At 28.7% G+C, this 57,671-nt stretch carries 55 protein-coding genes and 1 riboswitch (1 of these 56 running past the window's edge); of the genes, 8 read left to right on the forward strand and 47 right to left on the reverse strand.

All coding sequences use genetic code 11. The annotated features are described in order from the left end of the window. Together JOC62_RS07430 and JOC62_RS07435 are read right to left on the reverse strand one after the other, a co-directional pair. On the reverse strand, positions 1–882 hold an 882-nt coding region (locus tag JOC62_RS07430; RefSeq protein WP_204594604.1), incomplete at its 3' end, for a hypothetical protein. Between the two features lie 154 nt (positions 883–1,036). Next, positions 1,037–3,016: a fructose-1,6-bisphosphatase gene (locus JOC62_RS07435; protein WP_204594605.1), complete on the reverse strand. Its 1,980-nt coding sequence runs from the start codon at positions 3,014–3,016 to the stop codon at positions 1,037–1,039. Positions 3,017–3,392: 376 nt separating this feature from the next. Between JOC62_RS07435 and JOC62_RS07440 the strand changes: the two genes are divergently transcribed. Further along, entirely contained in the window at positions 3,393–3,905 is a 513-nt protein-coding gene (locus JOC62_RS07440) for a ferritin (protein ID WP_204594606.1), read from the forward strand. A gap of 70 nt (positions 3,906–3,975) precedes the next feature. Here JOC62_RS07440 and JOC62_RS07445 read toward each other — a convergent pair whose 3' ends face one another. The 3 genes from JOC62_RS07445 to JOC62_RS07455 form a co-directional block, all read right to left on the reverse strand. Continuing rightward, the gene (locus tag JOC62_RS07445; RefSeq protein WP_204594607.1) at positions 3,976–4,596 is read right to left on the reverse strand and encodes a DUF488 family protein; all 621 of its coding nucleotides are present in this window, start codon (positions 4,594–4,596) and stop codon (positions 3,976–3,978) included. A gap of 142 nt (positions 4,597–4,738) precedes the next feature. After that, entirely contained in the window at positions 4,739–5,173 is a 435-nt protein-coding gene (locus JOC62_RS07450) for a MarR family winged helix-turn-helix transcriptional regulator (RefSeq protein ID WP_204594608.1), read from the reverse strand. Positions 5,174–5,273: 100 nt separating this feature from the next. Further along, a complete protein-coding gene (locus JOC62_RS07455; RefSeq protein ID WP_204594609.1) occupies positions 5,274–5,750 on the reverse strand; it encodes a glutathione peroxidase in 477 nt (158 codons plus the stop codon). A gap of 160 nt (positions 5,751–5,910) precedes the next feature. Between JOC62_RS07455 and JOC62_RS07460 the strand changes: the two genes are divergently transcribed. Next, on the forward strand, positions 5,911–6,480 hold the full coding sequence (locus tag JOC62_RS07460) for a LemA family protein (protein ID WP_204594610.1): 570 nt from the start codon (positions 5,911–5,913) through the stop codon (positions 6,478–6,480). 2 nt (positions 6,481–6,482) lie between these two features. After that, the gene (locus JOC62_RS07465; protein WP_204594611.1) at positions 6,483–7,283 is read left to right on the forward strand and encodes a TPM domain-containing protein; all 801 of its coding nucleotides are present in this window, start codon (positions 6,483–6,485) and stop codon (positions 7,281–7,283) included. A 98-nt stretch (positions 7,284–7,381) separates the two neighbouring features. Here the strand turns inward: JOC62_RS07465 and JOC62_RS07470 are convergent, their stop codons facing one another. The 7 genes from JOC62_RS07470 to JOC62_RS07500 all read right to left on the reverse strand — a co-directional run bounded on the left by JOC62_RS07470 (position 7,382) and on the right by JOC62_RS07500 (position 15,428). Next, positions 7,382–8,794 (reverse strand): collagen-like domain-containing protein, encoded by a 1,413-nt coding sequence (locus JOC62_RS07470; RefSeq protein ID WP_204594612.1) that lies wholly within the window; start codon positions 8,792–8,794, stop codon positions 7,382–7,384. Between the two features lie 335 nt (positions 8,795–9,129). Further along, complete coding sequence (locus tag JOC62_RS07475; protein WP_204594613.1) at positions 9,130–9,963, reverse strand: CAP domain-containing protein; 834 nt, start codon at positions 9,961–9,963, stop codon at positions 9,130–9,132. Between the two features lie 388 nt (positions 9,964–10,351). Further along, the gene (locus JOC62_RS07480) at positions 10,352–11,221 is read right to left on the reverse strand and encodes a GNAT family N-acetyltransferase (RefSeq protein ID WP_204594614.1); all 870 of its coding nucleotides are present in this window, start codon (positions 11,219–11,221) and stop codon (positions 10,352–10,354) included. Positions 11,222–11,493: 272 nt separating this feature from the next. Further along, positions 11,494–12,003 carry a transglycosylase SLT domain-containing protein gene (locus tag JOC62_RS07485; RefSeq protein ID WP_204594615.1) on the reverse strand — a complete coding sequence of 170 codons (510 nt, stop codon included), beginning with the start codon at positions 12,001–12,003 and terminating at the stop codon, positions 11,494–11,496. Between the two features lie 214 nt (positions 12,004–12,217). Continuing rightward, positions 12,218–12,955, reverse strand: coding sequence for a biosynthetic peptidoglycan transglycosylase (locus tag JOC62_RS07490; RefSeq protein WP_204594616.1), 738 nt, complete (start codon positions 12,953–12,955; stop codon positions 12,218–12,220). Positions 12,956–13,117: 162 nt separating this feature from the next. After that, positions 13,118–14,722 carry a hypothetical protein gene (locus JOC62_RS07495; RefSeq protein WP_204594617.1) on the reverse strand — a complete coding sequence of 535 codons (1,605 nt, stop codon included), beginning with the start codon at positions 14,720–14,722 and terminating at the stop codon, positions 13,118–13,120. Beyond that, positions 14,715–15,428, reverse strand: coding sequence for an ABC transporter ATP-binding protein (locus tag JOC62_RS07500; RefSeq protein WP_204594618.1), 714 nt, complete (start codon positions 15,426–15,428; stop codon positions 14,715–14,717). Before JOC62_RS07500 ends, JOC62_RS07495 begins: the two co-directional genes overlap by 8 nt. A gap of 340 nt (positions 15,429–15,768) precedes the next feature. On the opposite strand from JOC62_RS07500, the gene JOC62_RS07505 reads away from it, so the two are divergent. Then, positions 15,769–16,200, forward strand: coding sequence for a hypothetical protein (locus JOC62_RS07505; RefSeq protein WP_204594619.1), 432 nt, complete (start codon positions 15,769–15,771; stop codon positions 16,198–16,200). Between the two features lie 107 nt (positions 16,201–16,307). Here the strand turns inward: JOC62_RS07505 and JOC62_RS07510 are convergent, their stop codons facing one another. From JOC62_RS07510 to JOC62_RS07620, 23 genes are all read right to left on the reverse strand, one after another. Then, positions 16,308–17,099 carry an ABC transporter permease gene (locus JOC62_RS07510; protein ID WP_204594621.1) on the reverse strand — a complete coding sequence of 264 codons (792 nt, stop codon included), beginning with the start codon at positions 17,097–17,099 and terminating at the stop codon, positions 16,308–16,310. Between the two features lie 3 nt (positions 17,100–17,102). Beyond that, positions 17,103–17,921 (reverse strand): ABC transporter permease, encoded by an 819-nt coding sequence (locus tag JOC62_RS07515; RefSeq protein WP_204594623.1) that lies wholly within the window; start codon positions 17,919–17,921, stop codon positions 17,103–17,105. Positions 17,922–17,923: 2 nt separating this feature from the next. After that, the gene (locus JOC62_RS07520; RefSeq protein ID WP_204594624.1) at positions 17,924–18,916 is read right to left on the reverse strand and encodes an ABC transporter ATP-binding protein; all 993 of its coding nucleotides are present in this window, start codon (positions 18,914–18,916) and stop codon (positions 17,924–17,926) included. 193 nt (positions 18,917–19,109) lie between these two features. Further along, positions 19,110–19,943, reverse strand: coding sequence for a peptidase MA family metallohydrolase (locus tag JOC62_RS07525; RefSeq protein ID WP_204594625.1), 834 nt, complete (start codon positions 19,941–19,943; stop codon positions 19,110–19,112). Between the two features lie 138 nt (positions 19,944–20,081). Next, positions 20,082–20,783, reverse strand: a complete 702-nt coding sequence (locus tag JOC62_RS07530) for a TVP38/TMEM64 family protein (RefSeq protein ID WP_243425033.1) — start codon at positions 20,781–20,783, stop codon at positions 20,082–20,084. A 162-nt stretch (positions 20,784–20,945) separates the two neighbouring features. Beyond that, positions 20,946–23,357 carry a homocysteine S-methyltransferase family protein gene (locus JOC62_RS07535; protein ID WP_204594626.1) on the reverse strand — a complete coding sequence of 804 codons (2,412 nt, stop codon included), beginning with the start codon at positions 23,355–23,357 and terminating at the stop codon, positions 20,946–20,948. Next, positions 23,335–23,946 (reverse strand): vitamin B12 dependent-methionine synthase activation domain-containing protein, encoded by a 612-nt coding sequence (locus tag JOC62_RS07540; RefSeq protein WP_243425034.1) that lies wholly within the window; start codon positions 23,944–23,946, stop codon positions 23,335–23,337. Before JOC62_RS07540 ends, JOC62_RS07535 begins: the two co-directional genes overlap by 23 nt. 79 nt (positions 23,947–24,025) lie before the next feature. Further along, entirely contained in the window at positions 24,026–24,481 is a 456-nt protein-coding gene (locus tag JOC62_RS07545; protein WP_204594628.1) for an S-ribosylhomocysteine lyase, read from the reverse strand. 11 nt (positions 24,482–24,492) lie between these two features. Then, entirely contained in the window at positions 24,493–25,362 is an 870-nt protein-coding gene (metF, locus tag JOC62_RS07550) for a methylenetetrahydrofolate reductase [NAD(P)H] (protein ID WP_204594629.1), read from the reverse strand. Positions 25,363–25,446: 84 nt separating this feature from the next. Continuing rightward, positions 25,447–25,574: riboswitch (SAM riboswitch) on the reverse strand. Positions 25,575–25,627: 53 nt separating this feature from the next. Continuing rightward, positions 25,628–26,176 (reverse strand): GNAT family N-acetyltransferase, encoded by a 549-nt coding sequence (locus JOC62_RS07555; protein ID WP_204594631.1) that lies wholly within the window; start codon positions 26,174–26,176, stop codon positions 25,628–25,630. Between the two features lie 179 nt (positions 26,177–26,355). After that, positions 26,356–27,309, reverse strand: a complete 954-nt coding sequence (locus JOC62_RS07560) for an MraY family glycosyltransferase (RefSeq protein ID WP_204594633.1) — start codon at positions 27,307–27,309, stop codon at positions 26,356–26,358. Between the two features lie 232 nt (positions 27,310–27,541). After that, positions 27,542–28,183 carry a V-type ATP synthase subunit D gene (locus JOC62_RS07565; protein ID WP_204594635.1) on the reverse strand — a complete coding sequence of 214 codons (642 nt, stop codon included), beginning with the start codon at positions 28,181–28,183 and terminating at the stop codon, positions 27,542–27,544. A 3-nt stretch (positions 28,184–28,186) separates the two neighbouring features. Next, positions 28,187–29,566 carry a V-type ATP synthase subunit B gene (locus JOC62_RS07570; RefSeq protein WP_204594636.1) on the reverse strand — a complete coding sequence of 460 codons (1,380 nt, stop codon included), beginning with the start codon at positions 29,564–29,566 and terminating at the stop codon, positions 28,187–28,189. Next, positions 29,559–31,337, reverse strand: coding sequence for a V-type ATP synthase subunit A (locus JOC62_RS07575; RefSeq protein ID WP_204594780.1), 1,779 nt, complete (start codon positions 31,335–31,337; stop codon positions 29,559–29,561). Before JOC62_RS07575 ends, JOC62_RS07570 begins: the two co-directional genes overlap by 8 nt. A gap of 18 nt (positions 31,338–31,355) precedes the next feature. After that, on the reverse strand, positions 31,356–31,667 hold the full coding sequence (locus JOC62_RS07580) for a V-type ATP synthase subunit F (RefSeq protein WP_204594638.1): 312 nt from the start codon (positions 31,665–31,667) through the stop codon (positions 31,356–31,358). Next, complete coding sequence (locus tag JOC62_RS07585; RefSeq protein ID WP_204594640.1) at positions 31,660–32,661, reverse strand: V-type ATP synthase subunit C; 1,002 nt, start codon at positions 32,659–32,661, stop codon at positions 31,660–31,662. Before JOC62_RS07585 ends, JOC62_RS07580 begins: the two co-directional genes overlap by 8 nt. Before the next feature lie 12 nt (positions 32,662–32,673). After that, complete coding sequence (locus tag JOC62_RS07590) at positions 32,674–33,273, reverse strand: V-type ATP synthase subunit E (RefSeq protein WP_204594642.1); 600 nt, start codon at positions 33,271–33,273, stop codon at positions 32,674–32,676. Positions 33,274–33,291: 18 nt separating this feature from the next. Further along, entirely contained in the window at positions 33,292–33,768 is a 477-nt protein-coding gene (locus JOC62_RS07595; protein WP_204594644.1) for a V-type ATP synthase subunit K, read from the reverse strand. Between the two features lie 27 nt (positions 33,769–33,795). Further along, complete coding sequence (locus JOC62_RS07600; protein ID WP_204594646.1) at positions 33,796–35,745, reverse strand: V-type ATP synthase subunit I; 1,950 nt, start codon at positions 35,743–35,745, stop codon at positions 33,796–33,798. After that, positions 35,732–36,058: an ATPase gene (locus tag JOC62_RS07605; RefSeq protein WP_204594648.1), complete on the reverse strand. Its 327-nt coding sequence runs from the start codon at positions 36,056–36,058 to the stop codon at positions 35,732–35,734. The genes JOC62_RS07600 and JOC62_RS07605 overlap by 14 nt, the downstream gene beginning before the upstream one ends. A gap of 211 nt (positions 36,059–36,269) precedes the next feature. After that, a complete protein-coding gene (locus JOC62_RS07610) occupies positions 36,270–37,931 on the reverse strand; it encodes a B12-binding domain-containing radical SAM protein (protein ID WP_204594649.1) in 1,662 nt (553 codons plus the stop codon). A 20-nt stretch (positions 37,932–37,951) separates the two neighbouring features. Then, positions 37,952–38,449: a hypothetical protein gene (locus tag JOC62_RS07615; RefSeq protein ID WP_204594651.1), complete on the reverse strand. Its 498-nt coding sequence runs from the start codon at positions 38,447–38,449 to the stop codon at positions 37,952–37,954. A 117-nt stretch (positions 38,450–38,566) separates the two neighbouring features. Next, positions 38,567–39,832 carry a hypothetical protein gene (locus JOC62_RS07620; RefSeq protein ID WP_204594653.1) on the reverse strand — a complete coding sequence of 422 codons (1,266 nt, stop codon included), beginning with the start codon at positions 39,830–39,832 and terminating at the stop codon, positions 38,567–38,569. Between the two features lie 157 nt (positions 39,833–39,989). Between JOC62_RS07620 and spoVB the strand changes: the two genes are divergently transcribed. After that, positions 39,990–41,483 carry a stage V sporulation protein B gene (spoVB, locus tag JOC62_RS07625; RefSeq protein ID WP_204594655.1) on the forward strand — a complete coding sequence of 498 codons (1,494 nt, stop codon included), beginning with the start codon at positions 39,990–39,992 and terminating at the stop codon, positions 41,481–41,483. A gap of 27 nt (positions 41,484–41,510) precedes the next feature. Here the strand turns inward: spoVB and JOC62_RS07630 are convergent, their stop codons facing one another. From JOC62_RS07630 to JOC62_RS07645, 4 genes are all read right to left on the reverse strand, one after another. Continuing rightward, complete coding sequence (locus JOC62_RS07630) at positions 41,511–43,133, reverse strand: putative polysaccharide biosynthesis protein (RefSeq protein ID WP_204594656.1); 1,623 nt, start codon at positions 43,131–43,133, stop codon at positions 41,511–41,513. 14 nt (positions 43,134–43,147) lie between these two features. After that, complete coding sequence (locus tag JOC62_RS07635; protein ID WP_204594658.1) at positions 43,148–44,119, reverse strand: RluA family pseudouridine synthase; 972 nt, start codon at positions 44,117–44,119, stop codon at positions 43,148–43,150. Between the two features lie 71 nt (positions 44,120–44,190). Then, positions 44,191–45,375 (reverse strand): M20 metallopeptidase family protein, encoded by a 1,185-nt coding sequence (locus JOC62_RS07640; protein ID WP_204594660.1) that lies wholly within the window; start codon positions 45,373–45,375, stop codon positions 44,191–44,193. Positions 45,376–45,505: 130 nt separating this feature from the next. After that, positions 45,506–47,521 (reverse strand): UvrD-helicase domain-containing protein, encoded by a 2,016-nt coding sequence (locus JOC62_RS07645; RefSeq protein ID WP_204594781.1) that lies wholly within the window; start codon positions 47,519–47,521, stop codon positions 45,506–45,508. Positions 47,522–47,631: 110 nt separating this feature from the next. Between JOC62_RS07645 and JOC62_RS07650 the strand changes: the two genes are divergently transcribed. Further along, positions 47,632–49,107, forward strand: coding sequence for a nicotinate phosphoribosyltransferase (locus tag JOC62_RS07650; RefSeq protein ID WP_204594662.1), 1,476 nt, complete (start codon positions 47,632–47,634; stop codon positions 49,105–49,107). Positions 49,108–49,221: 114 nt separating this feature from the next. Here JOC62_RS07650 and JOC62_RS07655 read toward each other — a convergent pair whose 3' ends face one another. Beyond that, positions 49,222–49,407 (reverse strand): hypothetical protein, encoded by a 186-nt coding sequence (locus JOC62_RS07655; RefSeq protein ID WP_204594664.1) that lies wholly within the window; start codon positions 49,405–49,407, stop codon positions 49,222–49,224. Positions 49,408–49,555: 148 nt separating this feature from the next. Then, complete coding sequence (locus JOC62_RS07660; RefSeq protein WP_204594666.1) at positions 49,556–49,885, reverse strand: hypothetical protein; 330 nt, start codon at positions 49,883–49,885, stop codon at positions 49,556–49,558. A gap of 366 nt (positions 49,886–50,251) precedes the next feature. Between JOC62_RS07660 and perR the strand changes: the two genes are divergently transcribed. Beyond that, positions 50,252–50,659: a transcriptional regulator PerR gene (perR, locus tag JOC62_RS07665; RefSeq protein WP_204594668.1), complete on the forward strand. Its 408-nt coding sequence runs from the start codon at positions 50,252–50,254 to the stop codon at positions 50,657–50,659. Between the two features lie 43 nt (positions 50,660–50,702). On the opposite strand, the gene JOC62_RS07670 is transcribed toward perR, so the two are convergent. Continuing rightward, positions 50,703–51,911: an extracellular solute-binding protein gene (locus JOC62_RS07670; protein ID WP_204594669.1), complete on the reverse strand. Its 1,209-nt coding sequence runs from the start codon at positions 51,909–51,911 to the stop codon at positions 50,703–50,705. 84 nt (positions 51,912–51,995) lie between these two features. Between JOC62_RS07670 and JOC62_RS07675 the strand changes: the two genes are divergently transcribed. After that, positions 51,996–52,910, forward strand: a complete 915-nt coding sequence (locus JOC62_RS07675) for a hypothetical protein (protein ID WP_204594671.1) — start codon at positions 51,996–51,998, stop codon at positions 52,908–52,910. A gap of 137 nt (positions 52,911–53,047) precedes the next feature. Here the strand turns inward: JOC62_RS07675 and JOC62_RS07680 are convergent, their stop codons facing one another. The 5 genes from JOC62_RS07680 to lon all read right to left on the reverse strand — a co-directional run. After that, on the reverse strand, positions 53,048–53,710 hold the full coding sequence (locus tag JOC62_RS07680) for a hypothetical protein (RefSeq protein ID WP_204594672.1): 663 nt from the start codon (positions 53,708–53,710) through the stop codon (positions 53,048–53,050). A 140-nt stretch (positions 53,711–53,850) separates the two neighbouring features. Further along, complete coding sequence (locus JOC62_RS07685) at positions 53,851–54,153, reverse strand: hypothetical protein (RefSeq protein ID WP_243425035.1); 303 nt, start codon at positions 54,151–54,153, stop codon at positions 53,851–53,853. Between the two features lie 36 nt (positions 54,154–54,189). Then, entirely contained in the window at positions 54,190–54,888 is a 699-nt protein-coding gene (locus JOC62_RS07690) for a hypothetical protein (protein ID WP_204594673.1), read from the reverse strand. A gap of 174 nt (positions 54,889–55,062) precedes the next feature. Then, the gene (gene yihA / locus JOC62_RS07695) at positions 55,063–55,659 is read right to left on the reverse strand and encodes a ribosome biogenesis GTP-binding protein YihA/YsxC (protein ID WP_204594674.1); all 597 of its coding nucleotides are present in this window, start codon (positions 55,657–55,659) and stop codon (positions 55,063–55,065) included. A gap of 15 nt (positions 55,660–55,674) precedes the next feature. Beyond that, a protein-coding gene (gene lon, locus JOC62_RS07700; RefSeq protein ID WP_204594675.1) for an endopeptidase La crosses the window boundary here: on the reverse strand, positions 55,675–57,671 show its 3' portion. It continues 313 nt past the right edge of the window; the window shows 1,997 of its 2,310 coding nt (coding positions 314–2,310); its start codon lies beyond the right edge, outside the window; its stop codon occupies positions 55,675–55,677.

Below are 57,671 nucleotides of genomic sequence, written 5' to 3' on the forward strand. Positions count from 1 at the left end.
ATCATATTTTAATATAAAATGTTCTATAATTAAATTATATTTATTTTTATCTATTTCATTATTACTAAACTTAATTATATTATCTAGTATTACTATTAAATCTTCTAAAAACTCTTTTACATTATCATCATAATCGCTCCTTGCTGAATATACTTCTTTAAGTGTAATATTAATACCATTATTAATTGCAAGTAAGTTTAAGCTTATATTTTCCCCATTAAAATCTATATTCCCTTTGACTTTACCTAAATAAATTTCTTTGCTTATTTTCTTTAATAACTTCTTATTTGATTTATAAATTTCTTCATCATAATTACCATTAAGAATATGTTGGATCTCTGATATATTTAACTTTATTGAATTTTCAATTGAATCATTTAATATATCATTTGATATATTTCTCTTTGATAACATATATAAAACAAATACTATGTATACACTCCCTATTATTGAAGCTACGATTCTTAATTTCAATTCTGAAAATGTTACCTTAAAAGTTTCTGCATATACAAAATAATATACAACTGGAAAATATAATGATGCTTTATATTTTGATGTAAGTGTATATGCAATACAAAATATACTTATAAAATTTATAACTATCCCATAGTAAGTATACTTAAATGCAATATATGGAATTATAGTTATTAATATAAATAATATCGAAATTATAATTAATCTTTTAAAAGGCTGTTTTGTAAAGTCAGTACTTTTTAAATAAACTATACTTAATATAAATGGAATACTAAAAATTACACTTTTTATTCCAAAAAACTTTCCAAAGATTATCATAAGTCCAAATCCAATAATAATTAATTGAATAATCTTTTTAGGCGTAAATCCTATTTTCATAAAGAACCCATTAATCTTACTATCTTTCATCCTTCTTCCTTCCTATACAAATAAATAATAATTTTAGTATATACCAATTAATTTACTATTTTATTAATGTTATGTAACTTAATTTCTACATATATATAATTCCTTAAAATATAGAAATTATATAATAAAAGCACCAGAAACTCTGGTGCTTTTATTATCTACTTTCATTTATATATCCTTTTCTATATGCTTCTAATAATAATTTCAAATCTTTAATTTGGTTTTTAAGTTCTGCTCCAACATCCGTGTCTCCAACTGTCTTTCTTTCAAGTTTTCTCTCAACAACAATACTTGTAGATAATATATCTTTTTCCTCAACAATTGCATTTTCAATTGATTCAAAAGGTTGGTGTGATACAAGTTGTAGTCCATAAGAATTGTATATAAGAGTATATCCAGCTATTCCAGTATCTCTTCTATATGCCTTTGCAAAACCTCCGTCAATAACTAATATTTTTCCCCCACATTTAATAGGACTTTCTCCATACTTTTTCTTTACCGGAACATGTCCATTTATTATTTTAGATTCTTGAGGATCTAACCCAAACTCTTCCAATATCCTACGACACATGTCTTCACTTTCTCTAAGTTCATAATATGGATTTTTCTTCTCTTTATGAGTATTTTTATCTTCTATAAAATATCTCTCAAATGTAGTCATTTCTTCTTTACCGAATAATGAAGATGCAGATCCTGTCCATAAATACCACATTATATCCATTCCATATTTTTTCTCCGGAGTATCAGGCTTGTTAAAGTAACCTTCCCTAGCTAAAACTTCAAATTTTTCTAAAAGAGCTTTACCTCTATATTCTATTCCATGTATATTAATACTTTTAAATGAACCATCATCATTTAAAGGTATGCATCCATGTATTAATAAATTAGAATTATACTTTAAATAGATACTCCCCTTTGCAAAAAGGAATGATATATGCCTTTGTAGTTTTTCACTATTTAAAAATGAAAGCTTTAATTTATCTATAAGCCTCTCTTCTTCCTCTGTAAGCTTAAATGGATTCTTAGGATCTATAGTTGGAAAGTTTTTATCCTTTAGTGGATATATCTTACCTTTTAAATCTATTGTTCCTTCATTGTAATTTATCTTGTCCAAAAGCATTCTATGTTCTAAATCAAATTCTGGTCTTCTCTTTATTATTTTTTCTTCTAACTTAAACTGTATAATTGTTATAGCCTTATGCATCTTAGCTATTAACTCAATCTCAAATTTTCCATATCTATTCTTATCATTTATTTTAGGAATAAATTCTTTGCAAGGGTCATCTTTATAATTACTTAATGCAAAAGTTGCAAGTGGTATAAGATTTATACCATATATATCTTCTATTGTATCTAGATTTCCATACCTAGTAGCTATTCTTATAACATTTGCTATACATGTTTTTACACCAGCTGCCGCCCCCATCCAAAGCATATCATGATTTCCCCACTGTATATCTAGGGAATGATACTCCATAAGAGTGTCCATTATTATATCTGCTCTTGGGCCTCTATCATATATATCGCCTAATATATGTAATCTATCAACAACTAATCTTTGAATAACATTAGATAAAGATATTATAAATTCTCTTGCTCTCCCTATATCTATAATTGTACTTATTATTCCATCATAATACTCTTGTTTATCTACTCCATAAAACTCTTCATGTAATAACTCTTCTATTACATAATTAAAGTCTTTAGGCAATGCCTTCCTAACTTTAGACCTTGTATATTTAGATGATACATTTCTGCAAAGATCTATTAATCTATATAAATTAATTTTATACCAATCATCTATGTTTTCTTCCTCTTTAAGTACTATATCTAGCTTCTGTTCTGGATAATATACAAGGGTAGCTAGACTCTTTTTCTCGCTATCCATTAATGAATTTCCAAATACACTTTCTATTTTTCTTTTTACTACTCCCGATCCATTTTTTAACACATGTACAAAAGGCTCATATTCTCCATGTAAATCTGTTAAGAAATGTTCAGTTCCTTTTGGTAAATTTAATATGGCATTTAAATTTATAATTTCTGTTGACGCCTCTGCTATAGTTGGATATTGTTTCGCAAGAAGCTTTAAATATTTTAATTTGTTTATGATATCTTCATCATAATTCTTCATTAGTACCCCCTATGAAAATCAATGACTCTCTTTGAAATCGTTTTAGATAATTATATATCAAATTTTTTATAACATCAATAATTATCAGCTAACAACTACCTACTTCTATTTACTAATATCTTATTAAAATCAATGATTTAATCCGTTTTATTTTAAATAAATCCTATATAAATACTAATATTAAAATTATTAAGCATACTAATGATGGTAATATAAGTGAAGTAACTTTATAGTATTAAAAAAATATATCTATATAAAATTTCTTAATTTATTCTTATATGTATAATAATCATAATTTGATAATTTGTAGCATAAGAGGTAAAATATTTATATTAACATATAAATAAAAATCATATTTACTAAAGGAGAGATAATAATGTTAAGTGAAAATTTACTAAAGCATCTTAATGAACAAGTTAACTTTGAATTTTATTCATCTTACGTTTATTTATCAATGGCAGCATATGCTGAATCTGTTGATTTAAGTGGGTTTGCTAACTTTTTCAGAGTTCAAGCACAAGAAGAATTAGCTCATGCAATGAAGTTCTATGATTACATATTCCAAAAGAATGGAAATGTTACTCTAGATACTATTCCAAAACCTGAAATGAATTTTGAAAGTATAATTGATGTATTCCAAAAAGGATATAACCACGAGCAACTAGTTACAAGTAAGATATATAAACTTGCAGATATAGCTAGTGAAGAAAGAGAACATGCAACAATGAGTTTACTTAACTGGTTTATTGATGAACAAGTTGAAGAAGAAAACAGCTTCAATTCTTTACTAAAAAGAGTTAGAAGATCAGAAGGAAATCCAGCAGCTATCTATATGATGGATGATGAACTTGCAACAAGAGTATTTACTCCACCAGCTCCAAGAGCTTAAATAAAAAGTCAGTAATTATTATAAGTACCATAATAATTACTGACTTTTTTATCTATTTCTTTAATCTTCTCTATTTACTTTCTAAATTCTCTATTCTATATCCTATCTCTTTATTAGCCATTCTATATCCTTCTTTTATCATATCTTCATCAGTTAATCCATTACCTAACAATGAGTCTATAGTAATTTGTTCTCTATTTTTAAAGTACTTATCTAATAAATTTTGTTCTATATCTTCTTGAGATGCTATACTATAATCATCTAATATATGTTCTACATTAAAACCATATTCCCTTAAAGCCCTTCCAACCAATATACTTCTATGACATCTTATTGGGTCTTGCATAGCTCCAAGAATAGCTATCTTATATCCCTTTCTGCATCCATCTTTAAGTCTTTCTATTCCTTTTTTAAAATCATGTTCATGTATTACCTTCTCAAAATCAGCATACCCTTCATTATTATATGAAATCTTATTTAGCCTCTTAGCTGCTAATTCTTTTGCCATATATATGTATATAAATCCTGCCTTTGTTAATGAATATCTTATAGACTCCTTATCAAATTGAACATTATATTTTGAATAAGGAGTTCCTCTTATATCAACTACACAATTAATATTAAAGTGCCTTAGCATCTCTATTAATCTATCAATACTATAATTAGAGTGTCCAATTGTAAATACATCCACACAATCATCTCCCTACTAAAAAATTATATTTTATATAAACTATTATAACTCTACATAATAATTTATATAAAATAATTAGCTAATAAATACTCTAATATTTACTAGCTAATATAACACTATACTATATTTATTAAAAATTTTATTATTTTTTCAATACATTTAATAACTCATCTAAGTTAGCTTTTAGTTCGTTAGCCTTTTCTATACTCATATTTACTTTACAAAAGACCTGCTCTGGGACATCAATAATTTCTTCTTTCAACTCTTTTCCTTCTTTTGTCAGTTCTGCTATAACAACTCTATCATCTTTAGAATCTCTATATCTTGTAATTAACCCCATTGATTCTAGTTTCTTAAGTAATGGTGTAAGAGTTCCTGAATCTAGATGCAATCTTTTACCTATACCTTTTACTGTTGACTTCTCTTCTTCCCATAATACAAGCATTGTTATATATTGAGTGTATGTAAGATTATATTTATCAAGCACTGGCTTATATAATTTTATTATTTCTCTTGATGCTGCATATAAAGAAAAACATATTTGATTATCTAATTTAATACAATTATCTTTATTCATATACTTCTCCCATCTTATATTTAATTAACTTAATTTTTAAACTCAATTAATATCAATTATTGTATATAGTTCACTTTTATATGTCAACATTATACATCTTTTATTTTAATAACTTCTCAATATCTTGTTTTATCTTAAGCGGTGATGTAGTTGGTGCATATCTTTTAATTACATTTCCATTAGAATCTAATAAGAACTTAGTAAAATTCCACTTTATTTCATTATTTAACATTCCTTTTGCTTCATCTTTTAAATATTTATATATAGGATGTGTATCAGGTCCTTTTACATTTATCTTTTCAAACATAGTAAATGTAACTCCATAATTTAATTGACAAAAATTATTTATCTCAGCATTGCTTGCTGGATCTTGACTTTTAAATTGATTGCATGGAAATCCTAATACTTCTAATCCTTTTTCTTTATATAAATTATACAACTCTTCTAACTCTTTAAATTGAGGTGTAAACCCACATTTACTTGCAGTATTTACTATTAGTACTACTTTTCCTTTGTATTTGCTCATTTCTATATCCTGTCCATTTATATCTTTGGCTAAAAATTCATAAAAATTCATTCTTCATATCTCCTTATAATAATTTGCCTAAATTAAATTGTATACAATTTAATTTATTAAAACTATAATATATTCTATTATTATTTTTGTCAAGTTTTTTTATACTATAATATTTTAAATTTTTACACATAATAATCTATATAGAAGGGAGGTTATATATATGAAAAATAATTCTAAAATAGCAATTATAGTTATTGCTATTGTTATTCTTTTAGGCGTGTTTGTAGTAAGTGGCTATAATAGCTTAGTTTCATTAGAACAAAATGTAAATACTGCTCAATCAAATATTGATACACAACTTCAAAGGAGATCTGATCTTATACCTAATTTGGTTAACACGGTAAAAGGATATGCTACTCAAGAAAAAGATATATTTACTGATATAGCTAATGCAAGAAGTAAGCTAGCTGGTGCATCAACTGTTACTGATAAAGCTAATGCTGATAGTGACCTTTCAAATGCACTTTCAAGATTACTAGTAGTTGTTGAGAGGTACCCAGATTTAAAATCAAATCAAAACTTTAGAGATTTATCAGTTCAATTAGAAGGAACAGAAAATAGAATTGCAATTGCAAGGCAAGATTATAATACTGCAGTAACTAATTACAATACAAAGAGAAGAAAATTCCCAAGTAATATAATAGCTAGTATTTTTGGTTTTGAAGAAAAACCATTATATAAAGCAAGTACTGGTGCAGAACAAGTACCTTCAGTGGATTTTTCTAAATAATTATGAGAATTAAAAATAATGCTTTTAAAATCTTATTTTCTTCTCTTTTTTTATTAATATTATTTTTATCATTAGATGCATTTACCGCAAATGCATCTAATGATATTCCATCTCCAACTTCTTATAAATACATTAATGATTATACAAATACAATAGATATTACTAAAATTAAAAGTATTGTCTCCATCGGTAAGGAACTTGAAGATAAAACTGGAGCTCAAGCAGTTACAGTTATAATAAATTCAACTAATGGAGTTCCAATTGAAGATTATGCTATCAATTTATTTAGAACTTGGGGAATAGGTCAAAAAGGAAAAGATAATGGCTTATTAATCCTACTCGCTATACAGGATAAAGCTTGGAGAGTTGAGGTTGGTCGTGGTCTTGAAGGTGCAATGCCTGATGTATTAAGTAATAGAGTTATGGAATCTATAGCTAAGCCTAAATTTATTGAAGGAAATTATGGAGAAGGTCTACTTGAATCTTATAGTACATTCTCTGATTATATAGCAAAGGAATATAACGTTACATTAAGCAAATCTTTAAATATACAACTTCCTAGCGATGAAAAAGATTTTTCAGGCTATGGTGTTATTGGCATTGGTGGTATATTCTTGGTACTCATCTTGTTAGATGCAATATTTAATAGAGGTAGAGTCTTTTCTACAATACTTAAAATTATTTTTTGGAGTAATATTGGTCGTAGAAATGGTCCTGGTGGATTTGGTGGTGGGTCCGGTGGTGGATTCGGCGGATTTGGTGGCGGTTCTTCTGGTGGTGGCGGTTCTTCTGGCGGGTGGTAAATAATATTAATTTTTAATATACTAATTGAAAGAGAGCACACTAGCTAGTATGCTCTCTTAATTTCACTATGATAATTATCTAATACATCTATAGCTTGTTAACTTAATCTTTGAATAAGAATAGATGCATTAACGTTGACTTCTGATCCACCTGCCAAAACTTGTAGGTTGATATCACCTACAAAGCTAGTATGATTTCTTAAAGTTAAAACATCTCCAGCAGCTGCTGAAATTATAACCATACCTGGATTAGGTTGTGTTCCAGCTTGTGAGCCATAAATAGCTCCAGGAACTACATTATTATTTTGGAATAGTGTAAATTGATTTGGTTGAACTCCTAATACATTAACCCATATTGCATAATTTCCTGCTGAACCTAAAGTAATTGTATTACCTCCAGCTACATGAGTAATAGCACCTACAATTACTCCATTATTACTAAATACTACATTTTCTCCTAATGATACAGTTTGTGCTCCTAAATTATAGATATATGCATATTCTAATGCAATAGATCCTGTCGCTCCAGTTGGTCCTGTTGGTCCTGTTGGTCCTGTTGCGCCTGTTGCTCCTGTTGGTCCTGTTGCGCCTGTTGCTCCTGTTGGTCCTGTTACTCCTGTTGCTCCAGTTGCGCCTGTTGGTCCTGTTACTCCTGTTGGTCCTATTGGTCCTGTTGCGCCTGTTGGTCCTGTTACTCCTGTTGGTCCTGTTGCGCCTGTTACTCCTGTTGCTCCTGTTACTCCTGTTGGTCCTGTTACTCCTATTGGTCCTGTTGCTCCAGTTGCTCCTGTTACTCCTGTTGCACCTGTTGGTCCTGTTGGTCCTGTTACTCCCGTTGCTCCTGTTACTCCTGTTGGCCCTATTGGTCCTGTTGCTCCAGTTGCTCCTGTTACTCCTGTTGGTCCTGTTGGTCCTGTTGGTCCTGTTGGTCCTATTGGTCCTTGTGGTCCTATTGGTCCTTGTGCTCCAGTTGCTCCTGTTACTCCTGTTGGTCCTGTTACTCCCGTTGCTCCTGTTACTCCTGTTGGCCCTATTGGTCCTGTTGCTCCTGTTGCACCTGTTGGTCCTGTTGGTCCTGTTGGTCCTGTTGGTCCTATCAATCCTGTTGGTCCTGTTGGCCCTGTTGGTCCTGTTGCTCCTATTGGTCCTTGTGGTCCTATTGGTCCTTGTGGTCCTACTGCTCCGGTTGGTCCGGTTGCTCCTGTTGGTCCTGCCGGTCCTGTTGCTCCTGCTGGCCCTGTTGCTCCTGTTGGCCCTGTTGCTCCTGTTGCCCCTGTTGCTCCGGTTGCTCCTGTTGGTCCGGTTCGTCCTGTTCGTCCTGTTGGTCCTGTTGGTCCGGTTGGTCCAGTTGGTCCTGTTGGTCCGGTTGGACATTTGTGCTTACAATCACAACAATTACAACAATTACAGCAACATTCATTTATTATTTTAATGCACTCATCATCATAATTAGATCTTTCAGTGCAACATCTATCTTCACTTCTTCTTCTATCTCTATTGCTATAATACATAATACACTCTCCTGTAAATTTTAATATTTAATAAAGCATTCTTAACAGAAAAGAGTCTACTCTTTACATATTATGCATAAGCTTATAAAATGGAACCGCATTTTATTCTTATTACCTAATGAATCTAAAATTACTTCCTTCAATCCTAAATTACTATTTATTTCTTATTAAAATTTTTTAGTATATTGTTATAATAAATTAAGGGAAGAGATATTAAATACCCCTTCCCTTATAAATATGTATAACAAACTTACTTAGTGAATCTTTTAACTATATTCTCATATAACTTGTTATCACTTTAATATAAACTTAAATACAGATTAATTTATAATATATTACTTATAAAATTCTTGTGTTGCATAAACCTTATCTCCAGACTTATAAACACCTACACCAATTCCTGTGAAATTCTTTGACAATATATTTTGTCTATGTCCTGGTGAATTCATCCAATTAGTCATAAATTGATCTGCTAAGGCATTAGCATTAGACTCTCCGCCAATATATGCAATATTTTCTCCCCAAGCTTTATAGCTTACTCCATCATTTTTCATTTTTGCAGTTATAAGATTTCCTTGTGGGTCTTTATGATCGAAATATCCTCTATCTCCCATATCTTGAGATTTTATTCTAGCATATTTTTCCATAGTTTTATTGTATGATAAAGTAGGAACTCCTGCTTTTGATCTCTCTGAATTAACTTTTTCAAATATTTTTTGTTCTACTTGAGCCATAAATTTCTCATTAGCTGTTGATACTTGTCCATTTTTATCGCCTGAAGTATTTTTTTTATCTGTATTTGCATTTGTATTTCTATTATCTGTATTTAGATTTTCTTTCTTCGTAGTAGTATTAGAAACTTTTTTCTTCTCTACATTTTTACTATCTTGCAACTTACAGTTTTGTGTATAATTTGAAACTTGTTTATCAGTATAAGCACCCTTATTTGAATTTTCTTTTACTACTTTTACATTTTGTGAGCTACTTAATTCTGTAGCTTTAACTTTGCTATCACTATTAATATGAACATTTTTATCTGGATTTCCCTTTGTTGATTCTACTTGCGCAACTTCATTTTTTGCATCTTGTCCACTCGCTGCAAAAACGCTTGCACCAGCACCTCCTAATAATGTAGCTGTTACTAATATAGCAATTAGTTTATTTTTCATCTGTACCACTCCTTTTTATTTTTTCGGATTCTTACTTTAAATCCAATATCTTATTAGTTAAAGTACTTTTTACTTTTTCTACTGCTAACACTTAAAGTTATAACATATTTTTGTTATCTTATTCATGGTAGATCATTGCTATTCATTGATATATACTACTTTACGTCAAAATTTATCCTTTTTTTCCAACCTTAAAATTTGTACACTTTGGCTCTATAGCTGCCCCCTAATAACTTTTCCAGTATATTCTATGGATATAATTACTATGATAATTTTAAATGTTTTTTCTTGATTTTTAATATTTTTAAGTTCTAAATAAAAAAAGCGCTAATTTGTTAATTAGCGCTTAACTAAGCTTATCTTTATAATTATTATCAAACTTTAATACTTATTCTTTTAGTATAGACCAAAAACTCAATACTCTTTCTTCTTCAAATCCTCTTTTCTTATACATCTTATAGGCTATTTCATTTATTCCAATAACTACTAAATATATTTTTTCTATATTTTTCTTTTCTAAAAAATCTATAGCAGTCTCTAACAATTGTTTTCCATATCCTATTCCCCTATATTCATTACTTAATCCAATATCAAAGGTGCCTTCATTACCATCAATCGTAACATTTAGTACTCCTAAATTTTCGTCTTCACTTGAAACTATAAAATAATAATTCCTTTGATAGTTATCATTTAAAAATTCATTTAATTCATTTTCATCTAATGAGGCTCCATGTGGCATATTATTAAACGCATTATTATAAAGTCTCATATATTCAAACTTATTTTCTTCATTAAGATTTTCAATATGAAGTATTTTATTTCTTTTCTTCCTATCTTTTAAATACATTATTTTAGCTTCATAATCTACATCAAAATTTAATTCATTCAATAATTCTAGAGTTTCTTTTTTTCTAAACCCTAGCAATATCTTTGTAGCTCCATATTCCTCACATTTATTGTATAGTTTATTTATTAGTTCTCTTATTATATCTTTTTTATAATCTACTTCATCTAATACATCTAAGAAATGTATATACGCTATTCCATGTAATGGTATTTCTTGCAATACACATCTTCCTATTCCTACTACAGAATTATTATTAAATACTATAATAACTCCATTTCCATAATCATAAATTTTATTGTTAAACATTTTCTCCATTTCAGAAAAAGAAGTATTACAATCTTTTCTATCTATAAATAAAAGAACTTTATCTTTTTCATAATCATTTAACTCTCTAAAACTCTTAACAACCATATAAATCCTCCAATCTTTATATTATTAATTATGTAAAATTATAATATAAATATTATAATTAAGTCATTTTAAAATATCTATTATATAAATTGAAACTAACATATCTTTGACTTTATTATGTTTAAATAACTAATAAAGTCTCCATAACTTATTTAGAAAAATATTCCACTTAATTATATCATAAAATATACTTTTCTTATCCTCATTATAAAAAAACTAAGCCTAAAGTTAGGATTAACCCCTTTCTCTAGACTTAGTCTAATCTATATTTATTAAATATTAAATGTAAAATACAATATTTTATATATCTTTTCTCTAGTTGCTATTTTATCTGTGTAATATTCCTTAGCGTAAGCTTTTATATCCAGTTTATCATCCTTATCTATACCATTTCTAATAACCCAGTTTCCTACTTGATCTTCTAAAGTATCTCCATTTGATTTTGATAGATAATATGTTCCAAGTTTTATATTTATATCATCTTGTGCTATCTTCTCCTTCTTAAAATCTTTATATCCAATTTCCTTTGAAAGTTCTGCTCCTGTACTATCTGTTAACTTCATTAAACCACATGCTTTTCCCTCTTTGTACTCTATAGGATCAAAATTCGTCTCAAAATTTATTACTGCTGCTACTAATGCTGGGTCTACTTTATATTCTTTTGCATGCTTAATTATTATTTCTTTATCTTTTATTGGAAATATAGTTTCTCTAACTATAAAGCCACCCCCTATAGTTATCACTAATAAAACTATTAATATACCCATTATTTTTCTTATCATAAGTTCCTCCACATCCATTATTAATTTTATATTTTTTATCTTATATTGCTTAGTATTTTATCAATTCTATTTTCTTTTCCACTTTTCAATATGACTAATCTATATATACAATTCCCATGCTCCAACGATCATAATTAAATAACATATTCCAAAATCTCATTTGTTTTTCTTTATTTTCTTTAAACTCTCTCTTATTTTTCATATTCTATTCCTCCTATAAGCTAGGTCCTACCCCATTAAATCCTTCTGTATATTTTTTTACTTGTACAATTGATACAAATTCTGTCTCTACTTCTTTATTGTATCTTTCCAATGCATTTATAACTTGTTTTTGTCTCTTCTTTGCAAGTCCATTATCCCTACTTAATGCATATAAACTAGGTGCTTGAGGTAATCCTGCTAAAAGTGTAGCCTCATCAAAGCTTAAGCTATTAGCATCTTTTCCAAAATAACCTTTTGCTGCTTCACCTATTCCAACATATCCATCTCCAAATGATATTGAATTTACGTATAATTCCAAAATTTCATCTTTTGTGTATTGCCTTTCTAATTGTATTGCAAAAAGTGATTCTTTAAATTTTCTTTTAAAACTTCTTTCATTTGATAAATAAAGATTTTTAGCTAATTGTTGAGTTATAGTGCTTCCACCTTCTACTACTTTTCTAGCTTTTATATTATTTAAAGTTGCTCTTGCAATTGAAATGAAGTCAAGAGCTCCATGATTATAAAATCTATGATCTTCAATAGCTATCATTGATTTTAGAAATTTCTTATCTATGTTTTCTATTTTTACGTAATTTTTATTTTCTCTAACCATATTAACTCTCGCCTCCATTGATTTATTATTTATTATTAAATTTTGATTACAATATCCTAATGCTATAATTAATAAAAACATTAAAGTCATAATTCCAAAAAGCATACATCTCCCATTTATAATAAAGTGTCTCATAAAACATCTCCCCTTAAATCTGCTTGCTTGTTGCTTTCTATGTTCTTATTATAGGTTCTATAAGATAAATCTCATATTTAACTTCATTACTTTATCCTTTCATTTATGTAAGAAAAAAAGAGACATCAAAATTGATGCCTCTAAAAGTCTTTAACTTACTTATTATATTTTTATTTTTTCTAGTCTATTAGTACCAAATCCTCTTAATACTCTATATAAAACAACATTAACTATAAGTAATATTATTAGTATTATAGCTAGATATATATTTACATTACTTATACTAAACCAATAATAAATAAATGAAGGTATCGCAATACTTAATCCCCCTATTAATATGGCTATAATCACTGAAATACTTCTTTTTACAACAACTACTTCCGAAGTCCATATCATCATTGGAAATATAAGATTCACTATAAGTCCCATTTGAGATATATAAAATGAAACTAATATTGGTATTACAAATAACCAAATACTCTCCATAATAGTTAGATTTAAAGCAAGTATAAGTATTGGTGTACCTATTAAAATTGGAACTATTGTTATTGCCAGATTTAAATATATCTTAGATTTAAATATATCAAGAGTTTCTATAGGTAATGATTTTAAAATCCAAAAGTTTTCTCCTTCTAAAGATATAGAAGATGATGTTGTGTTAGATAATGCAACAAATAAAGATGTCGTAACTATCAATACTAATGGAATTAATTCTTTTGTTGTATTAATCTCAAAAATCATTCCTATAAAGCCATCTCCTACAAATAATATTCCTATTGCCATTATTAGATATAAAAACATTCCTATTGATGTGTTTAATATAACTATAGGCTTTGATATATATCTAATTACCTCTTTATTAAATAGTGTTCTTACCACACCATACTCTTTTAGTTCTTTCATTTTAAAGTTATTCTTTTTATAACTTTCTAAAAGATTTGAGTTTATTTTTACAAATACTTTATTTAATAAAATAACAAATAATATAAATATTCCAACTGATATAGCACTAAATTTTAAGACTCCAGCAAAATTCATATTTACTATCCCATCTATATAATACTTTACAGGTGGATATATTTTATTTAGAAGTTCATTTACATTTGTTGCATTCTTAGTTATATAACTTATTATAGATTCCATATTTGAAGATAATAAAAGTATCCCTGGAACTACAATAAATACTGATATTATAGAAAAAATATTTTTACGCCTTACTTTTGATGAAATATAAGTGAGTATAAATCCAAATATACTAGCAATGGCTATTGGAATTAGCGGAATAAAAAGATACATTATAACAGCATTTAAAATCATAATAAATGTAAATTTAGTATTTATAAAATATGCTACTAAAGCTGGTATTAGTGAAATTGTCATAAATGCATAATTTACTAATATTAAATTAATAAGCTTTACAGATAATATTATCCATGGTTTTATAGGAAGTGATATTAGCATATCATAGTCTTTTATTCCAAATATTAATCCTGGCGCTTTATATATTGATGTCCCAAATATTATGAATACTGACATTATAAATCCTTGAGCTACTATAATATCTAACATATTCATACTCTTTAGAGGATCCACCATAAAATTAAAATACATAAAAACTGTTACCCCAAAAGATCCTATCGCAATTATCATTAATATTATAAAAGCTAAAGTTTTATAAAACTTTTTCTTATCCTCTCTATTTAATATAGAATTAAGCTGATAAGAATTTATTAAATCATATTTTAAAAGAGTACCTAAATTATTCATTATCAATCAACTCCATAAATAAATCTTCTAAAGAACTATCGCCTTTAACCTTGTCTATATCTCCCTTTGCTACAATTTGTCCATCTTTGATTATAGCAATCTTATTACATAATTTTTCTGCCACTTCTAATACATGTGTTGAGAAAAATATTGCTCCACCATCTTTACATATCTCCTTCATTATTTGCTTTAATATATGAGATGCCTTTGGATCTAAGCCAACAAAAGGTTCATCTAATACAAGTAACTTTGGTTTATGAATAAGTGCAGATATAATAGCAAGCTTTTGCTTCATTCCATGTGAATATGATGATATTAAATCTCCTAAAGATTTTGTAATCTCAAAAGTATCTGCATATAGAGCTATAAGTTTTTCTCGTTCTTTTTTAGGAACTTTATATATATCTCCAATAAAATTTAAATACTGTATTCCTGTAAGTGAATTATAAATATCTGGATTATCTGGTATATATGCAATCTTCTTTTTGCATTCAATTGGATTTTCTTTAATTGATATACCATCTATAAGTATCTCTCCCTCTTCGAAATCAAGTATACCAACAACTGATTTTATAGTCGTTGTCTTTCCTGCACCATTATGACCAATAAATCCAAATATATCCCCATCCTTTATTTCTAAAGATACACCTTTAACTGCTGGTTTATCACTTTTATAATATTTATAAAAATTTTTTATAGTTAACATATATAAATCCCCCTCTATATATTCTATTTGTTATATATAATATATAACAAATAGAATATATGTGTCAATCTCTTTTAATTTATATAATTATTATATGCTCAGTTTCTTATTAATTTGGTTATAAATATTTATATAAAATTTAACATTTTAACTAAATAAATCTAAAAGGTTAATTTAGTTAATAAATATTTAAATTTCGATTAATATATATACAACTTTTTAAATTTATTGATTTATAAAGTTATAATTAAATAGGATGTAAATATTCTATTAACATTAAATAAATTACTAACTTTATTATTAATCAAAAATTTAATATATTTGTATGGGGTGGGATTCTATGGGTAAGTATAAAAAATTACTAATTTTATTTTTTTTATGCATCTTATTTATTATCTGTATTGTGTTTGGGTTCAATATAATAATTAAAGAAACTAAAAAAAATAAAATTAGTCAAATATCAGAATTTATAAACATTTCTGATGAAAATAAAAAATCTGACTTACAAGAAATTGCAGAATTTACTTATGAAGAGGTTGAGGAATTAGATAATATTCAATTCCTAGAGAGTACTGTTGATAATAAAAGTAATTTAAAAATAAGTATAACTTACAAAGATAAAGCTTTAAAGTTTGATAGGGTTTTTTCATTCAAACAAATAATTAATGAAGTACTAAAAGATGATTACTCTGATATAGTTATTGTTATGTCTCAAGAGCTTCCATCAAAATCAGAAATGAGATTTGTCTATAATCACGGAAAATGGCAATAATCTTTTATGATATCATTAATGTAATTGTTTAAAAATAACCTATTTAACTTAGAAAATTTAAATAGGTTATTTTTATTATATACTTTATTTAATTTTAAAAATAAATACTAATTACCTGCACTTTCATATATTGATATACCTTTAAGCCAAATAAAATATGCTACTGTTATAGTTATTACTCCTACAATTAATGTCATTATTACTCCAAAGAAGAAACTTTCTTTTCCAAGTAAGTATGCACCTGGATAAAATCCAGTAAAAGCAAATGGTATTATAAAGGTTAAAAGATTCTTTATTGCATTTGGATATATAGTAACTGGATACTTTGCAAAACCGCTTAATTCGTAAGCCATTTGTACATGTCTAAAACTTGTCTTAGTCCAAAAAGCTATTGATGCTGATGCAAGTTTTATTCCTGTATATATAAGTGTTCCTCCAATTGTAGCTATTATAAATCCTATTATTAATATAGGCGTTATTGTAACTCCTAATTTTATTCCACTAAGTATAACTAATATAAATCCAACAACTAATTCTCCAAATCCTTCTGGTTGAAATCTTTCTGCAATTACTTGAAATAACGGATTTAATGGTCTTAGCAAGTATCTATCAAACTCTCCTCTGACAATTGAATTTCCGCTAAATATCCAAAGATAGTCTGTAAATATATGATCTATTCCTCTTGGAATTTGTGAAAATCCATATATAAATATAATTTCATAAAAGCTCCAGCCTTTTAATGATTGAATATTATCAAATATAAGGTTTATAAATATTATTGAAGTTCCTTGAATTAGAAAGAATCCAATCATTCCATATATAAAATCCTCTTTATATTCCATTAAAGTCTTTATATATTGTTTTAGAAACTTAAAATATATTTTTAAATATCTTTTCATATACTAACCTCCTTGAATGCTCAATTTATTAATAACTTTATTCCACATTAATCTTGATAATACTTTTAGTACAAAAATCCAAAATAATTGCAGCAATAAACACTTTATTATTTCATTAGAAGGTAGTTTATTTAGATATATCATAGCTGGAGTATATATTATAGAGCTAAAAGGTAAAAAATTAAAAAGCTTTTGTATTATATCTGGAAAAAAAGACAATGGTATCAATGCACCTGAAACTAGCATGACAATAGCTTGTGCTATTTGATTAATTCCCCAAAGGCTATAAAATTTAAAAACTAGTAGTCCAAATATATAACTGTAATAAATATTTATCATAGTTCCTAAAACTATACTTAACAGAAATAACATTATAGATGTTGATGTAATACTTAGCCCAATATTAATTCTATAAATTGTTATACCAATAGCTGCTGGCATAAATAAAAATATAAAATTAAAAATAAATTGACCAATTCCTATGAAAATAAGTCTCTTTTCATAATTTATAGGTTTTATTAAATTCATTGCAATAGATCCATCTCTAACTTCACTTGAAATAATATAGCTTATATCATTTGATGTTGCAATGACAATAACAAATGAAATCATAATATAAATAACCATATCATTTAATGTAAATCCATTCATTATTCCATCTTGAGAACTACTATAAATAGCTTTCCATAGATAATATGTAACTATAACCATTATGACTTGTCCTATAATTCCCATAAATATATTAGCTTTATATGCAAAGTATTTTTTTATTTCACTTTTTGAAAAAGAGCTATATATTTTAAACCCTTTAATAAGATTCATTCCTATACCCCCTTTTTATATATTTTTTTGATTATATCTTCTATACTAGTCTCCTTTAATGAAAAATCTAATATATCAATTTTTTGCATCACTTTATAAATTACTTCTGATGAAGTTACTTTGTTTTTATTAAATTTAATTATCAATCTTCCATCATATATATATTCTTCTATATCATTAATATTAAATTCTTCCTTTAAATTAAGATTAGCCTTTATATCCCCTTTTATTTGAGCTTCTAATGTAATCATATATCCAAAGCTATTTTTTATATCTTTTAAACTTCCATCATATATCTTCTTCCCATTATCAATAATTATAATTCTTTCACAAAGTTCTTCTATATCACTTAAATCATGAGTAGTTAATATAATTGTTGTATTAAATTCTCTATTTATTTTCTTAATAGCTTCTCTAACCTTATCTTTAACTACAACATCAAGCCCAATTGTTGGTTCATCTAAATAAAGAATTTTTGGACTATGAATAAGTGACGCTGCAAGGTCTGCTCTCATTCTTTGGCCAAGTGATAATGTTCTTACAGGATTATTCATAAATTCTTCTAATCCTAAAACTTCATTTAAAAATCCCATGTTCTTATTGAATAAATTATCCTCGACAGAATAAATATCTTTAAGTATCGTAAAAGTTTCCGTTAGAGGCAAGTCCCACCACAGTTGTGTCCTTTGTCCAAATACTACGCCTATATCCTTTGCATTCTTTTCTCTATCTTTATAAGGAACTATTCCATTAACTTCTATAGTTCCAGATGATGGAGTAAGTATCCCTGTCATCATTTTTATTGTAGTAGATTTTCCTGCTCCATTGGATCCAATATATCCAACCACTTCCCCCTCTTCTATTTCAAATGAGATATTTGATACTGCTTTTTTGATATCATATTCATTAGAAAATAATGATTTTAATGCGCCTTTAAAACCTGGATCTTTTTTTCTAATCTTAAAATCTTTAGTTAAATCTTGAACTTTAATCAATTAAATTCCCCCTTTTAGAAACGTTTCCAAAAATAAAATCTCTTAATACCAATTTATCTTTAGTTTTAATAATATCACTAAACTACATAATTTACAATATTGGTAATTATTGACTCACTATTAATAATTACCAATATTAGGCTTTATAAAAATACTCTATCACTACAAAATTTTCATAGAGTATTTTTATATTCTATATCTCTTTTAAATTATCAATTATATCTTCTATACTTCTACCAACATTTTTTTCAAAAGCATCATAGAACTCCATATATTTAGAGTCATTTAATATCTTCATTATTATGTCTATGCCCTTTTCTTTTACTATCTCCTTAATTACTAAGTAGCTTTGTCCATAAACATTGTAACCATCATTTATCATATTAGATATTTCTTCATTACTATTACCTAAATTTCTAAAGTCAACTTTTTTATCTATATCAACTACATATATAAGTTCTCCCTCATTGTGAATCATTGAAGTATATTCAGCTACTCCCTCTTCAAACCATGTTGGAATATTATATTTATTTATATCATTTTCCTTGCAATAGTAATTAACTATATGATGTGCATATTCATGAATTATATTACGTCCCTTGATACTACCTTTATACATATAAATAGTATCATTTAAATATATTGCAGCAACATCATTAATATTAATTTTCAAAGCTTCCATAAACTCATCTTCGCTATTAAATATTACAATATCTACTTTATATTCATCATTTATATCAAATACTGTAGATGTATCTTCCCTTGCTTGCTTTAACCATTTTTCTATAATGTCTTTATTTTCATTATTTATATTTTTTTCATAGTACTCTGATCCATTTTCTAATTCAAGGCTTTCCATGCCCCTCGTAACCTTAATATTCACAATTTTTTTAACTACATTCTCTTCTGCAAAAGCCTTAACACTATTAATTGTTGGCAAGTTTAAGGTTACTACTCCTAAAATAATCGCAAGAACTATAAGCACAAAATTTTTTAATATATTTCTAAACTTTTTTCCCCACCCCATATGCTTAATCCCCTCTGTATATATCTTATAACAATTATATCACATAAAAGGAATTATATTACATTTAATGTTTTTAAAATTATTATTTTAATAATTAACAAAAATAGTCTAAGATTTATAAATCTTAGACTATGTTAATTAACTCTCTATGTTAGTTTGTTTTCTTGAATTCATTATGCGCTTAGAAGAAATAACCCCTATAACCAATATAGCTATTGGTATTAAAAACTCAATTGAAAAAGGATTAGTGAAGCTCTTTCCAAGCATTGAATAACACATAGTTTCTGGAACAACTCCTAGAAGTGATGCTAAAATGAAATCTTTATATTTTATTTTAGTAAACCCACAAGCATAACTTAATGGATCATAAGGAAGTATCGGTGGTAATCTTAATAGAAATAAAATTTTAAATCCGTTTTTTTCTATATTATTATCTAATTTAATAAATTTATTTCCTATAATCCCTTCAACAAAATCTCTCCCTAATAATCTTGAAACATAAAAAGCAATAGTTCCTGATACTAAGAAACCGGTCATTGTAAGTAAAAAACCTTTTATCGGCCCAAATAATGTTCCACCTACTATAGCTATTATATTTGTTGGAATAATTATAAAAAATGGTTTTATAGTATAAAATAACACATATACTATTGCCGAAAAAGTTCCCTTCTCCTCAATAAATATTGATATCTTTTCCATATCAATATTTTTAATTGCATCCCAATTTTTAACTAACGTAAATATACATATTGATATTAGCGCTAAAAAAACAACAAACTTTACCCTACATAAATTCTTATTTTTCCCCATGTATTTCCCCTTGCTAAAATTAATTTTCATTTATATCCCCTTGTGTATTAAACGTAACATAAAAATATATGTGTGTAAAGTAATGCAAATACTTATTAATAATTTAATTATATAATATTCAGATAATTATAAGAATTAAAAAAATAGTAGTATATATCTATTACTATATATACTACTATCTTTATATTATTTCTAATTATTAAATACTTTTTTAGCTATTTCTACAGATTGTTTAGCATCCTTTGCATAAAAATCTGCACCCATTTTTTCTGAATAATCCGTTGTTACAACTGCTCCACCAACAAATATTTTGCCTTTAAAACCTGCCTTTTTTAAGGCTACAATCGTCTCTTCCATCGATACTATAGTAGTTGTCATTAATGCACTAAGCCCTACAAGTTTTATATTATTTTCTGTAGCTTCTTTTACTACTTTCTCTATTGGAACATCTTTCCCAAGGTCTAATATGTCATATCCATAGTTTTCCAATATAACTTTAACTATATTTTTCCCTATATCATGAATATCACCTTTTACAGTAGCCAGTATAATCTTTCCTTTGCTTACATCTCCTTTATCTAATTTAACTAATCTATCTTTAATTAAATCAAAAGATATCTTAACTGTTTCTGCAGCTTGTATAAGTTGTGGCAAAAATATTTCTCCTTTTTCATACTTTTCACCTACTTTATCAAGGGCGGGTATTAAATCTTCATTTACTATTTGAAGTTCTGTCTTTTCTTCTAATAATCTTTCTGTTATTTTCCTTGTACTGTTTTTCAATCCTTGAAATATTGATTTTTCTAAAGATTCTTCGTTATCATCTAGTTGTTTAGAATGATTTATATTTAAATCTATTTTTTTAGATATTAATACTTTCTCTACTTTTTTATCTCCATAAGTTTCTATATATCTTTTAGCTCCACGGTCATTATTATTTAACACTTTAAAGGAATCTATAACGTTCATCATCCCTTCTTTATTAGGATTTATAATTGGAAGATCTAATCCAGCCCCTAAAGCTAAGGCTAGAAATGTTTCATTTATAAGCTCTCTATTTGGTAATCCAAAGGATATATTTGAGACCCCAAGAAGAGTTTTAACTCCTAACCTCTCCTTAACCATTCTTAAAGCTTTTAATGTATCCATAACTTCTTCTTGTTGAGCTGAAACAGTTAAAGCTAAGCAATCTATATATACATCCTCTTTTTTTATTCCATATTCAATGGCTCTATTAACTATTTTTTCTGCTATTTTAAATCTTGATTCAGGGTCTTTAGGTATACCATTGTTATCAAGTGTTAATCCAACTACTGCGGCTCCATATTTCTTCACTAGAGGAAGAATATTATCTAATACCTCATCCTCTCCACTTACTGAATTTACTATTGGTTTACCATTATATACTCTTAGACCTTTTTCAATTACATTCTTTTTTCCTGAATCAATTTGAAGCGGAACATCAACAATACTTTGTAACTCCTTTATTGCACTTTCCATTAATGACTCTTCATCTATCTCTGGAAGACCAACATTAACATCTAGTATTTCTGCCCCTCCTTCTATTTGTTCTATTGCTTGTCTTAATATATAATCCATATCTTTATCTATAATAGCTTTTTTAAATCTCTTTTTACCTGTTGGGTTTATTCTTTCTCCAACTACTCTTACCTCATTAATCTCTACTACTTTATAAGGTGATGCTACTGCATATTTTATTACTTTTCTTCTATTTACCTTACGTTTATCTTTAGCTATTTTACTAAGTTCTTCTATAAAGCTAGGAGTTGTACCACAGCATCCGCCTATAATTGAGACTCCCATATCTACTAATTCTCTAACTGAATTTGAAAACCCTTTCTCTGTTATATCATAAACAGCTTTTCTTTCTATAATATTTGGAAGTCCTGCATTAGGTTGTACAATTACAGGTAGATTAGTATTATTAATTATATTTTTTACAATATTATTAAGTTCGCTTGGTTCAAGAGAGCAATTAACTCCAACAGCATCTACCCCTAATCCTTCTAGTGTAATTGCCATACTCTCTGGGATGCATCCTGTAAAGGTTCTTCCATCCTCTTCAAATGTCATGGTTGCAAATATAGGAATATCGCAACTTTCCTTCGCTGCAATTATTGCCGCTTTCATCTCATACAAATCAGTCATAGTCTCAATAAGAATTATGTCTACTCCACTATCTACTCCAGCTTTAATTTGTCTTTTAAAAATATTAATAGCCTTATCAAAACTTAAAGTTCCCATAGGTTCTAATAATTCTCCAATTGGCCCTATATCAAGAGCAATATAGCACTCTTTATTCCCTCTTGCTTTTTTAGCTAAATCAACTCCAGATTTTATTATTTCTTCTACAGAAAATTTCGTATTTTTTAATTTAAGCTCATTTGCCCCAAATGTGTTTGTTGTTATAATCTTTGCTCCAGAATTTATATAATCTTTATGTATCTTTATTATTTCTTCTCTATGGGTTATATTAAATATTTCTGGATTTTCTCCAAGTTTTAAGCCTAAGTTTTGAAGCATTGTCCCCATAGCTCCATCAAAAACTAAAATATTATCTTTAATATACTCTCTTACATTCAAAATCTATTCCCTCTTTTCTATATACACATCTATCATAATTATTACAATTTATACAACTCTTCTTTTCCTTTTTTCCACTATATTTTTTTATACCTAAAATAGCAGTTACTGATTTCCTTGGAAATAAAACCATATGTTCTGAAACCTTGACTCCTATTCTTCTTTCACAATTTAATACATTTATAAAATCCCTTTGTATACTTAAATCTAAATCTCCATATCCTGGACTATATCTAAATGTTAGCTCCTCACCTTCATTTACATACTTAGATTTTATCTCTTCTTCTACTAAATCACAAACTTCTTCAACACCTGTAGTTGCACAAGCATCAAATATTAATCCCTTTGTTAAGTCTACTTTTTCATAAAATCTTATCCGTCTCTCTACATCATTTCCAAGGGTCACAGCCATCAGCACACACCTATCACAGTCTTTTAATAAATTATATATATCTATTCCTTCTAAAAGCAAGCTAGTACCTATAAGTTCAATTTTATTTTCTCTTTTCTTAAGATTATACTCTTCATAAATAAATTTAGGTGTAAAGAAATCTCTACACTCTTTCTTTACACCCGAAATTTTATTCATAATATTTTTGGGCTTCTCTTGCCCTCTATATCCTAAGTATCTTAAAATTTCTGATTCCTGAAGAGTAATCTCTCTCCCACTACTCTCCATATATATTAAGTGAGAATCCTTTGCTAATTACATCTTTTGCATATTCCTTTGCTCCAAAAAGAGAAATATCTTTATAATTTCCACATTGAACTTCATTACTTGCTGGTATATCCTCTGATTTTAATAAATTTCTAAGAACTGTCTCAACTGCTGCTTTTATTTCTATAGGATCTTTATCACCCCAAGTACTTAAATAAAATCCTGTTCTACATCCCATTGGGGATATATCAATAACTCCATCTAAATTTTCTCTAATATTATAAGCCAGGTGATGCTCTAGTGCATGCATAGCTGCTGTTCCAAAAGCCTCCTTATTCGGTTGCAGGAATCTTATATCAAACTTGCTTATCTTATCACCATGTCCTCCTTCGTATACACAACATTTTCTTATAAATGGTGCCTTTACCTTAGTGTGGTCTAGTTCAAAACTTTCTACTTTTTTCATACATTTGCCTCCTAATTATTAATTGTTTTAATGACTGTCTTAATATTTTCTTTAATCCTTTTTGCAACATAAGGATTATTCATTGTATAAAGATGAATGCCCTGAGCTCCACTAGAAGCTAAATCTATAATTTGTTCAACTGCATATGCAATACCTGCTTCTTTTAAAGCTTCTGGACTATATTCATACTTATTCATTATTTTTGAAAATTTATGCGGAATTTTTGCACCGCATAATTCTGTTATTCTCTCTATCTGCCTTTTATTTATTACTGGCATAATTCCAGCTTGAATTGGAGTTTTTATTCCATTTTTATTTATCTTATCTAAGAAATCATAATAAATATTGTTATCAAAAAACAGCTGAGAAATAAAGCTTGATGTACCTGAATCTATCTTTCTTTTCATATTATCTATTTCCATATCTATTGATTTATTTTCTATATGGCCTTCTGGATAACATGCTGAAATTATATTAAATCTTTTCTTTTTTTCTATATAACTTATGAGCTCACTTGCATAATTGAAGTCTTTTCTAGAGTCACCATTATCATCACCTCTTAATGCAAGTATGTTACTAACGTCTTCAAGTTCTAATCTCTCTGTTATCTTATCTATATCATCTTTCTTAGAAGATATGCATGTTAAATGTGCTAAAGGTTCTATATTATACACATTTTTTATAAGTGATGATATCTCTGTAGTTTTGTTATTTATTAGACTACCACCTGCCCCATAGGTTACACTAATAAAATCCGGTTTTAAATCTGAAAGCTCATTTAAAGCTCTATATATACTTTTAACTGGTGAATTATTCTTTGGAGGAAATACCTCAAAAGAAAATACTAAATTTCTTTTATGAAAAATCTCCTTAATATTCATAATGCCCCCTTATTTATATCCTAAACTTTGAAATATAAAAAAGTCCTAGGATATTACACCTAAGACTTTAATCTTAAACTCATATCCTTATCTATCTGGAATTAGCACCACATATTATAACAAATTTATATATAAAAACCCCTAATAAATTATTGTTATACATAGGTTGCTGGGTTTCATAGGGCCAGTCCCTCCACCACTCTTGATAAGTATATATTCTATTTTGTATAATTATACATTAAAAATACTTTTTTGTAAATATATTCTAATTTTTATCTTTCATATTTTCAAAGTATTCTTCTTTAAATAGAGCCATCAATATCTCATCATGATATTTTCCTTCTCTATATATTTCTCTTTTAAGACGACCTTCTTCTTTAAAGCCAAGCTTTTTATAACAAGCAATTGCTCTTGGATTTAATGAAAATGCACCAAGTTTTATTTTTTCCATATTACATTCTTCAAAGATAAATTTGATAAGTACAGATAGAGCATCATACCCATAACCTTTTCCCCAATAATCTTTATCCCCAATCATGATTCCAATTATGCAATTTCTATTTTTAATACTAGTAGAGTTTATGCTACAACCACCTATTATACATCCACTTTCTAAATCTTCAATTGCAAAATCATATGTTTGATCATTATCTCTTCTTTTCTTAACCCACTCTTCTTCTTGCCAAAGTGCTAATGGAAATGAAGTTTCAATATTTAGAAGCCTTTTTACTTCATAATCATTTATAAAGTCATTAAGTTTTGCTATATCATCTTCCTTATGTGCTCTAAGAATTACCTTCTTCCCCTTATACATAAATCTAAGCCCCCTTTTTTATTTTCTAATCATAATAACAAAATATGGTTTATATGTCAATATACTTAATATATTATCTATAATTATTAAATATTGTTTTTATAATTTATGAATCAGTAATACACTAATAATTAAATTTTTATAAAAAAATAAGCATCATTTTTAATATGATGCTTATTTTATGGATGATTGTAAAATAATAGTACTATAGATAAGAATGAACAAACTATGCTTATTCCAACTATAAACTGCACTATTTGTGGTTTTGTTAATCCTTTTTCTTCTAATCTAAAATGCATCTGACTTCTATCTGCCTGATACACTGGTTTTCCTTCATTAAACCTTTTAAATATAACAAATAAGTTATCAAATATAGGTACTGCTAGTGCTAATATTGGTAACAATAAGCTAAGTACAGTAGCTTGCTTAAAGGCACCATCTAATGCAATGATACTTAAAATAAATCCTAAAAAATTTGCACCTGAGTCTCCCATAAATACCTTTGCAGGATATCTATTAAATAATAAGAATCCTCCAATTGCCCCAGCAAGTATGATTGAAGTAGATGCTGAGTAACTTTGTCCTAAAATAATTGCTGCAATGAAGAATGTACCTGAAGAAACTAAAGAAATTCCTCCTGCAAGTCCATCCATTCCGTCTGACCAATTTATTACTGTCGTAACTCCAAATATCCAAGTAATACTCAAAACAAACTGTAAAAAAGTATTAAGCGCTACATAATCCCCTGTAAACGGATTAGTAAAGCCTTTAAATGCAACACCAGCATTAAATATTAATACTGCTGCTAATATTTGAATTATCAGTCTTGGAAGTATTGGAAATTCTTTTCCAACTGATTTGTAGAAATCATCTATTAATCCTATACATACTATTAATAAAGATCCAATGAAGATCCATATACTTTCAGAATTACTTTCACTTCCAACGAAATAATATACTATAAAGAATCCTATAAACATTGCAAGTCCACCGCATAGTGGTGTTACTTTTTTGTGCTTCTTTCTTTCTGTAGGTTTATCAGTAAAACCAATTTTATGCGATAATTTCATTAATATCGGCATTAAAATTACAACCAATATGAAAGAAATCATAAACTCTATAAAATAATCCATATATTCCTTCTCCTAAATTAGGTTAGATTGTTAATTCTATGTAAAAAAAATTATAACCTATAAGAATTATACTATTAATGTAGGTTATTATCAATTATATTACGATAATTTTAATTTACTTTTAATTCTTTACCAAAATCTTGATTTTAAACACTTTTTACATAAACTAATTTATTTTTTAAACTCAAAAATAAATACACCTTAGAAAACCTAAGGTGTATTTTAGAATTAATTATCCTCTTTGCTCTATCATACTCTTGACTTTCATAAGTCTAGTTAAAGCACTTCTTTCATTTTCATCAAGTTTCATTCTTATGTACTTGATTGTCTCTTGAAGTTGAGGAATTGTCATATATTCTAGAGCATTAACTCTTCTTCTTGTTTTCTCTATTTCATCTGCCATAAGCTGACATGACTTTTCTACTTCTGCAAGTTCCAAAAGCTTAGGTAATATTCCATAAAGCTTTGTTATTGCATCATCAAGTTCTGATGATGTATTTGCAAATCCATATGGGAAGATACTACCTTCGTCACCTTCAAGCTGTCTTTTAAAGTTCATAACTGGAACATTAACACTCATTATGTTTTTGTTTCCAACATCTACAGAAATGCTTTCTTTTGGATAAGCAATTGCCTCTTCTAAGAACTCTGAACTCATTACGGCTCTAGCCATAACAAAATCCTTTAATGATCCTTCAAGTTGCCCTTCAACATCTTTTCTTAGATTATTGTTATACTTAACAAGATTAATGAATTGTCTCATTAACTCATCTTGCTTATCTTTTAAAAGCTTATGACCTCTAGTAGCTGTTGTTAATCTCTTTTTCAGCTTTGTGAGCTCCATTCTAGTAGGATTCACATTTAATCTAGCCATAGCCTATTCTTCCTCTCTTGGCATATATTTTTCAAGGTACTCATCTCTAATTCTCTTAAGCTCTGTTCTAGGAAGTAGTGCTAATAACTTCCAACCTAAATCTAGAGTTTCAGTGATTGTTCTATTTGCTTCAAATCCTTGTGAAACATATTCATTTTCAAAAGCTTCTGCAAATTTAGCAAATGCTTTATCAGTATCTGAAAGAGCTGATTCTCCTAAGATTGCTGATAATTCTTTTGCTTGCTTACCTTGAGCATATGCTGAGAATAATTGGTTCATTGTGTCAGCATGGTCTTCTCTTGTCTTTCCTTTACCTATACCTTTATCTTTAAGTCTTGAAAGTGATGGTAAAACATCTATTGGAGGCATAATACCCTTCTTATAAAGTTCTCTTGAAAGTATTATTTGTCCTTCTGTTATATATCCAGTTAAATCTGGAATTGGATGTGTCTTATCCTCTTCAGGCATTGTAAGTATTGGAATTTGAGTTATTGATCCCTCTTTACCTCTAAGTCTTCCTGCTCTTTCATATAATGTTGAAAGGTCAGTATATAGGTATCCTGGATATCCTCTTCTACCTGGAACTTCTTTTCTAGCAGCTGAAACTTCTCTTAGAGCTTCTGCATAGTTTGTTATATCTGTCATTATAACAAGAACGTGCATTCCCTTTTCGTATGCTAAATATTCAGCTGTAGTTAATGCCATTCTTGGAGTAGCTATTCTTTCGATAGCTGGGTCAGAAGCTAAGTTCATAAATAGAACTGATCTATCTATGGCACCTGTTGATTTAAATTCATCAACGAAGAATTGAGCTTCTTCGAAAGTGATACCAATAGCTGCAAATACAACAGCGAATTTTGAATCAGAATTTAAAACTTTCGCTTGTCTTGCGATTTGTGCTGCAAGTTCAGCATGTGGAAGTCCTGATGCTGAAAATACTGGAAGCTTTTGTCCTCTAACTAGAGTGTTAAGTCCATCTATTGCTGATATTCCTGTTTGAATAAATTCTGATGGATAATCTCTAGCAACTGGATTTATAGCTTCTCCATTTATATCAAGTCTTTTTTCTGGTATTATCTTTGGACCATTATCTATTGGTCTTCCCATACCATCAAAGACTCTTCCAAGCATATCTTCTGAAACCCCAAGTTCAAGAGGTCTTCCTAAGAATTTTGCTTTAGTTCCTTTTAAGTTAATTCCTGAAGAACCTTCGAAGATCTGTACCATAGCTTTTGAACCATTAACTTCTAGTACCTTACCTCTTCTTTTTTCTCCATTTTGTAATTCTATTTCAACTAATTCATCGTACTTAACACCTTCAACACCTTCAACAGCCATTAAAGGTCCTACTACTTCTGTAACTGTTCTATATTCTTTAGGCATCTAGAACCCCTCCTTCGCTGATTAATTTGTTCATATCAGATGTTAAATCAACTCCGATTTGATCAATATTAGCTATATCTTCTTCTGATATATACTTAGCTCTAGCTATTCTGTCTCTTATTGCACTCATACCTAAAATCTTATCTAAGTACACTCCAGCTTCTAAAGCTCTATCAGCTTCATGCTTGAATTGAAGTATAAGTTTTAGCATTTTATGTTGCTTTTCTAATGAAGTATATGTATCAACTTCATGGAAAGCATTTTGTTGAAGATAATCTTCTCTTATTGATTTTGCAACTTCAAGCTTTAGTCTATCGCCTTCTGAAAGTGCATCTATACCAACAAGTCTTACAATTTCTTGTAAGTTAGCTTCTTCTTGTAATAAAGCCATAGCCTCTACTCTAAGTTCTGACCAGTCACTTGCTACTTCTTCATCCATCCATTTACCAATTCTATCTGCATATAATGAATATGAGTTTAACCAGTTAATTGATGGGAAGTGTCTTTGATATGCAAGTTGTGCATCTAGTCCCCAGAAAACTTTAACTATTCTTAAAGTTGATTGAGTAACTGGTTCTGAGATATCTCCTCCTGGAGGTGATACTGCACCGATTGCTGTAACTGCCCCTTCTCTTCCTTCTTTTCCAAGACAAACAACTTTACCAGCTCTTTCATAGTAATCTGCAAGTCTTGATCCTAAGTATGCTGGGTAACCTTCGTCACCTGGCATTTCTTCAAGTCTACCTGACATTTCTCTTAAAGCTTCTGCCCATCTTGATGTAGAGTCAGCCATGATAGCTACTGAATATCCCATATCTCTGAAGTACTCAGCTATTGTAATTCCTGTGTATATAGATGCTTCTCTAGCTGCAACTGGCATGTTTGATGTATTAGCTATAAGAACTGTTCTCTTCATTAAGCTTTCACCAGTCTTTGGATCCTTAAGTTCTGGGAACTCATTAAGAACGTCTGTCATTTCATTTCCACGCTCTCCACATCCAACGTAAACAACTATTTCTGCATCTCCCCATTTAGCTACTTGGTGTTGTACTACTGTCTTACCAGCTCCGAATGGTCCTGGTACTGCAGCTGCTCCACCTTTAACAACTGGGAAGAATGTATCTATAACTCTTTGACCTGTTGTAAGAGGTGCTACTGGGTTTAACTTATTTGCATAAGGTCTTCCCTTTCTTACTGGCCATTTTTGCATCATTTTAACTTCTTTGTCTCCATCTTTAGTCTCAACTATGCAAACTATATCTTCTACAGTGAAATTTCCACTTTTTATATCTTTTATTTTACCTGATACTTTGAAAGGAACCATTATTTTATGAACTACTACTGGTGTTTCTTGAACTGTTCCAATAACATCTCCAGCTTCAACTTCATCTCCTACTTTAACTGTAGGTACAAACTCCCAAACCTTTTCTCTATCTAATGATTTAACAGAAACCCCTTTAGTTAAGAAATTTGATCCTGCTGCTTTCATGAAAGCATCAAGAGGTCTTTGTATTCCATCAAACATTGATTCAATAAGTCCTGGTCCAAGTTCAACACTTAGTGGTTCTCCAGTTGTAATAACTGGATCTCCAGGTCCTATTCCTGAAGTTTCTTCATATACCTGTATAGATGCCTTATCGTCTCTCATTTCAATGATTTCTCCGATAAGACCTTTTTCTCCAACTTTACATACGTCAAATATGTTAGCTTCATCCATTCCTTCAGCAACTACTAAAGGTCCTGAAACTTTAATTATTCTTCCGGTCTTCACCATACAAAACCTGCCTTCCTATAAGATATTAACGCCAACAGCTTTTTCTACATTATCGCTGATTCTTTGCATTCCTATATTTAATGATCCTTGATTACTTGGAATTAATATTACAGCTGGAAGTGTAGCTCTATTGTATCTTTCAATAGTTTCTTCTATTTCCTTTGCAACTTGTTCTGTTACAAATATAACTGCGTAATCTTGCATTGCTAATCTATCTACAGTTTTTCTAGCTTCATCAGCTTCTACAACTGGAAATACATCAATTCCTAAAGCTTTAAAAGCTAAAACTGAATCTTTATCTCCAACTACACCGATCTTCTTATACATAAATATCACGCAGCCTTTCTCTGATTACTTCCCCTGAAATATTATTGAGTTTACCAACCATTATAATTCTAATTACTTTGATTTCTGTTTCTTTTGCATAAACGTAAGCTAATATAGGTTCAACTCCAAAAGGAATGAACTTAGCTTCTTTCATCATATCCATAATATAATTATCAACTAACTTTTCTAAAAGGCTTGCTGAATCAGTTTTTGTGTAATCTTCAATACCAATTTTTATAACCTCATTATAATTAGTAAAAGCTAATTTATTAGATATGTTTTCTGGAGCATCATTTAATAAAGCTACTAACGTATCCTCATCTATTGCTCCTCCATTTATGATAACTTCTTGCAGAAAATCTCTATTCTTATTTTGCTTCTTAACTCTTAATAAAGTCTTTAAGTTTGTTAAATCAATTAAAGCACTAACATACTTATCAACGAATCTATCATCTAGTTCTCTAGCAATTTCTCTCATCTCTTCAAACATTGCATTATCTAAAATAATATCAATTTGTTGAGGGTCTTTTGTACCTTCAAAAACTTCCTTAGTCTTTTCTATACCATTTCTCATGGCAGAAGGTAAATCAGCCATATTATTATTATCAATGCTATGCTTTAATAGTGAAAGATTAATTTTTCCAACAGGAATTAACATATCACTTAGATCTTTATTTAGGAATATTCCTTTTAAAAGCACTTTAATGTTATGATAGTCATATTTTATACTCATTATATCTATTAAAGATTTTGATGGTGACGCATCATACATAAGCTCATATACTCTTTTAAGCTCTTTTGAAAGTACTTCTTCATAATCTTCAGCTCTTTTAACACCTGTCATTACATTGGCATACTCAGATTCTTGAAGCACTTTTAGTGCTTCATTTGCAGAATCTCCATCAATCATTCTATCGATTTTAGCTTTATCAAGGAGTCTTGTTTCTAGTACTCTAAGTCTTGGTATAACTTGAGTAAATTCCATTGAATCCATTTACTCTCCTCCTTAATTAAATAAAACATTTGCTACTTCAAATTCTAATTCATCTCTTGATGAGTTAACTAGGTCTTCGAAAGTATTGTTTATTTCTATGCCATCCTTTTCTAAGATAAATCCACCTTTGAAATTTCTTACTTCATTACTTACAGTAAGTTCTCCCTTTTTACCTTTTGACTTTAATTCACTATTTATTTGAACAAGTAGTGTTCCGTCTAGTACTGATTTACCTTTTTCATTTAAAATAATTTTTTCATCCCCAGCTATATCTGAGCTTAATATCATATCTTTAATGAACTTTTTCATGTCATCATCAGACATTTTACATAATTCTTCTATACTTTGCTCAAAAACTGAATCTATTATAGATTGTTTCGCTGCAAGTTTTTCATTTCTTGCCTTAAGTTCTGCGCTTGAAACAATTCTTTCATGTCTTGTTTTAGCTTCCATCTTTGCTTTTTCTACCATTACTTCTTCTTCTGATTTAGCAATAGCTTCCTTTTTAGCAATTATCTTAGCCTTTTCTTCATTTGCAGCCTTAAGAATATTATCCTTTCTCTCTTCCGCATCTTTTAAGATTTTAGAAGTAAGATTATTTACGTTTGACATAACTTCACTTCCTCAATATTAAATCTTAAATACTAATAAAATTGAAACAACGAATCCTAATAATGCATAAGTTTCAACCATCGCTGCAAAGATAATACCTTTTGTAGTTTGTTCTGGTTTTTTAGCTAATATTTGAACACCAGCTGCAGCTGTCTTACCTTGAGCTATACCTGACCATAATCCTGCTATACCAACTGGTAAACATGCAAGTAATAAGTATAAACCGTTTTGGAATGTCATTTCAGGTGTAACTTTTAAGAAAACTAATAACCCAATAACGAAACCGTATAATCCTTGTGTACCTGGTAATAATTGAAGTACTAACGCCTTACCAAACTTTTCTGGTTGTTCTGTCATTAATGAAGCTGCTGATTGACCAACTAGTCCAACCCCTTTAGCAGAACCTATTCCTGATAAACCTACTGCTAATGCAACACCTAAAGTTGCAAATACAAATCCTCCATTTTGTGTAAAAAACTCTATCCAAGTATTCATTTTAAAATCCTCCTATTTACTGTAAAATTAAATTTCTTTTTTAATATCAATATATTTGTCTAATGTTTTAAATGGCTTAAATGGCTTTCCGCCACCTTCATAGAATTTTGAGAAGTACTCAACATATTCTAATCTACATGTGTGAACATATGCACCTAATAATGATAATCCTAAATTAAATAATTGTCCTAAGATAAATATTACTGGTCCAAATATGAAGAACGCTACACCTGGGAACATACCTATAATAAGGTTAAGTGCACCAGCTATTGATCCTCCCGCAAGTCCTAAAGCCATAAGTCTTGTATAAGAAACTAGGTCTCCGATATATCCTGTTATTCCATATAAAGAATATAATCCTTCTCCTAATTTACCACCAACTGATTTCATATGTCTTCCTTGTGTAACAACTATTAATACCATACCAATAATCATACACCACATACCTATTGTTTTTACAATACCATTTCCAGCAAATGATCCAAATCCAAATACACCTATTGAAACTAATGTAATAACCCATGATCCTACATCACAGAAAGCATCAAATGGTCTACCATTTCTTATAAGTACATAAGCTTTTATTCCTAGTCCAAAGAAGATTTGGATTACCCCAAATGCAACTGACATAATAAGAATTGTTGTTACATCTTTATTTGTATCTATAAGAGCTGGTAATGGAAGTAAATCTCCAAAGAAAGCCCCATATATAAATCCAAATAAAATTGTTGGGAAGCTTAAATAGAAGAAGAACTTAGCAAATTGTCTTTGTCCTTTATCTAACTTAAGTACCTTTAATGCAACTATTGAACCAATAAGTACTAGTAATCCATAACCAACGTCTGCAACCATCATTCCAAAGAATATTAAGAAGAATGGTGTTAGAAGTGGTGTTGGGTCAATTTCATCATATCTTGGCATACTGTACATTTCAGTTATGTTTTCAAATGACTTGTTTAAATCATTGTTTTGTAATCTTATAGGAACATCATCTATCTCTTCGCTCTTTACATCTTCAAATCCAAGATAGTAATCTTCTCCTAGCGTATCCTTCACGATTTTCTTGAAGTCTTCGTTATCTGATACCGCTATCCATCCTTGAATTAAGCTTACTTTATCTGTCTTTAAGAAATGAGTTTTAACAGTCTTTCTTTGATAAACATTTGAATAATATTCAAATGCTAACTCTAAAGTTTTAGCCTCTTCTTCAAGTATTGATAATTCTTCTTTAATGAAGAATTTTTCTGACTCTATTTTCTCAATTCTGTCCATGCTTTCATGGATGATTCTTATTGGAGTATCTTTTTGTTCAGTTTTAAATCCACTAAATCCAAAACCTCTTAAAATATCCTCAACTTGATCCTTATTATCCTTATAAGCTAAAACTAATAAGAAAATATCATCACTATTTACTGATATTGTTTCTACATAATAATCAGATAAACTAGACATTAATTCATTCTCATATTGTTTAGAAACACTTCCTAAGAAATAAGGTGTCTTAATACTCTTTAACTCCTCAAAAGATACGTCTAATCCTTCTAAAGGTTTTAGAGATTCTATAACCCCTTCTAGCTTAGTCTTTTCATTTTCTAGATTTGCAAGATGAACTTCCTTCTCTTTAAGCTTTTCATATAAATCTTGCCAGTTACTTTTATTAACTGATTCTTTTAATTCATTTAAAGTTAAAGCTCTTTTACCTTCACGCATTGCTTTTAATCCTGATTTTTGAGGTACGTAAGTCCTTAAAAAGTCTAGGGCAAATCTAGCTTTTGATAATTCTTCTTCACATTTTGCAAACTCTGAATCAATATTATCTTTAAATAACTCTTTTAATTCTTTGTTATCTTCAAGGTAGTCTTCGTTTTGAAGATTTATGAATTCTACTTCAGAAAATCCTTGCAACTTTTCTAAAAGAGTATCTTTCTTTGATTCAAAGGCAAGCAAAGTGAATTTATTCATCTTAACTATTGCCATGAATCTTCACAATCCTCTCAATCACTAATTTTACAGCATTATTTCTCTTATCTTCTTTCATGTCATAGATATCTTGGGCATCTTGCTTTCCCTTTAATAAAATAGGTTCAGCTTCTTTATTACCAGCTTCAACAGCATCATTCATTATACTATTGCACTTGTCTTTAGCTCCTCCTATAACCTTATTATAGTTCTCACTAGCCTCTATGGTAGCCTTTTGAACGATATCCTTTGCCTCTGCATTTGCAGCTTTAACCATTTCTTCTGCTTCAGCTTCTGCTTTTTTGATTTTTTTTATTGCTTCTAATGCCAAAATCTCACCACCTTTTCGCTTAAATGTGTAATAATATATGAATTAATACTTAATATAGTATTAATTACTTTTTAATTCATAATTCTAATTATACACTTTTTGAGGATAATTTCAATAAATTTCTTCACTTTTATACATTAAAATATTAATCAAGTGTGAATAATATAAATTGCTATTAAACATGTATACTTTTTCACGACTTTTTATTTACTTATTTGTCTAAAAATATAAAGTTTTTACTGTTATTTAATAATGCGTATTTATTTGAGTATACTACATCTCCACTTTCTATAAACTTAAGTATATCAACATTAAATTTCTCTACACTATACTCTCTAAAGGAATACTCATCTCTCAAGGAATCTTTTATTTCTTTTTCTTCCTCTTTTGAAAGATCAGCCTTTATATAATCTGGAATTCCTCTTCTCTTATTATGTAATAAATACTCATATCTTATTACCTCTTTAAGTAGACCATTATCTTCCTTTAATATTTCTTCATTAAAATCTAAAAATAATTTATAATATTCATTATTTCCTATACTCCTATCAAAGTATCCTTTTTTATCATAAAACACAGCTAATTCATGAAAAAACTTAAAAGGTTCTGTGAACTTAGGGTAAAAATAATTTAGTATATTATTGAACTTTTGGCTATTATAATATTTATCTACCATATGTTCAACTTTCTTTAAATCTATTAATTCAAAATAACTTATTTTATCTGTACTTAATATTTCATATGGAGGATATGGTGAATATTTCATATCATAATTCTTGCTTTCTTCTCTCATAGATGAACCTTTAAGTAACTTTAAAAATCCTAATTGAATTTCTTCTGGCTTAATTGAGTGGACGTCATTAAAGGACTTCTTGAAAGATTCATAATCCTCTCCTGGAAGTCCTGCAATTAGATCAAGGTGCTGTTTTATATTTCTTATAGATAATAACTCTACTACTTTTTCTTTTATATCACTAAAGTTAACAAATCTATTTATATTAGAAAGCACTTCATCATTTGTTGTTTGCACTCCAACCTCAAATTGGAATCTTCCTTCTGGGGTATTTCTTAAAAGTTCTATCTCTTCTTTTTTTAGAATATCTGCTGAAATCTCAAAATGGAATTGTGTCTCTGTATCACTCTCTATTAAGAATTTCCATATTTCCATAGAGAATTTATGATTACAGTTAAATGTTCTATCTACGAATTTGACTAATTTAACTTTTTTATCAATAAAATATTTAAGCTCCTTAAGCACTCTTTCAGTTTTATGGAATCTAACTCCATGAACAGTTGAGGATAAACAATATTTACAATTAAACGGACATCCTCTTGAAGCTTCATAATATACAATTTTATTATCTAAGACTTCATCTTCTTCATAAGGAAATACTAGTTCATCCATAGACATAAGAGGTCTACTACCATTAAATTTAACCTCTCCATTTTCCTTATATACTAAGCCTCTAATTGTATTTATTTCTCTTTTACCTAATTTGTACTCTATAAATTCCCTGAATGTTTTTTCGCCTTCACCTTCTATTATATAGTCTCCAACACTTTCTCTTAAGAAAACCATACTATCATATGATACCTCAGGACCTCCATAAAGTATCTCAATATTTTTGTCTACTCTCTTTATTAATTCTGAAAGTCTTTGTATCATCTCTACATTCCAGATATAAGTTGAGAGTGCTACTACATCAGGCTCTTCTTTAATTATTTCTTCTAAGATCCTCTCTTCTCTATCATTAATTGAAAATTCTCTTATTTTGCACTTACAAGGCATATCCTTTGTAAATGCTTTTAAGTATCTAACAGCTAGATTACTATGAATAAATTTTGAGTTTATAGCTGTAAGTAATATTTTCATATACGTCTTCCTCTCTAAAGTTATATTTTTATTCCTTTAATGAAATAAATATCTTCCCAAACTTTAGTTTCTTCTATTTTGAAAGTTTTTTCAAGGATTTTTTTTGTTTCTTCAAAACTTGAAGACGAAAATAGATTATTGTTTTTTATTCTATACTCTCTTATGTCTCCTTTTGGTAATAGTACCTTAAGTTTACTATCTACTAACTCTCCTATATTTTTATTTATATCCCATATATATATACTTCCATCTTTCTCTAAATAATCTGATATTTCATTAATTAGTTTCTCTCTTTTATTTATATTCCATAAGGTGTTTAAATTAAAGAAAAAAGTACATGCATCATATTTACTATTCTGTAACATACTTTCCTCCTCTTTTTCAACATAATCTACTGCAATCTCACTTTTAGCTTCTTCCGAAATACTATTAATAATTCCTAAGCTTTCACAGGCAACATCTAATATGTTTCCTTCAATCTTAATATCTTCAAAATTTAACACTAATGTTTTTCTCAAAGTTATCCTCCCCCTAAATATAGTATATTTATATATTACCATTTATTTACATAGGCATAAAGAAAAAAGTGATTAGCACTATAACATAACCAATCACTAATTAATTTTTTATTTAAATTACTTTTTTCTTTTAATTTTACTAATTATTATAACAAGGGCTACTATCATTATTGTTAAAGAAAATATAGCAACTCCATAAGGTATACTTCCCCCTATTATATTCTCATTCTTTATTAATCTATATACACAGCCTTTCCCGCTATCTAAAAAAATACAATCATTATCTCTAAATACTATATCCTCTATTTTGCTATCCTCTTCAAGTTCCAATATTTTAGATAAAATCTTTTTATCATCTAATGAATAAATAATTTTTTCCTTATCATCATAAAAAATTATAGAATCTTTGCATAATAATTTACCTTCTTTATCTATAGCTAATTTTCCTAATGAATTAACTGAGCTATGCTGGTAGCTAGGTGTTTGTCCTATTTTTTCTGGTGGATTTTTTATTAAAGGTTCTATTATTTTATCATTTGTAAATCTTGGAGATGTAATAGGATCCCCTCCGCTAAAATCTGGCCATCCATACCAAAGGCCTTCAGTTATCTTATATATATAATCTGTATCTCTAATTGCTCCCCGCTCTCCACTTTCTTCTATGCCACAAACTGTAGCTAAAATTTCACCTCTACTATTTATATCATATCCTTTTATACTCTTTATTCCCGATGCAAATAGACTATACTTGCCAGTATTTATGTCAAATTCAATTATAGATGCAGTTCCTATCTCTTCACCTGATATCTTTTCTCCGCTACTACTCTTTACTCCATAATCTTTAAAAGCTCCTGTATTTTCTTTTCCGTAATTAACTCCATTTAATTCTAAATTTATAGGAGATATGTCCTTTTCTTCTCCTTCTTTTGCAACTCCTGCATTTGTCCTAGATCCTATAGAAATTAAAATTGAATTATTTTTAACTAATAAGTTCCTATACATATTCTCTCCATATGGTAATCCACTTTTTAAAATTTCACTTTCACCATTAGAATCTATAAGTATAAAATTTTCATTAGATAATAGATATATATTTCCATCTTTATATACCATATCTTGTATGTTTAAATCAGAGTCTTTATATACTTTATCTATTTTATTTTTTTTATTAATTTTTACAATTTCATTTTTTAAAGACATATAAACATCTGAACTTTCTCCAATTACTAGAGCTGTAGCACCCTCACACCCCTTAATCAATAAATTACTATCTATACCTTCTTTAATAATGTTAAGTCCATATCTATTTGAATAAGCATATATACCAAGGGATATACCAACTATAAAAATTGAGCAAATAAAAAATTTAAAGAATCTCTTCATATATTCCTCCATCTACTAACCTTATACTTGATTTATATTTTACTAATGCTTAGTAATATTCCTATTATTTTAATTTATAGTTTTTATTAAATAGATTGTATAATTTATACTTTTCTTGAATATGCTTTACTGTAGTTTAAAGGGGTGAACATTTATTTTGGCTAATGACAATTTTTTTAGAAATTCTTTCATACTAACAGCTTCTAATATAACTACAGGTTTATTAGGGTTTGCATTCTCCATATACTTATCGAAGATTTTAGGAGCAGAGGGCATTGGTCTTTATAATCTTATCATGCCTATTTATAATCTCTTCATTTGTCTTATGACAGCTGGAGTTGTAGCTGCTCTATCTAAGGTATCAGCAGTTTATTATGAGCGCAGGGAAACAAATAATCTTACTAAAACAATAAATACAGTTGCTCTTTTCAATATTATATGGGCTCTTTTAATAGGAGTTTTTGTATTTTTCCTTGCACCTTTGATTGGAAAATATGGAGTAAATGATGTTAGAACTATAAACGCAATTAAGGTTACTTGTCCAGCAATGGTATTTATTTCACTTAGTAATATTTTAAAGGGATATTTTTTAGGAGTATCTAAAATTAAAGTACCAGCTCTTGTGGATATATTTGAGAAAGGTATGAGAATAATAACTATTACGCTTTTAGTATATGCTTTTAGTACAGAAAACTTAACTACACTTGTAACTTTAGCATATGTCTCTTTAGCAATTGGAGAACTTCAAAGCTTAATATTATTGTTCTTTTATTACAGAAGATGTGTTTCTAAATTACCTAGATCAAGTGCTCCAGCAGATGGTAGAGCTCAACTACTTTTCAATGTTTTAGTTATATCACTTCCATTATGTATTAATGGTTTTCTTAATAATATTTTTTCTACTTTATCAACTTTAATTGTGCCAAGAAGGCTTATAGCCGCAGGATTTACCTATTCTGAGGCATTATCACTAATAGGTAAATATACAGGTATGGCAATTACGTTAATTGGTATACCTCTTATAGTTGTTGGGTCTATAAACTCTCTTCTTATACCTGACTTATCCCAATCTTTAAGTAGAGGTGATAATTACTTTGCATCTATAAGAATACGAAAAGTTATGAAAATAGCTTTTTTACTTGGACTATCAACAACAGTAATCTGCTCCTTGATTCCATATGAACTAGGTAATTTATTTTATGGTAGAGATGATCTTGGTGGTTATATATTTATGGCATCATTATCAGCACCTATATTCTTTACCTCTTCAACTATGTTTGGAATCTTAAATGGATTAAATAAGCAAGGTATTATCGTTAGAAATTCTCTTATAATAGCATTTATTGATTTAATATGCTTATTTATATTTACATCTATTCCAAGTATAAATATTTACGGATATAGTTTAACTTTATTTATAACATCCTCAATATGTTTACTTATTAACTTATATGAAGTGAAGAAGGAAATTAATGTGGATATCTCTTTGATTAATGTGATAATTTTTATATTATTATCTATATTAACCTTCTTGGTTTTAAACATATTTATAAAGAAGTTCTTATTCCCACTTGGTACAGCTGAAATACTATTAGTTGTATTAATAACATTTCTTATTTTTATTTACTATTCAAAATTTGGAGAAACATAAAAAAGTGTAGGGAATCCCCTACACTTTCTACATTAATTTCTTTCTTATAAATCTTGGAAGCATTGTATATATTCTTGGTGATAGTGCTTCTATATCTAATTTTCTTATTCCACCCAAAGAAACCATTATATATAGATATACTAATCCACCTATTCCAACTAATAATATTGTATAAATTACTGTGTATAAATACATAACAATTTTTGAAGTTCCAATAAATCCACCTATAATTAATATAGGTTGTTTTAAAATAAGTATAACAATAGCCATACATACTGATGCAATTATTGGTTTAACACAATTCCTTATAAGTGGCACTTTGTATCTGATACTTCTTGTAAGTATCCTATGATTTATAATTACCGGTACAAAGAAACTTAAGAAGTTACCAACTAAAACACCTAGTATATTTATTGATGGAATTCCAACTAAGATATAGTTTGCAATTATCTTAATTACAATACCTATTGCAAATGACATAATCATTGGATAGAACTGACTTATTCCTTGAAGTATTACACTCTGCACCTGAGCAATTGCTGTAAACACTAATATAAATGATCCATACTCCATAATATAGGCCCCTTTATCACTTTGATAAAGTAATGTATATATATCAGTATTTAAAACTGCAAGTCCTATAGCTGCTGGAACTGTTATTGCAAATGTAACTCTAAATGCAAAATTTGCACTTCTTCTTATTGATTTTCTATCCTTTAAAGCCGATGCTCTTGAAACTGCAGGTAATACTATTGTAGTAAGTGCAGTAACTATGATAAGTGGAACTCCTATTAAAACTTTATAGTTATATAAAAGCCCATAAAGTGAGTCTGATTGTGCTTGCGTGAATCCAGCATGTATCAATCTACGACTGACATTCATCATATCAACCATCCCACCAAAGTTTTGTATACCTGCACTTAATGTTATTGGAAATCCATATCTAATTAATTTTCTTAGTATAGTTTTTGAGGTAATTCTCTTTCCTGTCTTTGGCGAATTATATGCTACTTCTTCAAATTTTTTCTTATCATATATATACACAAGATAAAATATGGCAACTATAGCTCCAACAGAAGTACCAACAGTTCCTCCAGCTGCTCCCATTTGTACAGTTATATGATAAAGAAGAAATGCAAATAACAAACTTATAAATACGTTTAGCAATTGTTCTAGCACTTGTGATACTGCTATTCCAGTCATTTCATTTTTCCCTTGGAAATAACCTCTATACGCTGATAATATAGCAGTTAGAAAAATACTTGGTGCTAAGAACATTATTGCAAAAGTAGAGTTTTCTATTTCGCCTACCTTAGCAATTGGATAAGCTAAAAGTAATAATATTATTGTAAGCGCTCCACCAATTAATCCATAAACTTTTCTTGAAATTTTTAAAGCCTTAACCGCATCTCTTTCATTCCCTAATGCCCTGAGTTCAGCTACAACCTTCGCTACTGCTGGTTGGCATCCCATGCTTGTTATTGCATAAACAAACATGAAAATGTCATAACTTCTCGAATACATCCCTACGCCTTCTACACCAATAATTCTATTTAATAACGGAACATAAAAAGCTGATAGGACTTTTGCAAATATTCCAGCAAGAGATAGTATCATAAACCCTTTAGTAGATGATGATTCTTCCCTCATTTTTAATCCCCTATCTATAATCTGATTTTAAATGTATCATGCTTAATTTTTTTGAATATAGGTGGCAATGCTACTGTTATAACTTTATTCTTTAAGTAATCAAGCTTTCCATCTACATTTTTAAAGTTTAGCTTATATGCATATAAAAATTGATAATCTAATCCATACTTATTTAAGAAATATGAATTTAACTTTTTATCCCCATATTTACTATCACCTATTATAGGATTTCCTATATGTGCAAGGTGTGCTCTAATTTGATGGCTTCTTCCTGTTATTAAATCAATTTCTATAAATGAGAAAGCTCCATCACTTTGAATAGTTTTAACTTCCATAGAAATTTCTTTTGAATCTTTTACTTTTTTATCGTATATTCTTGATATATTAGCTTCTTCGTTCTTTAATATGTACCCTGTATAAAGACCATCCTTTATTCTTCCTTTAATTAGAGCGTTGTAGTATTTTTTAATTCTACCTTCTCTAATTATTTCATTAAGTTCTCTTAACCCTTCAAAATTCTTACCAAAGACAACTATACCTGACGTATTTCTATCAAGTCTATTACATGGAGCTGGAGTAAATGTTACTTCCTTCTCTGGAAGATAATCACCCTTTTCATTTAAATATGATAAAACATAATCAGTAAGTGTAGGTATCTTCTTATTGCTGTCAGGATGTACTAACACTCCTGGCCACTTTTCAACAACAACCATATTGTTATCTTCGTAGGCTACTTTTAATCCACTTGGATCAACCTTTACAAATTTCTCCTTCTTTTCTGTCATCTTTTGACTTTGTATATATCTCACTTCAACTACATCATTTACTTCTAATGTATATTTTTCCTTTTGTTTCTTTCCATTTACTCTTATATCACCTTTTCTTAAGGCCTTAAAAATTGCACTTAATGGAACATCTTTAAGCAATTTTCTTAAGAATTTATCTAATCTTTGTCCCGCTTCATTAGCACCTATTTCTATTCTCACTATATAATCACTCCTAATTAATAAAACTCTTTCGTGAATCTTTTTCTACATTGTTATAGATTAATATTTATTTACTCTATTGTCAAATAATTAAATGCTGCTTCACATTGAATTGCAACACCTAAAGGTATAGCATCCTCGTCTATATCAAATAAACTGCTATGTGCAGATCTGAAAGTTCCTTTACTTTGGTTTGCAGTTCCTAAAAAATAAAAAGCTGCATCTCTTTCCATTGCAAAGTATGCAAAGCTTTCAACTCCCATACTTGGAGCCTTTTGTTCTACTACATTTTCACTTCCAAGAATCTTTATAGCTGCATCTTTAACTATATCCACACACTCATCATTATTTATAAGGCATGGATAGCTCTCTTCAATTGTTACTTCTGCGCTTCCTCTTCCTGTCTTAGCAATGCCTTCTGATACCTCACAAAGTCTTTCACAAGCGAACTTTCTATCCTCTGGGGTCATAGTTCTTATAATCCCTGTAATTTCTGCTTCTCCTGGAATTATATTTTGAGCTGTTCCTGCATGAAAACTTCCAACTGTTATAACTGATGGATTAACAGGAGAGATTTCTCTACTTACTATAGTTTGTAATGTTGATACTATATTAGCCCCTATTACAATTGGATCTACTGTAGTGTTAGGTGATGCTCCATGACCACCACTTCCTATTACCTTAATTTTATAAGGATTTGAAGCCGCATTTACAACGCCCTTTTTTATTTTAATTTTTCCACATTCTAAATCTTCAGTAACGTGAAGACCAAATACCTTATCTACTCTTGGGTTTTCAAGTACACCTTCCTCTATCATTACACTTGCACCACCAGTTGTTTCTTCTGCTGGTTCAAATAATAATTTAACATTTCCACTGAATAAGTGTTTATTTTCATTTAATAATTTAGCTACTCCTAAAAGTATTGTAGTATGTGCATCATGTCCACAAGCATGCATTTTCCCCGGAACCTTTGAGCTATATTCACATACCTTCTTATCTTGTATTGGTAGCGCATCCATATCCCCTCTTAATGCTACAGTCTTAACTGCTCCCTCTTTTGTTCCTTTTATAAGGCCACATACTCCAGTTCCAGCAACTTCTCTATATTCTATACCTTCATTTTTTAAGAAGTCCTTTATTAATGTAGAAGTTCTAACTTCTTCAAATCCAACTTCTGGGTGCATGTGTATATCTCTTCTAATGGCTATTAAATCTTCTTTTATTTTATTTGCTTCATCTCTAAAATTAATCATTCATATTCCTCCTATATCCTCATAACTTATCTATACATTTCTCTTATTTACATTTTATTTTAAAATTCAACATATTAAGTATAACATCTTCTTAGTAATTTAGATGAAATTTATTTTAAATATTCACTTATCATTCTATGATCATTATTAAGTTTCGTTCTAAAAGAACTTTTATAGAAAAAGTTCTGCTTATTCCATCTTGAAATAATATCTTTACTCTATCACCTGAGCACTCATCTATAATTCCTGGTTCTCTTCTTCCATTATGATAAACAGTTGTTCCTCTTTTAAATTCATGTGAAATTTCTTCTTCACTTTTAAATTCCGTTTCTTTTATAAATCTAGATGTCTCTTTAAATTTACCACCTTTTGTTTTTGGTGATGATATATATAAATTATCTATAGCTCGTGTTATACCAACATAGAATAATCTTCTTTCCTCTTCTATATTTTCTTCCCCAGCAGATACATGTGGAATTGTATCCTCATTACAGTTTACAAGGAATACATTTTTAAATTCCATTCCCTTAACTCTATGTATAGTACTTAAAAGAACTCTATCTTCATCTGTTTTATTTCTAGAGTTTTCAATTTCTTCTTTTACAGTATCTATGTGAGAGAAAAATTCAGGTATTGTCTTAAACCCGCTTGCTGATATTTTAAACTCTTCAAGTATTTCTTCTAAATCATCGATACTTTGATTGAATTTCTCACAGTAAGCTTTTAAATGATCTAAATACCCTAAATCACTTACTATAAATTGTATTGCACTGCTTAATGATAATTTAGATAAATAATGTATATCTTTTTTAAGGTCATCTAATTTCTTTATTTGAAATGGCGGAATATCTTTTTTTTCCATTAATATATCAAAAGGAGTTTTATGTTCTCTAAAGCCCCTTACATATTCTAAATTATTTTTGCTTACATATCTAAATGGCTTATTTATAATTTTTATAAATGCTCCTCTATCATAAGGATCTATTGATAACTTTAAATAGGTTAAAATATCTTTACATATAAAATGCTCAAAGAAATTATACTCTTTATCTAATAATGTAAATGGTATTCTCTTTCTAGTAAATACATCTATAAAAGTCATAGCTTCCATATTAGTTCTATAAAGAATTATATTATCTCTATAAGAATATCCTTCATTTTTTATAAGTGACTTTATATCATCTACAATCCCCTCTCCTTGTATCTTCTCATCATAAGGAGTAGAAACCTTTATAATACCACTCTCTTCTTTATTCGCTATTATTTCTTTCTTATTTCTTTCTTTGTTATATTCTATAACATTTTTAGCTCCATCTATTATATTATTTGAACTTCTATAATTTTTTGAAAGAAAGTATTTCTTACCACTCTTAAATATATCATTAAATATAACCATATATTCAGGCTTAGAACCTCTAAATGAGTATATGCACTGGTCTTCATCTCCAACTGCAAAAAGTGAATTCTCTTCATCTTCATTCATCATCTTTAAAAATTCGATTTGAAGCTCATCACAATCTTGAAACTCATCTACTAATATATATCTAAATAAACCTCTATATCCCTCTCTAAGTCCTTTATTTTCCTTTAACATTTCTAATACTTTTAAAGCTAAGTCATCAAAATCCCAAAGATTATTATCTTCTTTATATTGATTATAGGTATTTAAACAATCTTCAAATATCTCTTTAGTTATAGACGGTTTAAAGTCTTCTAAACTTATTCTTGAATTTTTAAATAATGATATGTTATTTATTACTTCTTTTATTTTATCTTCATTTATATCATCAAAATATTTTTTCAAAACCGCTTCAACTAATCTATGTGCCTTATAAGATTCTATTATATTTATTTCATGCCCTTCTCTAAGTAACATTTTATAAAATAGGCCATGGAATGTACCAAAGAATGGTGAATAATTTGTTTTAAAAGCTTTTATATATCTATCTTTCATATTAAGTGCTGCCGCTTTTGTAAAAGTTATAACGATTATATTTTTATTATACACTTTAAGGTTATTTACAAGATGATTTATTCTATTTATTATAACTGTAGTTTTTCCAGAACCAGGAGCTGCAACAACTAATATATTTCTTTCTTTTGCATTAACTGCTTCTTTTTGAAATGAATCTAATTGCAATAAAATTCCCTCCTTCTTTCTTGATTATTGCCACATCTTATAGGGAATAACTATATTGTAATAATTCTATTTAAGTTGTACAATAGTTTTAAGTATTTTTTTAGAGGAGTTGACTTATGGACAATATAACAACTTTTAACGTTAAAGATGATAGAAATCTAACTATGTTAGTTGATTTCTATGAATTAACTATGGGAAATGGTTATTTTGAAAAGGATATCCAAGATAAAATTGCTTATTTTGATATGTATTTCAGAAGAGTACCAGATGGCGGCGGATATTGTATTATGGCTGGAGTAGAACAAATAGTACAATACTTAAGCTCATTAAAATTTACAGATGATGACATAGCTTACCTAAAATCTAAGAATATATTTTCTGAAGGCTTTTTAGAATACCTTAAGAATTTCAAATTTACCTGTGATGTTTGGGCAGTACCTGAAGGAAATCCAGTATTCCCAAATCAACCTCTAGTTACTGTTAGAGGACCTGTTGTTCAAGCTCAATTTATTGAAACAATGATTCTATTAACTGTAAATCATCAAACTCTTATAGCTACAAAAGCAAATAGAATTTGTAGAGCTGCTGATGGAAGAACTGTTATGGAATTTGGATCAAGACGTGCTCAAGGATATGATGGTGCAATCTATGGCGCAAGAGCTGCTATGATTGGAGGTTGCCATGCAACTGCATGTACAATTGCAGATCAACGTTTCGATATTCCTGCAATTGGAACTATGGCTCATAGTTGGATTCAATTATTTGATACAGAATATGAAGCCTTTAAAACATGGGCAGAGGTTTATCCTGATAATTGTCTACTTTTAATTGACACATATAATGTTTTAAAGTCTGGTTTACCTAATGCTATAAAAGTATTTGATGAAGTACTAAAACCACAAGGTAAAAGACCAACAGGTATAAGAATAGATTCAGGTGATATAACATATTTAACTAAGCAATGCAGAAAACTTTTAGATGAAGCAGGATATAGTGATTGTAAAATAGTAGTTTCTAACTCCCTTGATGAACATATTATTAGAGATGTACTAAATCAAGGTGCTTGCATAGATTCATTTGGTGTGGGCGAAAGGCTTATAACTGCAAAATCAGAACCAGTCTTTGGAGGCGTTTATAAATTAGTTGCTGTTGAAAAGGAAGGAAAGATAATTCCTAAAATAAAGATAAGTGAAAATAATGAGAAAATCACTAATCCTGGATTTAAAAAGACAGTAAGAATTTTTGACAAAACTACTCACAAAGCAATAGCCGATTTAATAATGCTTCATGATGAAGTTATAGACGAAAATCGTCCATTAACAATTTTCCATCCAATACATACTTGGAAAAAGAAAATAATTAAGAATTATTATTTAAAAGATTTAATGGTTAAAATATTTGATAAGGGAACTTTAGTATATGATTCCCCATCAGTTATGGATATTAGAGAATATGCTATTTTAGAAAGTGAAAAACTTTGGCCTGAAGTTTTAAGATTTGAAAATCCCCATAACTACTATGTTGATTTATCTGATAAGCTTTGGTCACTAAAACAAACTTTATTACATTCAACAACAAATTATTATTCATAGACAAATAATTGAATATTATAATGAAAATTTTTAGTATTTTAAGTTATAAAATAAAGCAACATTGATATTTTAATATCAATGTTGCTTTATTACTTTTAATTACGTTTCCATATCTTAAATAAATTCATCCTCACCTTGGAACTCATTAGCATCTATTAAATCACTAAATTTTAAATTCGTTCCATCTAGATATTCTTTGAATATGCATTCCTCTTCCTTACCTAGATCTTGATTCATAGGACATTCAGTATTACAACCTATATTTTCCTCTTCTGATGACCAAAACGGACACTTTCTCATACTTCTCCCCACCTTGTAAACGAATCCACATTTTATACCACTTCATTATATAATATCATCAAAGAAAAATAAAGTCTTTTCTTACATTTTTTTAAAATTTTGTAAATAAAATAATAGCCACACGATTTCTCGTGTGGCTATTATTTTCTTATCTTAAGCATCCAGTATTTTTTCCTACTGAAATATCAATTATTTCATTTTGGAATGCTTTTAATAAGGCTTTTTCAAGAACTTTTTGTTGATCAAAATTCTCTATGTTTTTGCATATAGCAAATACCTTATTAGTCTCACCATTTATATTTCTATATGTAAGAGTAACATTCGGTTTATCATATTCTACATTTAATATTTTAATACCCCATGATATTTGTGCAAAATCATTATCGATATTTAACTTAGTTAACTCTTTTAATTTCTCTTTTTCTTCTGTAGGATCATTTACTATTAATAATTCATCTCCAACTTTATATTTAGCCATAACACTTCCTCCTTTTAATTCTCTTTTCAGTAATATCTTAGCACTTTAAAATATTACTTTCAACTAATTATTACCTTTAAACAATAAATTAACTTCTTATTAAATAATTTAAAAATAAAAAAAAGATAGAACAGATTTAACTGTTCTATATAAAATGAAATGAACACGGAATTTGTTAATCAATTAACAACTTTGTTTATATTTTAACATTGTTTTCTTTATATAGCAAGGAAAATTTTTTAAAATTGTTAGAAAATTTAATTAATATCTATTATCTACAAATTATAGTAATTTATTAACAATCGTTGACTTTATATATTTAAAAAGATATAATATGATTATTATCAAGTTAAGGAGTGTATAGGTATGGATAATATTACTGCTATTTTCAAAGAAAAAAAGCTTAAATTAACACCTCAAAGACTTGCTGTTTATAAATATTTGATGAGTACAAAAGAGCATCCATCAGCCGAAGTTATATATAAAGCTATTCAAACTGACTTCCCTACAATGAGCTTAGCTACTGTTTATAAAGCATTAAAAACTTTAGTTGAAGTTGGTTTAATACAAGAATTAAACGTTGGTGAAGGAAACTTTAGATATGATGGAAATATAGACTCACATCCACATATACAATGTATAAATTGTGGAAGAGTTGATGATTTATTAAATCTTTCTTTTGATCACTTAAATTCAGAGGTAGAAAAAAACTCAGAATATAAGATTTTATCTAATCAAACTTATTTTTACGGTCTTTGTAAGGATTGTCAATAAAATTTTATTAAAAGCAAATCTATAATAGATTTGCTTTTATTTTTTATTTTCCTAATACTCTATCCCATTCCTTCCCATCATATTGCCCACTAAGAATTTTTTTACATTCTTTATCTATTTTCTTAATATTCTCATTTGATATTATATTAATATAAAACATATTTATTTCATTGGCTACCCTGATTCCATTACCCATCTTTCTTTGTACACCTTTTAAATTACTATCCGCTTCTCTATTTCCTGTAACACAATTTTTTTTACTTAATTCTCCAAAAGGATTTGATTCAATAAGAAATCTAAAAAAATCATCTACAGAATCCGTCTTTAAGCTACCAATAACCGAGCATAATGTAGCATCCATCCCAACAGTTGTGCTTATATTTTTATTTTCTATAGGCATCTTATCTATTAAACCTATTCCCTTTTTATTTGTTATATCTTCTGATGATAATGTTGTTGTTAAAAGGACTGGGATTTTCCCTTCATTAAATTCCTTAATAACAGCTTCATCACTTTCAATAAACATATCTTCCCTTATTACATTCTTATTATATAAATCATGCAATATATCAAAAATCTTTTGACCATTTTCTATATAATTAATCTTTTCTGAAAGATTACTTGCTTTATCTACCTTATACAAGTCATAAGATATTGTATCATTAGCAACCAAACAACTCAAGAGAACTTCTTTACTATATTGACTCTTTATATAAGTAGGTATTTTTATATTCTTCTCTCTTAACTTAGTTAATATTTCTATATAACTATTTTCTTGTATTTCTATTTCCTTACTTTTTAAGGCCTCTTCATTATATATAAGATCTATTGAATATGGAGTAATTCCAATACCATAATATTTTTCTTCATCCATTCCATATAAATTATTTATGGGGAAAAATTTTTCTTTTATTTTCTTTTCCTTAAATAAATAACTTAAATCTCTTAAATAATTTTTATTTTTATAATCAATAAAATTATATCTATCTAATAGTACTAAGGAAGAATCCTTTTTTTCATTTATATTTTTTTCTATTTCTTCAATATCATTTACAGGAATAATATTAATTTTAGCTCCCTTCTCCTCTTCATATTTCTTTATTAAATCAGTTATACAATTTATTGATTTTACATTTTGAGCATTATAGTACAGATTTACGCTATCCACCTCTTCATTTTTTTTATTACCACAAGCTGTTAATAATGAACTTAAACATAGTAAAATCAGCATTAAGCTTAATTTTTTTTTCAAATTTTACACCTCCTTTATTATAGTTTGCCTAGTTAATCATTAAATTATATATGTTTCATATACTTTATTGAGGAGGTTTATACCATGAAAAATAAAATTACTAAAAACTCTATTATATTAATTTTTATTTCTTTAATTATTATAATCTTATCTATAATGTATATAATCTATATTATGGATAAGCCAGTAATACAAGTAAATTCTCCTATTATTATAGATAGTGATGCAAATATTGATTTAACTGGAGATGGAATATCTGAAAATATAAAAATATTAGAATCTAATAATCATAGTGACATTCAAATAACTACTCTTAAAGAGACTATTTTATTAAGCTCATTAATTTCGGACAAGCATTTATCAGATTATAGTAATTCTTATAATATGAATGTTTTTATATTAAACATATCAAGGGATAATAAACCTGAAATATTAATTCAAGGATATAAAAAAGATCTACCTATAGCATACTTATTCGCATATGAATCAGATAAGTTCGTATTAAAACTTTCTTCAAATGATTCAATTGTAGGTTTAATAGATTCAAATATGAATAGAACACCACAAATACAATTTTTTGATAAATCTAACCCAAAATCATCTTTTAAAAATTTCATGCTTATAAATAATGATTTTGTAGATATAAGTAAAAACTCAAAAATAGTAACTGACTATGATAAAATTTTAAAATTTATTAATTTAGTTACACTAGATTATGAGGTTACAGACTATCCTGATATATTCTATAAATATATTGATAACTCTATTCTGTCAAAGATATGGCAACTTAATAAAGATGAATTTACGTATTCTTTTAAGAATGCATTCTTCTATGATAACAAAGTTGATAATTATGGTTTAATTGAAAATATTAGATGGAATATAGTATTTGAAAGGATTAACAAAATATCATCTAAAAAAAATGAAATATTCTTTGAATTAGATTTCTCTAGAGAGAATGGTACAAGTTTCAATATATCTAATATTGAAATAAAATAAAAGGCCGCTAATTGCGGCCTAAAAGGGGGATGGGGGGGGGAGCTATATTAAATTTATAATTCAATATAGCCTGTAGGAGAATACTTTCTCCGGTACAATTATATTATTAACCCTATCCCATATTTTTATACAATTTTTTAATCTAAATCTCCTTTTTTATATAATCCTATTATTTTATCAACGAATTCCACTCTTTCACTAGATACAGAATTTCTTAGTGCAAGTAGCATATCCATATTAGGATCCCCTGTATTATACTTATTTTTATTTCTAGCTCTGTTATTGTTTCCATTATTATTTCTATTGTTATTACCATTATTATTATTGCCATTATTATTATTCATTCTAGTAAGTTGATTTAATATAGCCATAGGATTCATATTACCTAGTGCTCCCATCTGTCCCATCCCATTATTCATATCATTACCATTATTCATATCATTACCATTATTCATTCCACTTCCGTTATTCATAGTATTGCCATTGTTCATTCCATTCCCATTGTTCATATTCATTGCAATATTATTTAATATTTCCATAGGATTCATTCCATTTCCATTATTATTGCCATTATTATCTCCATTACTATTCATTGAATTTAAAGGTGGAAATGAACTCAAATCTATTCCTTCCTTTTCCATAGATGACATTATGTTCTTTAATTTATCCTGATCTATATTCCCCAGCATATTCATAAGTTGATTTGGATCTATTCCAAATGGATTATTCGCTAAATTATTAAATAGAGATTGCTGATTCTCATATGAATCATTTTTACTTTTATGTCTCTTTTTTGCCATTTCAACCCCTCCCAAAGGACTGTTCTAGTTATATTGTATGTAATAATGTGCATATTTGTTATTATTTTTGCTCATTTTTTTGGAGGGCTAAAAGCCCTCCAACAATCACCAATTATATACAATTGATTAATTTGTTTATATTAGAATCTTCCGCCGCCGCCGCAGCCACATAATAATACTATTATTATTATTATCCACCAGATTCCGAATCCGCCGAATCCGCCGAATCCATTATTACAGCCATCATCTCCGCATCCACATCTATTATTTCCAAATCCGCCGCAGAAGATTAATAAAATTATTATCCACCACCAGCCGCCAAATCCGCCATCACAGCCGCAGCCTCCATATCCACCATATCCACCGTAAGGTGCAGGTGCAGGTGCTTGAGCATAAGGTGAAACTACAACGGTTCTATCGCAACAACATTTTTTGTGTGACATATTAAATTCCTCCTATATCTTTCTCTTTTAATTTAATTAACAATTTCCAAATCCACATCCGTTGTTTCCACAGCCACATCCGTTATTTCCGAATCCACCGCAGAATATTAGTAAAATTATTATTAGCCACCAGATGCCTCCACCACCAAAGCCACATCCACCATCAAAGCCACCGTAGCCATATGCTGGAGCTTGAGCTTGAGTTGGATAATTGCCATATCCACCTAGTCCATCCATGCATTCTGGTACATAAATTGTTTGTTTACACTTCTTAAATTTAGGTTTTTCACAACAACAACAACAGCAATCATTATATCCCATATCATATCCTCCGTATCCGCCGCTATTTCTGCCTCTACCGCAGCAGCAGCATAATATTATAATTAATAAAAACCAAGAATTGTTTCCACATCCGCCGAAGCCACCGAATCCGCAGTTTCCACCACATCCACAGCCACAATTGTTATTATCGAATCCAAAATCACAATCATTGAAGTTGCAATCATCATTGAAGTTGCAATCATCATTGAAGTTGCAATCATCATTGAAATTGCAATCATTATTGAAGTCGCAATCATCGAAATTACAATCATCATTGAAGTTACAATTATCGAAATCACAACTATTATTGCGATCGCATCTCTCATCGAAATCATGATCTTTTCTTTCGAAATCACAATCGTCGTCGCACTCGGAACAATCATTGAATCCATTTAGGATATCATTAATTTCCATATGCTTCTTCCTGACCTCCTTAAATTTGATTTTATTTAGTTTTTATACTATATACTATTCTTCCCTAAATAATTTGACACTAAATTTTGAAATTAGTCTAAAGTTCTACAAAAGAAAATAAGGTTCTAGTAAAAGTTTATATAACTTTTACTAGAACCTTATATTAATATGATTTTATTCAGTATCTTGTGCTAAATCTCCAAAAAGATTGTCAATTAGCTGTTCGCTACCTTTTTTATTTAATGATGAGAAGAAATAAAGTTTATCTTCTTTTGTAAGCTTTAATGTTTCTCTTATTATCTTTTCACTTTTTCTTAAGCTATTATTTGATAATTTATCACTCTTTGTTGCAACTACTGTTACATCATATCCATAGTGTTTTATCCATTCATGCATCATTACATCATCTGCAGTTGGTTTATGTCTTGAATCAACTAGAAGAACAACTCTCTTTAATTCTTCTCTTCCATTTAAGTATCTTTCAATAGTTTGACCCCAGCTTGCTTTTTCAGTTTTTGATACTTTTGCATATCCGTATCCTGGTAAATCAACAAGATAAAAATCATTATTGATTAAAAAGAAGTTTATAAGTCTTGTTTTTCCTGGTGTCTGACTCACTTTTGCTAACTTTTTTCTATTTGTAAGAGCATTTATTATTGAACTCTTACCAACATTTGATCTTCCAACAAATGCTATTTCCACTCTATCATCAGTTGGATACTGCTCTTTTTTAACTGCTGATATAATAAATTCTGATTGCTTTATCCTCATAGGTATCATCTCCAATTACTGCACTATTGCATTATTTAATACCGTATCAATTTGTTCTGCCACTATTATCTTTAAGCCCTTTTTAATTGAAGCTGGTATCTTATCTACATCTTTTTCATTATCCTTTGGAATAATTATAGTATCAATTCCAGCTCTAACAGCTGCAAGTGACTTTTCTTTAAGCCCTCCGATTGGTAATACTCTTCCTGTTAGAGTTACTTCTCCAGTCATAGCAACATTATGCTTAATCTTTTTATTTGATAAAGCTGATACTAACGCTGTAACCATAGTTACTCCTGCTGAAGGACCATCTTTTGGAACAGCTCCTTCTGGAACATGTATATGAATATCTTTATTTTTATAAAAATCTAAATCAATTCTATACTTGGAAGCATTAGCTCTTACATAAGTAAATGCTGCCTTTGCAGATTCTTGCATTACATCTCCAAGTTGTCCTGTTAATTGGAGCTTACCGCTACCTTCCATAACCATTGCTTCTACAGGTAATGTGTCTCCACCATAAGCAGTCCACGCCATTCCAGTAACTACTCCTATTTTATCTTCTTTATCTACTCTATCGTAGCTAAATGACTTTTTACCTAATAGACTTTCCATTTTTTTAGAATTTATACTCATACTATCTTTATTCTTTTTAAGCATTTCGGTTATAGCTTTTCTAATTAATGAAGCTATAACTCTAGTTAAGCTTCTTACTCCTGATTCAAGAGTATAGCCCTCAATAATCTCTTTAATTGAAGAATCGCTTATTTTTATCTTATCTTCTTCAATATTATGTTCTTTTAAAGCCTTAGGTATTAAATATCTTTTAGCTATTTGGAACTTTTCTTCATAAGTATAGCCTGAAACCTCTATAACTTCCATTCTGTCAAGTAATGGTCTAGGTATTGTATCTAAACTATTTGCTGTAGCTATAAAGAACACATTAGATAAATCCATTGGAAGTTCTAGATAGTTATCTCTAAAATTAAAATTTTGCTCACTATCTAATACTTCAAGTAATGCATCTGATGGATCACCTTTGTAATTTGAACTGATTTTATCAATTTCGTCAAATAATATAAGAGGATTATTTGTCTTAGTTTCTTTCAATGCATAGGCTATTCTACCTGGTATTGCTCCAACGTAAGTCTTTCTATGTCCTCTTATTTCTGATTCATCTTTCATACCACCTAAAGCTATTCTAGAGTACTTTCTATTCATCGCTTCAGCTATTGATTTTGCAATAGATGTCTTACCAACTCCTGGAGGCCCAACTAAGCAAAGTATTGGTCCCTTCATGCTCTTACTCATTTGTTTTACTGCTAAATATTCTATAATTCTTTCTTTAACATCATCTAAACCATAATGTTCTTTTTGAAGAACTTCTTCTGCACTTTTTATATTTATAGTATCTTCACTACTCTTATTCCAAGGCATGTCCACTATCCAGTCTAAATATGTCTTTATTACAGCTTCTTCAGAACTTGATGCTCCAGCGCCTCTTAATCTATTAAGCTCATATTCTGCTTTTTCCTTAACTTCTCCTTGAAGATCTGCTTCTTTAATTTGCTCTTCATACTTAGTTATTTCACGCTTTGATTCATCATCTTCCCCAAGCTCTTCTTGTATAACCTTTAGTTGCTCTCTTAAGAAATATTCCTTTTGACTTTTATCAGTCTTCTCTTTAACTCTATCTGCTATTTTCTTTTGAATCTTTATAATTTGAATCTCTTCTTCAATCATTTCTAGAAGTCTTTCAAGTCTCTTCTTTAAATCTACTGTTTCTAATAATTCTTGTCTATAATCTTCTCTTGTAACAGCTACAGAACTTACCATATCTATAAACTCATGTATTTTATCATCAAGTTCTACAGCCTTAATAATATCCTTTGAATTCTCTCCTGTAAGCTTCATAAACTTTATAAATGTTTCCTTTAAAGACTTTATGTAAGCTTCTATTTCAATACTATCTATTTCTTCTTCTTTAATTCTCTCTAATTCAACTTCTAAAT

The organism is Clostridium sardiniense (assembly GCF_016907995.1).
Taxonomy (GTDB): Bacteria; Bacillota; Clostridia; order Clostridiales; family Clostridiaceae; genus Clostridium; species Clostridium sardiniense.

Coding starts and splice junctions, on each gene's coding strand:
- JOC62_RS07540 (WP_243425034.1), bottom strand. CDS start 23,946: ATGAATAAAATTTCGGGTGTAAAGAAAGAGTGTAGAGATTTCTTTACA.
- JOC62_RS07640 (WP_204594660.1), bottom strand. CDS start 45,375: ATGATTAATTTTAGAGATGAAGCAAATAAAATAAAAGAAGATTTAATA.
- JOC62_RS07525 (WP_204594625.1), bottom strand. CDS start 19,943: ATGGGGTGGGGAAAAAAGTTTAGAAATATATTAAAAAATTTTGTGCTT.
- JOC62_RS07530 (WP_243425033.1), bottom strand. CDS start 20,783: ATGAAAATTAATTTTAGCAAGGGGAAATACATGGGGAAAAATAAGAAT.
- JOC62_RS07570 (WP_204594636.1), bottom strand. CDS start 29,566: ATGCCTAAAGAATATAGAACAGTTACAGAAGTAGTAGGACCTTTAATG.
- JOC62_RS07600 (WP_204594646.1), bottom strand. CDS start 35,745: ATGGCAATAGTTAAGATGAATAAATTCACTTTGCTTGCCTTTGAATCA.
- JOC62_RS07490 (WP_204594616.1), bottom strand. CDS start 12,955: ATGAGACACTTTATTATAAATGGGAGATGTATGCTTTTTGGAATTATG.
- JOC62_RS07475 (WP_204594613.1), bottom strand. CDS start 9,963: ATGAAAAATAAACTAATTGCTATATTAGTAACAGCTACATTATTAGGA.
- JOC62_RS07565 (WP_204594635.1), bottom strand. CDS start 28,183: ATGGCTAGATTAAATGTGAATCCTACTAGAATGGAGCTCACAAAGCTG.
- JOC62_RS07690 (WP_204594673.1), bottom strand. CDS start 54,888: ATGGAAATTAATGATATCCTAAATGGATTCAATGATTGTTCCGAGTGC.
- JOC62_RS07440 (WP_204594606.1), top strand. CDS start 3,393: ATGTTAAGTGAAAATTTACTAAAGCATCTTAATGAACAAGTTAACTTT.
- JOC62_RS07560 (WP_204594633.1), bottom strand. CDS start 27,309: ATGGATTATTTTATAGAGTTTATGATTTCTTTCATATTGGTTGTAATT.
- metF (WP_204594629.1), bottom strand. CDS start 25,362: ATGAATATTAAGGAGATTTTTCATAAAAGAAATTTAGTATTTTCTTTT.
- JOC62_RS07435 (WP_204594605.1), bottom strand. CDS start 3,016: ATGAAGAATTATGATGAAGATATCATAAACAAATTAAAATATTTAAAG.
- JOC62_RS07500 (WP_204594618.1), bottom strand. CDS start 15,428: ATGTTAACTATAAAAAATTTTTATAAATATTATAAAAGTGATAAACCA.
- JOC62_RS07470 (WP_204594612.1), bottom strand. CDS start 8,794: ATGTATTATAGCAATAGAGATAGAAGAAGAAGTGAAGATAGATGTTGC.
- JOC62_RS07655 (WP_204594664.1), bottom strand. CDS start 49,407: ATGAGAAAGTGTCCGTTTTGGTCATCAGAAGAGGAAAATATAGGTTGT.
- JOC62_RS07505 (WP_204594619.1), top strand. CDS start 15,769: ATGGGTAAGTATAAAAAATTACTAATTTTATTTTTTTTATGCATCTTA.
- JOC62_RS07610 (WP_204594649.1), bottom strand. CDS start 37,931: ATGAAAATATTACTTACAGCTATAAACTCAAAATTTATTCATAGTAAT.
- JOC62_RS07495 (WP_204594617.1), bottom strand. CDS start 14,722: ATGAATAATTTAGGTACTCTTTTAAAATATGATTTAATAAATTCTTAT.
- JOC62_RS07680 (WP_204594672.1), bottom strand. CDS start 53,710: ATGGCAAAAAAGAGACATAAAAGTAAAAATGATTCATATGAGAATCAG.
- JOC62_RS07620 (WP_204594653.1), bottom strand. CDS start 39,832: ATGAAGAGATTCTTTAAATTTTTTATTTGCTCAATTTTTATAGTTGGT.
- JOC62_RS07465 (WP_204594611.1), top strand. CDS start 6,483: ATGAGAATTAAAAATAATGCTTTTAAAATCTTATTTTCTTCTCTTTTT.
- JOC62_RS07480 (WP_204594614.1), bottom strand. CDS start 11,221: ATGGTTGTTAAGAGTTTTAGAGAGTTAAATGATTATGAAAAAGATAAA.
- yihA (WP_204594674.1), bottom strand. CDS start 55,659: ATGAGGATAAAGCAATCAGAATTTATTATATCAGCAGTTAAAAAAGAG.
- JOC62_RS07455 (WP_204594609.1), bottom strand. CDS start 5,750: ATGAATTTTTATGAATTTTTAGCCAAAGATATAAATGGACAGGATATA.
- JOC62_RS07675 (WP_204594671.1), top strand. CDS start 51,996: ATGAAAAATAAAATTACTAAAAACTCTATTATATTAATTTTTATTTCT.
- JOC62_RS07515 (WP_204594623.1), bottom strand. CDS start 17,921: ATGAATCTTATTAAAGGGTTTAAAATATATAGCTCTTTTTCAAAAAGT.
- JOC62_RS07660 (WP_204594666.1), bottom strand. CDS start 49,885: ATGGCTAAATATAAAGTTGGAGATGAATTATTAATAGTAAATGATCCT.
- JOC62_RS07450 (WP_204594608.1), bottom strand. CDS start 5,173: ATGAATAAAGATAATTGTATTAAATTAGATAATCAAATATGTTTTTCT.
- JOC62_RS07460 (WP_204594610.1), top strand. CDS start 5,911: ATGAAAAATAATTCTAAAATAGCAATTATAGTTATTGCTATTGTTATT.
- JOC62_RS07595 (WP_204594644.1), bottom strand. CDS start 33,768: ATGAATACTTGGATAGAGTTTTTTACACAAAATGGAGGATTTGTATTT.
- JOC62_RS07555 (WP_204594631.1), bottom strand. CDS start 26,176: ATGTATAAGGGGAAGAAGGTAATTCTTAGAGCACATAAGGAAGATGAT.
- JOC62_RS07685 (WP_243425035.1), bottom strand. CDS start 54,153: ATGTCACACAAAAAATGTTGTTGCGATAGAACCGTTGTAGTTTCACCT.
- JOC62_RS07580 (WP_204594638.1), bottom strand. CDS start 31,667: ATGTATAAGAAGATCGGTGTAGTTGGAGATAAAGATTCAGTTTTAGCT.
- JOC62_RS07590 (WP_204594642.1), bottom strand. CDS start 33,273: ATGTCAAACGTAAATAATCTTACTTCTAAAATCTTAAAAGATGCGGAA.
- JOC62_RS07545 (WP_204594628.1), bottom strand. CDS start 24,481: ATGAAAAAAGTAGAAAGTTTTGAACTAGACCACACTAAGGTAAAGGCA.
- perR (WP_204594668.1), top strand. CDS start 50,252: ATGGATAATATTACTGCTATTTTCAAAGAAAAAAAGCTTAAATTAACA.
- JOC62_RS07585 (WP_204594640.1), bottom strand. CDS start 32,661: ATGGATTCAATGGAATTTACTCAAGTTATACCAAGACTTAGAGTACTA.
- JOC62_RS07630 (WP_204594656.1), bottom strand. CDS start 43,133: ATGAGGGAAGAATCATCATCTACTAAAGGGTTTATGATACTATCTCTT.
- JOC62_RS07510 (WP_204594621.1), bottom strand. CDS start 17,099: ATGAAAAGATATTTAAAAATATATTTTAAGTTTCTAAAACAATATATA.
- JOC62_RS07485 (WP_204594615.1), bottom strand. CDS start 12,003: ATGATAAGAAAAATAATGGGTATATTAATAGTTTTATTAGTGATAACT.
- JOC62_RS07650 (WP_204594662.1), top strand. CDS start 47,632: ATGGACAATATAACAACTTTTAACGTTAAAGATGATAGAAATCTAACT.